Annotated in this window: 54 protein-coding genes, 3 tRNA genes and 1 other RNA gene (2 of these 58 cut by a window edge); 24 read left to right on the top strand and 34 right to left on the bottom strand. The window is 59.6% G+C overall.

Annotated features, from left to right (window positions below; all coding sequences use genetic code 11):
* Positions 1-909, top strand: the 3' portion of a protein-coding gene (gene cfa, locus B2J69_RS06030) for a cyclopropane fatty acyl phospholipid synthase (RefSeq protein ID WP_081137352.1). It extends 240 nt beyond the left edge of the window; only the last 909 of its 1,149 coding nucleotides appear in the window; its start codon lies off the left edge, out of view; its stop codon occupies positions 907-909.
* 37 nt (positions 910-946) lie between these two features.
* On the opposite strand, the gene B2J69_RS06025 is transcribed toward cfa, so the two are convergent.
* A complete protein-coding gene (locus B2J69_RS06025) occupies positions 947-1,600 on the bottom strand; it encodes a riboflavin synthase subunit alpha (RefSeq protein WP_081137350.1) in 654 nt (217 codons plus the stop codon).
* Positions 1,601-1,793: 193 nt separating this feature from the next.
* Here B2J69_RS06025 and B2J69_RS06020 point away from each other — a divergent pair, with 193 nt between their 5' ends.
* The 6 genes from B2J69_RS06020 (at position 1,794) to B2J69_RS05995 (ending at position 5,859) form a co-directional block, all read left to right on the top strand.
* Positions 1,794-3,167: an MATE family efflux transporter gene (locus B2J69_RS06020; protein ID WP_081137348.1), complete on the top strand. Its 1,374-nt coding sequence runs from the start codon at positions 1,794-1,796 to the stop codon at positions 3,165-3,167.
* 153 nt (positions 3,168-3,320) lie between these two features.
* Positions 3,321-3,397 (top strand) — tRNA-Val (locus B2J69_RS06015).
* A gap of 3 nt (positions 3,398-3,400) precedes the next feature.
* A tRNA-Val gene (locus B2J69_RS06010) sits at positions 3,401-3,477 on the top strand.
* Between the two features lie 10 nt (positions 3,478-3,487).
* Positions 3,488-3,564: transfer RNA gene (locus B2J69_RS06005), tRNA-Val, on the top strand.
* A 344-nt stretch (positions 3,565-3,908) separates the two neighbouring features.
* Entirely contained in the window at positions 3,909-5,321 is a 1,413-nt protein-coding gene (gene pykF, locus B2J69_RS06000; protein WP_081137346.1) for a pyruvate kinase PykF, read from the top strand.
* Between the two features lie 301 nt (positions 5,322-5,622).
* A complete protein-coding gene (locus tag B2J69_RS05995; RefSeq protein ID WP_007374746.1) occupies positions 5,623-5,859 on the top strand; it encodes a major outer membrane lipoprotein in 237 nt (78 codons plus the stop codon).
* A gap of 63 nt (positions 5,860-5,922) precedes the next feature.
* Here B2J69_RS05995 and B2J69_RS05990 read toward each other — a convergent pair whose 3' ends face one another.
* Genes B2J69_RS05990 through sufA form a run of 7 tightly spaced genes read right to left on the bottom strand, consistent with a single transcriptional unit; the run spans position 5,923 to position 12,560 of the window.
* Positions 5,923-6,927 (bottom strand): L,D-transpeptidase family protein, encoded by a 1,005-nt coding sequence (locus B2J69_RS05990; protein ID WP_081137344.1) that lies wholly within the window; start codon positions 6,925-6,927, stop codon positions 5,923-5,925.
* A 56-nt stretch (positions 6,928-6,983) separates the two neighbouring features.
* Entirely contained in the window at positions 6,984-7,400 is a 417-nt protein-coding gene (sufE, locus tag B2J69_RS05985) for a cysteine desulfuration protein SufE (protein WP_081137342.1), read from the bottom strand.
* Between the two features lie 20 nt (positions 7,401-7,420).
* Positions 7,421-8,644: a cysteine desulfurase SufS gene (gene sufS / locus B2J69_RS05980; protein WP_081137703.1), complete on the bottom strand. Its 1,224-nt coding sequence runs from the start codon at positions 8,642-8,644 to the stop codon at positions 7,421-7,423.
* Complete coding sequence (sufD, locus tag B2J69_RS05975) at positions 8,644-9,921, bottom strand: Fe-S cluster assembly protein SufD (RefSeq protein ID WP_081137340.1); 1,278 nt, start codon at positions 9,919-9,921, stop codon at positions 8,644-8,646. Before sufD ends, sufS begins: the two co-directional genes overlap by 1 nt.
* Complete coding sequence (gene sufC / locus B2J69_RS05970) at positions 9,896-10,642, bottom strand: Fe-S cluster assembly ATPase SufC (protein ID WP_033747480.1); 747 nt, start codon at positions 10,640-10,642, stop codon at positions 9,896-9,898. Before sufC ends, sufD begins: the two co-directional genes overlap by 26 nt.
* A 42-nt stretch (positions 10,643-10,684) precedes the next feature.
* Positions 10,685-12,178 (bottom strand): Fe-S cluster assembly protein SufB, encoded by a 1,494-nt coding sequence (gene sufB / locus B2J69_RS05965; protein ID WP_081137338.1) that lies wholly within the window; start codon positions 12,176-12,178, stop codon positions 10,685-10,687.
* Between the two features lie 7 nt (positions 12,179-12,185).
* Positions 12,186-12,560: a Fe-S cluster assembly scaffold SufA gene (gene sufA, locus B2J69_RS05960; protein WP_081137336.1), complete on the bottom strand. Its 375-nt coding sequence runs from the start codon at positions 12,558-12,560 to the stop codon at positions 12,186-12,188.
* A 390-nt stretch (positions 12,561-12,950) separates the two neighbouring features.
* Between sufA and B2J69_RS05955 the strand changes: the two genes are divergently transcribed.
* Positions 12,951-13,355: a hypothetical protein gene (locus tag B2J69_RS05955; protein ID WP_081137334.1), complete on the top strand. Its 405-nt coding sequence runs from the start codon at positions 12,951-12,953 to the stop codon at positions 13,353-13,355.
* A 33-nt stretch (positions 13,356-13,388) separates the two neighbouring features.
* On the opposite strand, the gene ydiJ is transcribed toward B2J69_RS05955, so the two are convergent.
* Positions 13,389-16,442, bottom strand: a complete 3,054-nt coding sequence (gene ydiJ, locus B2J69_RS05950; protein ID WP_081137332.1) for a D-2-hydroxyglutarate dehydrogenase YdiJ — start codon at positions 16,440-16,442, stop codon at positions 13,389-13,391.
* 206 nt (positions 16,443-16,648) lie between these two features.
* Between ydiJ and ydiK the strand changes: the two genes are divergently transcribed.
* Both ydiK and rprA read left to right on the top strand, forming a co-directional pair.
* Positions 16,649-17,770: an AI-2E family transporter YdiK gene (gene ydiK, locus B2J69_RS05945; RefSeq protein ID WP_081137330.1), complete on the top strand. Its 1,122-nt coding sequence runs from the start codon at positions 16,649-16,651 to the stop codon at positions 17,768-17,770.
* A gap of 244 nt (positions 17,771-18,014) precedes the next feature.
* An RNA gene (gene rprA / locus B2J69_RS05940) (antisense sRNA RprA) lies at positions 18,015-18,122 on the top strand.
* A 70-nt stretch (positions 18,123-18,192) separates the two neighbouring features.
* On the opposite strand, the gene ppsA is transcribed toward rprA, so the two are convergent.
* Complete coding sequence (gene ppsA, locus B2J69_RS05935) at positions 18,193-20,568, bottom strand: phosphoenolpyruvate synthase (RefSeq protein ID WP_081137328.1); 2,376 nt, start codon at positions 20,566-20,568, stop codon at positions 18,193-18,195.
* A 458-nt stretch (positions 20,569-21,026) separates the two neighbouring features.
* Here ppsA and ppsR point away from each other — a divergent pair, with 458 nt between their 5' ends.
* Positions 21,027-21,854 carry a posphoenolpyruvate synthetase regulatory kinase/phosphorylase PpsR gene (ppsR, locus tag B2J69_RS05930; RefSeq protein WP_081137326.1) on the top strand — a complete coding sequence of 276 codons (828 nt, stop codon included), beginning with the start codon at positions 21,027-21,029 and terminating at the stop codon, positions 21,852-21,854.
* 151 nt (positions 21,855-22,005) lie between these two features.
* On the top strand, positions 22,006-23,052 hold the full coding sequence (locus B2J69_RS05925; RefSeq protein WP_081137324.1) for a 3-deoxy-7-phosphoheptulonate synthase: 1,047 nt from the start codon (positions 22,006-22,008) through the stop codon (positions 23,050-23,052).
* A 4-nt stretch (positions 23,053-23,056) separates the two neighbouring features.
* Here B2J69_RS05925 and B2J69_RS05920 read toward each other — a convergent pair whose 3' ends face one another.
* The 16 genes from B2J69_RS05920 to B2J69_RS05850 form a co-directional block, all read right to left on the bottom strand.
* Entirely contained in the window at positions 23,057-24,493 is a 1,437-nt protein-coding gene (locus B2J69_RS05920) for a protein adenylyltransferase SelO (protein ID WP_081137321.1), read from the bottom strand.
* Between the two features lie 137 nt (positions 24,494-24,630).
* Positions 24,631-25,362, bottom strand: coding sequence for an EAL domain-containing protein (locus tag B2J69_RS05915; protein WP_081137318.1), 732 nt, complete (start codon positions 25,360-25,362; stop codon positions 24,631-24,633).
* A gap of 303 nt (positions 25,363-25,665) precedes the next feature.
* Entirely contained in the window at positions 25,666-26,127 is a 462-nt protein-coding gene (locus B2J69_RS05910; protein ID WP_081137315.1) for a C40 family peptidase, read from the bottom strand.
* A gap of 72 nt (positions 26,128-26,199) precedes the next feature.
* The gene (btuD, locus tag B2J69_RS05905) at positions 26,200-26,937 is read right to left on the bottom strand and encodes a vitamin B12 ABC transporter ATP-binding protein BtuD (protein ID WP_081137313.1); all 738 of its coding nucleotides are present in this window, start codon (positions 26,935-26,937) and stop codon (positions 26,200-26,202) included.
* A 3-nt stretch (positions 26,938-26,940) separates the two neighbouring features.
* Positions 26,941-27,486: a glutathione peroxidase gene (locus tag B2J69_RS05900; RefSeq protein ID WP_081137311.1), complete on the bottom strand. Its 546-nt coding sequence runs from the start codon at positions 27,484-27,486 to the stop codon at positions 26,941-26,943.
* Positions 27,487-27,525: 39 nt separating this feature from the next.
* A complete protein-coding gene (gene btuC, locus B2J69_RS05895) occupies positions 27,526-28,509 on the bottom strand; it encodes a vitamin B12 ABC transporter permease BtuC (protein WP_081137309.1) in 984 nt (327 codons plus the stop codon).
* Positions 28,510-28,608: 99 nt separating this feature from the next.
* Entirely contained in the window at positions 28,609-28,959 is a 351-nt protein-coding gene (locus B2J69_RS05890; RefSeq protein ID WP_081137307.1) for a DUF2502 domain-containing protein, read from the bottom strand.
* A gap of 206 nt (positions 28,960-29,165) precedes the next feature.
* Positions 29,166-29,468 carry an integration host factor subunit alpha gene (gene ihfA / locus B2J69_RS05885; protein WP_033747517.1) on the bottom strand — a complete coding sequence of 101 codons (303 nt, stop codon included), beginning with the start codon at positions 29,466-29,468 and terminating at the stop codon, positions 29,166-29,168.
* Between the two features lie 4 nt (positions 29,469-29,472).
* Complete coding sequence (gene pheT / locus B2J69_RS05880) at positions 29,473-31,860, bottom strand: phenylalanine--tRNA ligase subunit beta (RefSeq protein WP_081137305.1); 2,388 nt, start codon at positions 31,858-31,860, stop codon at positions 29,473-29,475.
* A 14-nt stretch (positions 31,861-31,874) separates the two neighbouring features.
* Positions 31,875-32,858, bottom strand: coding sequence for a phenylalanine--tRNA ligase subunit alpha (pheS, locus tag B2J69_RS05875; RefSeq protein WP_081137303.1), 984 nt, complete (start codon positions 32,856-32,858; stop codon positions 31,875-31,877).
* Positions 32,859-33,003: 145 nt separating this feature from the next.
* The gene (pheM, locus tag B2J69_RS24245) at positions 33,004-33,048 is read right to left on the bottom strand and encodes a pheST operon leader peptide PheM (RefSeq protein WP_121626058.1); all 45 of its coding nucleotides are present in this window, start codon (positions 33,046-33,048) and stop codon (positions 33,004-33,006) included.
* A gap of 120 nt (positions 33,049-33,168) precedes the next feature.
* Complete coding sequence (rplT, locus tag B2J69_RS05870) at positions 33,169-33,525, bottom strand: 50S ribosomal protein L20 (RefSeq protein ID WP_010616241.1); 357 nt, start codon at positions 33,523-33,525, stop codon at positions 33,169-33,171.
* An 86-nt stretch (positions 33,526-33,611) separates the two neighbouring features.
* Positions 33,612-33,809 (bottom strand): 50S ribosomal protein L35, encoded by a 198-nt coding sequence (rpmI, locus tag B2J69_RS05865; protein WP_081137701.1) that lies wholly within the window; start codon positions 33,807-33,809, stop codon positions 33,612-33,614.
* Positions 33,810-33,908: 99 nt separating this feature from the next.
* Entirely contained in the window at positions 33,909-34,451 is a 543-nt protein-coding gene (gene infC / locus B2J69_RS05860) for a translation initiation factor IF-3 (protein ID WP_081137301.1), read from the bottom strand.
* Between the two features lie 4 nt (positions 34,452-34,455).
* Complete coding sequence (gene thrS / locus B2J69_RS05855) at positions 34,456-36,384, bottom strand: threonine--tRNA ligase (protein WP_081137299.1); 1,929 nt, start codon at positions 36,382-36,384, stop codon at positions 34,456-34,458.
* Positions 36,385-36,624: 240 nt separating this feature from the next.
* Positions 36,625-37,386 carry a DUF481 domain-containing protein gene (locus tag B2J69_RS05850; RefSeq protein WP_081137297.1) on the bottom strand — a complete coding sequence of 254 codons (762 nt, stop codon included), beginning with the start codon at positions 37,384-37,386 and terminating at the stop codon, positions 36,625-36,627.
* Positions 37,387-37,740: 354 nt separating this feature from the next.
* Between B2J69_RS05850 and ghoS the strand changes: the two genes are divergently transcribed.
* The gene (gene ghoS / locus B2J69_RS05845) at positions 37,741-38,031 is read left to right on the top strand and encodes a type V toxin-antitoxin system endoribonuclease antitoxin GhoS (RefSeq protein WP_081137295.1); all 291 of its coding nucleotides are present in this window, start codon (positions 37,741-37,743) and stop codon (positions 38,029-38,031) included.
* Positions 38,032-38,167: 136 nt separating this feature from the next.
* A complete protein-coding gene (locus tag B2J69_RS05840) occupies positions 38,168-39,061 on the top strand; it encodes a fructosamine kinase family protein (RefSeq protein ID WP_081137293.1) in 894 nt (297 codons plus the stop codon).
* A gap of 4 nt (positions 39,062-39,065) precedes the next feature.
* Here B2J69_RS05840 and B2J69_RS05835 read toward each other — a convergent pair whose 3' ends face one another.
* On the bottom strand, positions 39,066-39,602 hold the full coding sequence (locus B2J69_RS05835; protein ID WP_081137291.1) for a YniB family protein: 537 nt from the start codon (positions 39,600-39,602) through the stop codon (positions 39,066-39,068).
* 144 nt (positions 39,603-39,746) lie between these two features.
* Here B2J69_RS05835 and hxpB point away from each other — a divergent pair, with 144 nt between their 5' ends.
* The 6 genes from hxpB to B2J69_RS05805 all read left to right on the top strand — a co-directional run bounded on the left by hxpB (position 39,747) and on the right by B2J69_RS05805 (position 45,075).
* Entirely contained in the window at positions 39,747-40,427 is a 681-nt protein-coding gene (hxpB, locus tag B2J69_RS05830) for a hexitol phosphatase HxpB (protein WP_081137289.1), read from the top strand.
* Positions 40,428-40,603: 176 nt separating this feature from the next.
* A complete protein-coding gene (gene kduI, locus B2J69_RS05825) occupies positions 40,604-41,440 on the top strand; it encodes a 5-dehydro-4-deoxy-D-glucuronate isomerase (RefSeq protein ID WP_081137287.1) in 837 nt (278 codons plus the stop codon).
* Between the two features lie 16 nt (positions 41,441-41,456).
* The gene (gene kduD, locus B2J69_RS05820; RefSeq protein ID WP_081137285.1) at positions 41,457-42,218 is read left to right on the top strand and encodes a 2-dehydro-3-deoxy-D-gluconate 5-dehydrogenase KduD; all 762 of its coding nucleotides are present in this window, start codon (positions 41,457-41,459) and stop codon (positions 42,216-42,218) included.
* Between the two features lie 140 nt (positions 42,219-42,358).
* Complete coding sequence (locus B2J69_RS05815) at positions 42,359-42,949, top strand: metal-dependent hydrolase (RefSeq protein WP_081137699.1); 591 nt, start codon at positions 42,359-42,361, stop codon at positions 42,947-42,949.
* Positions 42,950-43,103: 154 nt separating this feature from the next.
* On the top strand, positions 43,104-44,495 hold the full coding sequence (locus tag B2J69_RS05810) for an L-cystine transporter (RefSeq protein ID WP_081137283.1): 1,392 nt from the start codon (positions 43,104-43,106) through the stop codon (positions 44,493-44,495).
* 196 nt (positions 44,496-44,691) lie between these two features.
* On the top strand, positions 44,692-45,075 hold the full coding sequence (locus B2J69_RS05805; protein ID WP_081137281.1) for a DUF6515 family protein: 384 nt from the start codon (positions 44,692-44,694) through the stop codon (positions 45,073-45,075).
* 63 nt (positions 45,076-45,138) lie between these two features.
* Here B2J69_RS05805 and osmE read toward each other — a convergent pair whose 3' ends face one another.
* Positions 45,139-45,474, bottom strand: coding sequence for an osmotically-inducible lipoprotein OsmE (gene osmE / locus B2J69_RS05800; RefSeq protein ID WP_081137279.1), 336 nt, complete (start codon positions 45,472-45,474; stop codon positions 45,139-45,141).
* 191 nt (positions 45,475-45,665) lie between these two features.
* On the opposite strand from osmE, the gene B2J69_RS05795 reads away from it, so the two are divergent.
* The 4 genes from B2J69_RS05795 (at position 45,666) to cho (ending at position 49,380) form a co-directional block, all read left to right on the top strand.
* Positions 45,666-46,253 (top strand): TetR/AcrR family transcriptional regulator, encoded by a 588-nt coding sequence (locus B2J69_RS05795; protein ID WP_081137277.1) that lies wholly within the window; start codon positions 45,666-45,668, stop codon positions 46,251-46,253.
* On the top strand, positions 46,250-47,443 hold the full coding sequence (locus B2J69_RS05790; protein WP_081137275.1) for a multidrug effflux MFS transporter: 1,194 nt from the start codon (positions 46,250-46,252) through the stop codon (positions 47,441-47,443). Before B2J69_RS05795 ends, B2J69_RS05790 begins: the two co-directional genes overlap by 4 nt.
* A 126-nt stretch (positions 47,444-47,569) precedes the next feature.
* A complete protein-coding gene (nadE, locus tag B2J69_RS05785; protein ID WP_081137273.1) occupies positions 47,570-48,394 on the top strand; it encodes an ammonia-dependent NAD(+) synthetase in 825 nt (274 codons plus the stop codon).
* A 125-nt stretch (positions 48,395-48,519) separates the two neighbouring features.
* A complete protein-coding gene (gene cho / locus B2J69_RS05780) occupies positions 48,520-49,380 on the top strand; it encodes an excinuclease Cho (protein ID WP_081137271.1) in 861 nt (286 codons plus the stop codon).
* A gap of 75 nt (positions 49,381-49,455) precedes the next feature.
* Here the strand turns inward: cho and spy are convergent, their stop codons facing one another.
* The 6 genes from spy to B2J69_RS05750 all read right to left on the bottom strand — a co-directional run.
* Positions 49,456-49,941, bottom strand: coding sequence for an ATP-independent periplasmic protein-refolding chaperone Spy (spy, locus tag B2J69_RS05775; protein ID WP_081137269.1), 486 nt, complete (start codon positions 49,939-49,941; stop codon positions 49,456-49,458).
* A 275-nt stretch (positions 49,942-50,216) separates the two neighbouring features.
* Positions 50,217-51,215, bottom strand: a complete 999-nt coding sequence (astE, locus tag B2J69_RS05770; RefSeq protein ID WP_081137267.1) for a succinylglutamate desuccinylase — start codon at positions 51,213-51,215, stop codon at positions 50,217-50,219.
* 36 nt (positions 51,216-51,251) lie between these two features.
* Positions 51,252-52,577, bottom strand: coding sequence for an N-succinylarginine dihydrolase (gene astB, locus B2J69_RS05765; RefSeq protein WP_081137265.1), 1,326 nt, complete (start codon positions 52,575-52,577; stop codon positions 51,252-51,254).
* The gene (astD, locus tag B2J69_RS05760) at positions 52,574-54,043 is read right to left on the bottom strand and encodes a succinylglutamate-semialdehyde dehydrogenase (protein WP_081137263.1); all 1,470 of its coding nucleotides are present in this window, start codon (positions 54,041-54,043) and stop codon (positions 52,574-52,576) included. The genes astB and astD overlap by 4 nt, the downstream gene beginning before the upstream one ends.
* Positions 54,040-55,071, bottom strand: coding sequence for an arginine N-succinyltransferase (gene astA / locus B2J69_RS05755; RefSeq protein WP_081137261.1), 1,032 nt, complete (start codon positions 55,069-55,071; stop codon positions 54,040-54,042). Before astA ends, astD begins: the two co-directional genes overlap by 4 nt.
* Positions 55,068-56,240, bottom strand: partial view of an aspartate aminotransferase family protein gene (locus tag B2J69_RS05750; RefSeq protein ID WP_081137259.1) — the 3' portion only. The gene runs 48 nt beyond the window's last position; only the last 1,173 of its 1,221 coding nucleotides appear in the window; its start codon lies off the right edge, out of view — the gene reads right to left on this strand; its stop codon occupies positions 55,068-55,070. Before B2J69_RS05750 ends, astA begins: the two co-directional genes overlap by 4 nt.

Raw genomic sequence — 56,240 nt, 5'->3', positions numbered from 1 at the left:
AAGCACAAGCTGGATCAGCAGCTGCCGCACCACTTCAAAGATACGCTGCGCGTCGCCGCGGCGCGTCTGACCAACCTGCAGTCGAAAAAGCGCGCCTGGATCGTGGGCAAAGAGCATTACGATCTCGGCAACGACCTGTTCTCGCTGATGCTTGATCCCTATATGCAGTACTCCTGCGGCTACTGGAAAGAGGCTGACACCCTGGAGCAGGCGCAGGAAGCGAAGCTCGATATGATCTGCCGCAAGCTGCAGCTTGAGCCAGGCATGACGCTGCTGGATATCGGCTGCGGCTGGGGCGGGCTGGCGGCCTACGCTGCGCGCCACTACGGCGCGGTCGTGCACGGCGTCACCATTTCGGCGGAACAGCAGAAGCTGGCGCAGCAGCGCTGCGAAGGGCTCGACGTCACCATTCTGCTGCAGGACTACCGCGATCTTGATCGGCAGTTTGACCGTATCGTGTCGGTCGGCATGTTCGAGCATGTCGGCCCGAAAAACTACGCCACCTACTTCGACGTGGTGGACCGCAATCTGAAGCCGGACGGCCTCTTTTTGCTGCACACCATCGGCGCCATCCGCACCGATATGAATGTCGATCCCTGGATCGATAAATATATTTTTCCCAACGGCTGCCTGCCGTCGGTGCGCCATATCGCGGACGCCAGCGAACCCCACTTTATTCTCGAAGACTGGCACAATTTCGGCGCCGACTACGACACCACGCTGATGGCCTGGTATGAACGGTTTCTGCAGGCCTGGCCGCAGCTGTCGGAGAAGTATGGCGAGCGTTTTAAACGGATGTTCAGCTACTACCTCAACGCCTGCGCGGGTGCGTTTCGCGCGCGCGATATTCAGCTGTGGCAGGTGCTCTTTAGCCGTGGAGCAGAAGGCGGTTTGCGCGTGGCGCGCTAAACCGCACGACAAGAGGAGGCGCCCTGAGCGCCTTTTTTTATGCCTGTTGCGTATCGCTGTCGAGCATAGCGGCGGCGGCGGCTTCACGCTGCGCCAGCACGCGCTCTACGGTGTCGACGATCGCCTGGGTGTGCGGATCGATCTCGATGTTGACGCGATGGCCGAGCTTTTTCGCCCCGAGCGTGGTGCGCTCCAGGGTTTCCGGAATAAGGTAGACGCAAAATTTGCTTTTCGTGACGTCGCCCACGGTGAGACTAATGCCGTCGATGCCGACGAAACCTTTATGCAGAATATATTTCATCTGTGCCGGATCCTGGATTTTAAACCAGATCTCACGGTTATTTTCCGACTGGATAATTTTGCAGATTTCCGCAGTGGTCATAATATGGCCAGACATCAGATGACCGCCAATCTCATCGCTGAATTTTGCCGCACGCTCAATATTCACCACGTCGCCCTGCTGCAGATCGCCTAAATTGGTGACGCGCAGGGTTTCTTTGATCAGGTCGAAACTGACGCGATTGCCGTCAATGGCTGTCACGGTTAAGCAGCAGCCGTTGTGGGCCACCGACGCGCCCAGCGCCAGCCCCGGCAGCAGCTCTTCCGGCAGCTCGGCGATATGGGTGCGAAATAGCTCTTTCTCTTCAATGGACACAATCTTTGCGGTGCCCTGCACAATTCCGGTAAACATAGTTTTGGCCTCCTCGAATTTTGCCCTAGCTTATCACAGCTTAGCGCGCGGATATTATTTCCGCGTCGCGTGCGCATGACGGCGGCAATATAACGCACGGCGTGACAAAGCTTGGTGAATCGGGTTAATCCCGCTACACTGAGCGCGCATTTCTTAAGGTTCACTCCCCTTTCTTTTTTTAACAGGTGTTAACGTGCAGAAGTATTTAACAGAAGCGCGTCAATTGCTTGCCCTTGCGATCCCGGTCATCCTTGCTCAGGTGGCGCAGACCGCAATGGGATTTGTGGATACCATTATGGCCGGCGCGGTAAGCGCCACGGATATGGCCGCCGTCGCAGTCGGCACCTCTATCTGGCTTCCGGCCATCTTGTTTGGCCACGGTCTTCTGCTTGCATTGACGCCAACCGTTGCGCAACTCAACGGCTCCGGCCGCCGCGAACGCATTGCCGAACAGGTTCGGCAGGCTTACTGGCTGGCGTTTTTCGTCGCTATCCTGATTATGGTGCTGCTGTGGAATGCCGGTTACGTTATCCGCGCGATGCACGATATCGACGAGCAGCTAGCTCTCAAGGCAGAGGGCTATCTGCACGCGCTGCTGTGGGGCGCGCCCGGCTACCTCTTCTTTCAGGTGATGCGCAACCAGTGCGAAGGGCTGTCGAAAACCAAGCCTGGCATGGTGATGGGGTTTATCGGCCTGCTGGTCAATATCCCGCTGAACTGGATCTTTATCTACGGCCATTTCGGCATGCCGGCGCTGGGTGGCGTCGGCTGCGGCGTGGCGACCGGATCGGTTTACTGGGTGATGTTCCTCGTCATGCGCCTCTGGGTGCGCCGCATGGGCAGCATGCGCGACGTCCGCATGCACACTCGCTGGTCGCCGCCGTCGCGCGCCGTTCTGCAGCGGCTGGTCTCCCTTGGTCTGCCGGTGGCGCTGGCGCTTTTCTTTGAAGTGACCCTGTTCGCCGTGGTGGCGCTGATGGTGTCGCCGCTCGGCATTGTCGACGTGGCGGGACATCAGATCGCGCTCAACTTTAGCTCGCTGATGTTCGTGCTGCCGCTCTCGCTGGGCGTCGCCACCACCATTCGCGTTGGTTACCGGCTCGGTCAGGGCTCGGCCGAGCAGGCGCGCGTCGCGGCCTGGACCGCGCAGGCCGTCGGCGTCTGCATGGTGGCGGTGACCGCCTTGTTTACCGTCACCTTCCGTCATCAGATCGCCCTGCTCTACAACGATAATCCCGAGGTGGTGGCGCTGGCGGCGCAGCTGATGCTGCTGGCGGCAATTTACCAGTTCTCCGATTCGATCCAGGTTATCGGCAGCGGCATTCTGCGCGGCTATAAAGATACGCGCTCCATCTTCTTTATTACCTTTATCGCCTACTGGCTGCTGGGGCTGCCCAGCGGCTATACGCTGGCGATGACCGACTGGGTGGTGCCGCGTCTCGGCCCGGCCGGTTTCTGGTGCGGCTTTATTATCGGCCTCACCTCGGCGGCGATCATGATGCTGTGGCGCATTCGTCGCCTGCAGCAGCTGCCTGCGCAGGTGATCCTGGCGCGCGCGGCGCGCTAAGTGGCTGAACGGGCCGGAAAAGGCCCGTGACGCCTAAAAAAACGACGCATAGCACAGTTGCTGGTCAGTCAGCGTGAAAAAAGCGTTTTTCCGCTTGCCAGCGTGACGGCCTGTCGTTAATATTCGTCCCCGCTGTCGCCCTGACAGCGTGTTGCGCTCTTAGCTCAGTTGGTTAGAGCACCACCTTGACATGGTGGGGGTCGATGGTTCGAGTCCATTAGAGCGCACCAAGTGCGTCCGTAGCTCAGTTGGTTAGAGCACCACCTTGACATGGTGGGGGTCGGTGGTTCGAGTCCACTCGGACGCACCATTTCTTAAATGCGTTCTTAGCTCAGTTGGTTAGAGCACCACCTTGACATGGTGGGGGTCGATGGTTCGAGTCCATTAGAACGCACCACTTTTGCTGTTTATCTCCCTTTCGCAACTTCACCTTTTCTTGATCTCCGTCGTTTCCTTCTCTGCTTTTTAATTGGTTTTCGGATACTTAGCGTCTATACTATGCCGCGTTGTTCCACTTGAAAGGTTTCAGCGCGGCGTGCCTATGGCGATAACTCATACTCTTTGCGCAACACGCGTTTGTCGGTTTCCAGACGTAACCGCACAACTTCCCTGCACGCTCCGCCTGCGTCACCTATTCTTACTCTGTACCGTCCGTTTCGATATCAACCAGAATTTTCATTTCGATGCGTCGTCGTCGAATCCCAACCTTTATCATCCATCACAACTTACAGATAACCTGTCATGAAAAAGACCAAGATCGTTTGTACTATCGGTCCGAAAACCGAATCGGAAGAGATGCTGACCCAGCTGCTTGAAGCCGGCATGAACGTTATGCGCCTCAATTTCTCGCACGGTGACTACGCCGAACATGGCCAGCGCATCGCCAATATGCGTGCGGTGATGCAGAAAACCGGTCGCCAGGCTGGCATTCTGCTTGACACCAAAGGTCCGGAAATCCGTACCATGAAGCTGGAAGGCGGTCAGGACGTGTCGCTGAAAGCGGGTCAGACCTTTACCTTTACCACCGATCAGAGCGTGATCGGCAACAGCGAACGCGTTGCCGTCACCTATGCTGGCTTCACCGAAGATCTGAAAATCGGCAACACCGTGCTGGTGGATGACGGCCTGATCGGCATGGAAGTGACCGAAGTCACCGAGAATGCCGTGGTGTGTACCGTGCTGAACAACGGTGACCTGGGCGAGAACAAAGGCGTTAACCTGCCGGGCGTCTCCATTCAGCTGCCTGCGCTGGCGGAAAAAGACAAGCGCGACCTGATCTTCGGCTGCGAGCAGGGTGTCGACTTCGTGGCGGCGTCGTTTATTCGCAAACGTTCCGACGTGCTGGAAATCCGTGAGCACCTGAAAGCGCACGGCGGCGAGCATATTCAGATCATCTCCAAGATTGAAAACCAGGAAGGCCTGAACAACTTCGACGAGATCCTTGACGCCTCTGACGGCATCATGGTGGCGCGCGGCGATCTCGGCGTGGAAATCCCGGTTGAAGAGGTGATTTTCGCGCAGAAGATGATGATCAAAAAGTGCAACAAGGCGCGTAAAGTGGTGATCACCGCCACCCAGATGCTCGACTCAATGATCAAAAACCCGCGCCCTACCCGCGCGGAAGCGGGCGACGTGGCCAACGCCATCCTTGACGGCACCGATGCGGTGATGCTGTCAGGCGAGAGCGCCAAAGGCAAATACCCGCTGGAGTCGGTGACTATTATGGCCACCATCTGCGAGCGCACTGACCGCGTGATGAAGTCGCGTATCGACACGCTGGAAGATTCCCGCAAGCTGCGCATCACCGAGGCGGTGTGCCGTGGCGCGGTGGAAACCGCGGAAAAACTGGAAGCGCCGCTGATCGTGGTGGCGACCGAAGGCGGCAAATCCGCCAAGTCGGTGCGTAAATACTTCCCGGACGCCACCATTCTGGCGCTGACCACCAACGCGACCACCGCGCGTCAGCTGATCCTGAGCAAAGGCGTGGAAACGCGTCTGGTGACTGAGATCGCCTCTACCGACGATTTCTACCGCATCGGCAAAGAGATGGCGCTGGAAAGCGGCTACGCGCAGAAAGGCGACGTGGTGGTCATGGTCTCTGGCGCATTAGTACCAAGCGGTACCACAAATACCGCGTCAGTACACGTGATTTAATTACCCTGAAATTTAATTTAAGAGCGCCTTTCGGGGCGCTTTTTTTATTCCGCCACTAATACAAAACCCAAAAATTTCCAATCGATAATAACTATTCAATATCCTCCTAAATTAAGGTTAATCCGATTAAATCTCTCTGTTTTCGCTAAATATTTTTATCATATGCGGCGAAGCGCTGCTTCTTTGAGCGAACGATCAAGTTTAAGCATCTTCTCATCAAAAATTTATTCTCAACTTAAAAAGCTTTGTGTAATACTTGTAACGCTACATGGAGATTAACTCAATCTAGAGGGTATAAATAATGAATCGTACTAAACTGGTACTGGGCGCGGTAATCCTGGGTTCAACTCTGCTGGCTGGTTGCTCAAGCAACGCTAAAATCGACCAGCTGTCTTCAGACGTTCAGACTCTGAACGCGAAAGTTGACCAGCTGAGCAACGACGTGAACGCAATCCGTTCTGACGTGCAGGCTGCTAAAGATGACGCAGCTCGTGCTAACCAGCGTCTGGACAACCAGGCTCACTCTTACCGTAAGTAAGAGTTCTGGTTTGAAAAATGGCGCCCATGTGGCGCCATTTTTTTTGCCCTGCTTTTCTCGCCCTCAGGGCGTCGCTGCCGCCGTTTGATCTACCGGCGCGGCCTGCGCGCTCTTCTGCCCCTCATCGCGCGTCTGCGCATCCACCGCCTCGCCAGCCGACACCAGCACCGGCATACCGGAACGACGCTCCAGCGCCGCTTTAATCAGCGCGCTGTCGCTGTGCGGACTCTTGATAAACTTCTTCAGCGCCGGGCTGAGCGCGAGCGGCATGGTCTGCGGATCGTCTTTGTCGCTGTGCGACAGCGGCTGATGCACCTCGACGTAGCGTTTTCCGTCCGGCTCGACGGCATATTTCACCGGCTGGTTAATCACCTGCACGCGCGTCCCCTTCGGTACGCTGTTGAACAGCGCCTCGATATCCTGCGGGCGCAGACGAATGCAGCCGGAGCTGACGCGCATGCCGATGCCGAAGTCCGCGTTGGTGCCGTGGATCAGGTAGTTGCCGCTGCCGCGCGCCAGACGCAGCGCAAACAGCCCCATCGGGTTCTCCGGGCCTGCAGGCACCACAGCCGGCAGCGTCACGCCCTCTTTGGCGTAGCGCTTGCGTATGTTGACGGTAGGCGTCCAGGTGGGGTTAGGGATTTTCTGGCTGATGCTGGTGACCATCACCGGCGTCGCGGCGCCGAGCTGGCCGATGCCGATAGGATAGACGATGACCTTGTCCTCGCCTTTCGGATAGTAATAGAGGCGCAGTTCGGCCAGGTTGACCACAATCCCCTCGCGCGGCGTATCCGGCAGCAGCATCTGCTGCGGCACCACGAGCTGCGTGCCCGCTTTGGGAAGCCAGGGATCGGTGCCCGGATTCGCCTCCAGCATGCTCAGCAGCCCGATCTGATACTTCGCCGCAATCGCTTCAAGGGGACGTTTGTCGTCGGGAACGGTGGTTAACTGGTTTTCGCCGATAAGACGGCTGTCAGCGGGAGGAAGCGGATAGTCCGTGGAAAAAGCCGGTGCGTTGAGTCCAACGCTTAGCAGCAGCGCACCGGCGAAACGTAAGGCTGATTTCATGCAATCTTCTCTTTCAGATAAAAAAACAGACGCCTGTTGGCGTCTGCTAGTTTAACTCAGAGGAGATTTTGAGCGTTATGGCGAATTGCCCGAATCATTGCCTCAAGGCCCTGCGACCGTGAAGGCGTCAGATGCTGCGTCAGCGCCAGCTCTTCGAACCAGTGACGCACGTCCAGCGCGACGATATCCGCCGGCGTCAGGTTTTGATAGAGGCTAAACACCACCGCAATCAATCCCTTAACGATAGCGGCGTCGCTGTCGCCTTCAAAGGCGATGGTGCCGTCGCTCTGCGGATGCATCTTGATCCAGACCTGGCTCTGGCAGCCAGAGATGACATTTTCCGGCTGATGCAGGCTTTCGGATGATTCTGGAAGTTTCGCGCCCAGCTCGATGATGTAGAGGTACTTCTCTTCCCAGTTTGCGCAACGGTTAAAGTTGCGCACCAGTTTCTCTTTTTCTGGCAACGTAGCCATCACTTACTCCTGAACTCTGCTCAACCGCCCAGCAGACGATGAATACGGGTCAAACCGGCCGCCAGACGATCGGCCTCTTCTTCGCTGTTGTAGAAGGCGAACGAGGCGCGGCACATGGCGGGAACCGCAAAGCGACGCATCAGCGGCATAGCGCAGTGATGGCCGGTGCGGATGGCGATACCGTACTGATCGAGGAAGCTGCCGACGTCATAGGCGTGATGCTTGCCCAGATTAAAGGCGATGACGCCTGCGCGATCCTGCGGGCCGTAAATCACCAGATCGGGCACCGAGGCGAGCTTGTCGAGCGCATAGCGCATCAGCGCCTGTTCGCGCTGCTGGATAGCGTCCAGACCAATCGATTCCACATAGTTCAGCGCCGCGCCAAAGCCGATGATGCCGCCGGTGTTAGGCGTGCCCGCTTCAAAACGCCACGGCGCCTTGTTCCAGGTGGTGCCGGTCGGCAGCAGGACCTGATCGATCATCGAGCCGCCCCCTTCCCACGGCGGCATCTCGTCGAGCAGCGCTTTGCGCCCGTAGAGAATGCCGACGCCGTTAGGGCCGTAAATTTTGTGGCTGGAGAAGACGTAGAAGTCGCAGTCGATATCCTGCACGTCGACCTTGCCGTGCATCACCGCCTGCGCGCCGTCCACCAGCGTCACCAGACCCGCGGCTTTCGCCTGCGCCACCAGCGCCTTGACCGGGTTAACGGTGCCGAGCACGTTGGAGACGTGCGTCACCGCCAGCAGTCGCGTGCGGCTGTCGATCAGCTCCGCCAGCGCCTCGAGCGCCAGCTCGCCGTTGTCGTTCAGCGGCAGCACGCGGATTTCCGCGCCGGTGCGCTGCGCCACCATCTGCCACGGCACGATATTGGCGTGGTGCTCCATCTCGGTGATGATCAGGTTGTCGCCGGCTTTGAGCTGGCTTGCGCCCCAGCTGTTCGCCACCAGGTTGATCCCCTCGGTGGTGCCTTTGACAAACACGATCTCTTCCGGCGAAGAGGCGTTAAGGAAACGCGCCGCCTGCAGGCGGACGTTTTCCATATCGGTGGTGGCCTGCGCGCTCAGGCTGTGAATGCCACGATGCACGGCCGCATAGCCGTGCTGATAGAAATGGCTTTCGGCGTTAATCACCGCCAGCGGACGCTGGGCGCTGGCCGCGCTGTCAAGGTAGGCCAGCGGATGACCGTTGACCTCACGCTTCAGGATCGGGAAGTCGGCCCTGATACGTTCGAGATCGAAGTTCATCATGAGGCATCTCCAGGGAAACGCGCCGCAATGCGTTGCAGAACCGCCTGACGCAGCGTCTCATCATCCAGCGCTTCGGTCAGCTCAGCGGCGAAAGCGTGAATAATCATCTGCTGCGCCGCCTCTTCTGCAATACCGCGCGAGCGCAGGTAGAACATCTGTTCGTCATCGATGCGGCCGATGGTCGCGCCGTGGCTGCACTTCACGTCGTCGGCGTAGATTTCCAGCTGCGGCTTGGTGTCCACTTCCGCCAGACGGCCCAGCAACAGGTTGTTGTTGGTCATCTGTCCGTCGGTTTTCAGCGCGTGCTGCGCCACTTTAATGTGGCCGTTGAACACCGCGCGGCCTTTGTCGCGCGAAATGGTTTTGTGCAGCTGACGACTCAGGCAGTAGCCTTTGTTGTGCTCCAGATAGCTGCGCGTATCCGCCACTTCCGCATTCATCGGCAGCACCAGGCTGTTAAGCGACAGCTGGGTGTTTTCACCGTTGAGCTGCACGCTGGTGTTGTGGCGCGAGAGACCGGCGCCCAGCAGGAAGCTGGTGCTGCTGACCTGCGCATCACGGCCAATAACGATATCGTTATGGGCGAAGTGGTAGCTGCTGCTCTCTTCAAACGCCAGCTTAATATGCGTCAGCTGGGCGTTGTCGCCCACCGCGAAGGTGAAGCGCGCGCCGGTAAAGTGCTGCGTGCCGTTCAGCGTCACGTAGTGCTCGATGACCTGCGCCTGCGCGCTCTCTTCCAGCTCGAAGTGGTGGCGATGATGCACGGTGTTGAGCGCATCAGACTGACCGCTGGTGATATGCAGCAGATAGAGCGGACGCGCCGCCGCTTTACCGCGCGCCAGGCGAATCGAGGTTACCTCTTCCGCCAGGCTTTCGGTCAGGTGCAGAAACACCTCTGGCTGCACCGGTGCTGGCAGCGGACGACGCTCGGCGGCGCGGCTGTGCTGCACGGTGAACAGCTCGGTGTCGCCCGCGCTCAGCGACGGCTGAAACTGGCCGTCGACGAACACCAGACGAATGGCGTCGAGCGGCAGCGCCAGTGCGTCAACCTGCGCCTGACTCAGGCTGTTCGCCTGCGGCAGCACGAACTGGTGGGCCAGCAGGCCGTCCAGCGCGGTGTATTTCCAGTTTTCATGCTTACGCGTCGGCAGCCCGACACGCATCAGCTGCTGCCAGTGCTGCTGAGCCTGCAGCGAGCGTGACTCGCCGCGCGATTCAAACAGATGGTGCCACTGCTGCAGGGCGTTATCACTCTTCGTCGGTAAGCCAGCCATAGCCTTGCTCCTCCAGCTGTTTCACCAGAGTAAAGTCGCCAGATTTGACGATCTTGCCTTTGTACAGCACGTGCACGAAGTCTGGCTTGATGTAGTCCAGAATACGCTGGTAGTGGGTCACGATAATAAAGGCGCGCTTCTCGTCGCGCAGGCTGTTAACGCCTTCGGCGACGATTTTCAGCGCATCGATATCGAGGCCGGAGTCGGTTTCATCGAGGATGCACAGCTCAGGCTCCAGCGCCGCCATCTGCAGAATGTCGTTGCGTTTCTTTTCGCCGCCGGAGAAGCCGACGTTAACGGAACGGGTCAGCAGATCTTCCGGCATCTTCAGCAGGTGGATCTTGTCTTCGATAAAGTCCTGGAAGTCGAAGCGATCCAGCTCTTCGTTGCCGCGATATTTACGCACCGCGTTGACCGCGGTCTGCAGGAAGAACTGGTTGCTGACGCCTGGGATCTCCACCGGATACTGAAACGCCATAAAGATGCCTTCGCCCGCGCGATCTTCTGGGTCAAGCTCCAGCAGATCTTTGCCTTTGAAGCTCACGGAACCGCCGGTGATTTCGTAATCTTCACGGCCAGCCAGCGTGGCAGAGAGCGTGCTTTTGCCTGAGCCGTTCGGGCCCATAATGGCGTGCACTTCGCCCGGTTTCACTTCGAGGTTAAGACCGCGCAGGATCTCTTTGTCTTCAACGCTAACCTGTAAATCTTTAATGCTTAACATACTTATTCCTTCACATTGCTTCCGGCAACGCGTGTGACGGCATCAGCCCACACTGTGCTCAAGGCTGATGGCTAACAGTTTTTGCGCTTCCACGGCGAACTCCAGTGGCAGCTCAGAGAAAACGTCTTTACAGAAGCCGTTAACGATCATGGAGATCGCATCTTCTTCGCTGATACCGCGCTGCAGGCAGTAAAACAGCTGATCTTCGCCGATGCGCGAGGTGGTTGCCTCATGCTCGAGCTGAGCGGTGTTGTTGCGGGTTTCCACATACGGGAAGGTATGCGCGCCGCAATCAGGGCCGATCAGCATCGAGTCGCACTGGGTAAAGTTACGCGCGTTAGTCGCGGTCGGCATAATTTTCACCAGGCCGCGATAGGTATTCTGGCTCTTACCGGCGGAGATACCCTTGGAGATGATGGTCGATTTGGTGTTTTTACCAATGTGGATCATCTTGGTGCCGGTATCTGCCTGCTGGCGTCCGCTGGTCAGCGCCACCGAATAGAATTCGCCGATGGAGTTGTCGCCGCGCAGAATGCAGCTCGGGTATTTCCAGGTAATGGCGGAGCCGGTCTCGGACTGCGTCCAGGACATTTTGCTGTTCTCGCCTTCGCACAGCGCACGCTTGGTCACGAAGTTCAGGATACCGCCTTCGCCTTCGCCGCCAGGGAACCAGTTCTGCACGGTGGAGTATTTCACTTCCGCGTTTTTGTGGATGATCACTTCCACTACCGCCGCGTGCAGCTGATAGGTGTCGCGCACCGGTGCCGAACAGCCTTCAATGTAGCTGACGTAGCTGTCTTCATCCGCAATCAGGATGGTGCGCTCAAACTGACCGGTTTTCGCCGCGTTGATGCGGAAATAGGTCGACAGCTCCATCGGACAGCGCACCCCTTTCGGGATATAAACGAAGGTGCCGTCAGAGGCGACCGCCGAGTTCAGCGCGGCGAAGAAGTTGTCGTTGGCCGGCACCACGGTGCCGAGATACTTCTGCACCAGCTCAGGGTGTTCCTGAATCGCTTCGCCAAAGGAGCAGAAGATAATGCCCTGCTCAGCCAGCTTGCCGCGATAGGTCGTGGCGACGGAAACGGAGTCGAAAATTGCGTCGACCGCCACTTCGCGCCCTTCGCGCACCGGCACGCCGAGCTGATCGAACGCCTTCTCAACTTCCTGCGTCAGGTAGTTGTTGGTCTCTTCGATGCCTGACGACTGCAGCGCGCCCGGCTCTGAGGCGCAGCTGTCGTCGCAGTTGCCGCAGGAGGGCGCCGAGTAATAGCTGTAATCCTGGTAATCGAGCTTGTCGTAATGCGCTTTCAGCCAGTGCGGCTCTTCCATTTCGAGCCAGGCGCGAAAGGCTTTAAGACGAAACTCCAGCATCCACTCTGGCTCGTTACGTTTAGCCGAGATCGCGCGCACCACATCCTCATTGATGCCGTGCGCCATTTCGTCGGTTTGCAACTGGGTAAAGAAGCCCTCTTTGTAGTTGAGCTTGCCTTCCCACATTTGTACATCGTCAGATGTTTCGCTGTGTCGTGACATATTTCACTTACTCGACGCCAAAGCTTTCACCGCACCCGCAGGCGTGTTGAGCTTTAGGGTTATTGAATTTAAAAATCTGATTCAGGCCTTCGCGGACGTAATCCACTTCGGTGCCGTCGATAAACGGCATTGCCTGAAGCGGCACATAGAGCGATGCGCCGTTATGGGTAAACTGCAGATCGTCGTCGGCGGGCGTTTTCACCAGATCCATGACGTAACCGAAACCGGCGCAGCCGGATTGCTTCACGCCCAGGTGCAAGCCTTTAACTTCAGGATCTTGCGCCACCAGGTTAAGAATTTGCTTCGCGGCGGAATCAGTGAGCGTGACCCCTTTCCAGACAAAATCGTCGGGAGAGAAAGTTGCTGCATTTACAGATGCCATGTTGATACCTCGTAAGTCCGGACCTTTTCAGGCTATCCCCCTATGGTAAGGATCTGGGCGATCACTTCAACCTCTTGTTTTGCAGGGATAATCATCTTGTGCTGTTTTTAATCGCTGCTTTATTAAGCATAGCTGCTTCGCAGCCCTTTGCGGCGAGACAGCGCACGCGCAAATCGATGGCCTAACCTGTTAAATTTACGTAAAAAAATTTTCAGCCAGTTATTAATAAATTCTTATTGATAGGTTACGCCTTTATGAAACCTTTGGGGATTGTTGTTGCCGATTTTATTAACAGGCTAAGTAAATCATTAAATTTTTCGCCCTGCGCAATTGCAATCCTCATCCAGTTGAATATGATAATTATTATCATTAACCATTTGAGGTGGCGCCATGACGCTTTCCGTCTCCGCCTGGTTACAGCACAAAATCGACGACTATAAATTCTCGGTGCGCGATCTTACCGTTGATTTCTATATGGCGCAGGCAAAGCTCAACCGGGCCGACTGCACCATTCATCAGCTGCGTCAGTTTAACGACACCTGTCTGGATATGGCGGAAATCTGCCAGATCAACGGAGACGATCAAAGCTACCTGCACGCCATGGGCAAACTGCATCATCGTCTGGTGCAGGAGATGGGCAATAGCGAACGCGATCGGCTGTTCCGCATTCAGGCCTATCAGCTGGCGCGCCTCTCGCTCACCCGCCTGTGCCATCAGCTGGCGCTGGTCGGGGAGTGGGACAAAGCCACCGCGCTGCAGAGCGACTTCGTGCGTCACGCGGGCTGGATATTCTAATCCAGCCGCGTCGTGACGTCGCGCACAATTTCGTTACATTAATGCCAGCAGCGCCTGCAGCGGATGACGCATGCCATTGCCCTCCAGCCTTTTCACCTGGCTACGGCAGGAGAAGCCCGTCGCGAGGCAGCGCTGACGCGGCAGCTTCTGCAGCTGTGGATGCCATGACAGCCCATAAATACCCAGCGAATTGTCGAGATTCTTGCTTTCATGGCCGTAGGTGCCCGCCATGCCGCAGCAGCCGACGTTGATGTTTTCCAGCTTCGCGCCGAAGCGGGCGAAGATCTCCTGCCACTGATTCGGGGTGTTCGGCAGCGCCGTCACCTCGGTGCAGTGCGCGAAAAGATACCAGCTCTCCCCGCTCACCGGCTGCGCGGCGCGCGCGCTCAGCACGTCGCGCAGCCACTCATGCACCAGCTGCACATGAAAATCGCCGCGCTTATCGCCAAGCGTCTGCTTATATTCGTCGCGATAGCAGAGCACCGTCGCCGGATCGACGCCGACCATCGGCATGCCGAGTTTCGCCACGCGATTAAGGAAGTCCGCGGTTTTGCCGGCGGTGCGCGCAAAGCGCTGCAGAAAGCCTTTCACGTGCTGCGCCTTGCCGTTGGGCATAAAGGGCAGCAGCACCGGCCGCAGGCCGAGCTTTTCAATCAGGCGGATAAAATCGGCGATCAGCTGCGCCTCGTAGAAGCTGGTGAAAGGATCCTGCACCACCAGCACCGTGTCGGCGCGCGCCTCGATGCTTAGCGCCTCCAGTTGCTCCAGCGTCATGTTCATCGCCGGATGGCCGCTCAGCGTCCTTCTCAGCGACGGCGACGACAGCAGCGGCAGATCGACCATGCCGATATGGTTCTTGCTCAGCTCGCGCATCCACGGCTGCTTCAGGAAGAAGTTAAAGGTCTTTGGCGCCTTTGCCATCAGCGGCGCGTAGCTCTCCACCGCCGCCACCAGATGGTCGCTTACTGGACGCAGGTAGCGCGTGTGGTAGAGCTGTAAAAAGCGCGCGCGAAAGTCCGGCACGTCGATTTTGATCGGGCACTGCGTTGAGCAGGCCTTACAGGCGAGACAGCCGGACATCGCCTCATGCACCTCATGAGAGAAGTCATACTCCCCTTTGCTGGCGTGCCAGCTGTTGCGCACCCGGCCAATCAGCGCCCGCAGCGACAGGCTGTTTTCCGGCAGCTGCTTCTCCAGCTGCTGCGGATCGACGCCCTGCTCCGCCAGCAGGCGCAGCCATTCGCGCGTCAGGGTGGCGCGCCCTTTCGGCGAATGAATGCGGTTGCGGGTGATCTTCATCGACGGGCACATCGGGCTGCGCGCATCAAAGTTAAAGCAGAGGCCGTTGCCGTTGCACTCCATCGCCCCGCGCCAGTCGCTGCGCACCGTCAGCGGGATCTGGCGGTCATAGCTGCCGCGCTTCACCGCGTCTATCTGCATCATCGGCTCGTTGCTGCCGAGCGGCGTGCAGATCTTGCCGGGGTTCATGCGGTTGTCGGGATCGAACGCCGCCTTGATGCGGCGCAGCTCATTGAACAGGGTTTCGCCGAAAAAGGCCGGGCTGTACTGCGCGCGGAAGCCTTTGCCGTGCTCGCCCCACAGCAGCCCGCCGTAGCGGGCGGTCAGCGCCACTACCTCATCCGACAGGGTTTTCATCAGCATCTCCTGCTGCGGATCGCACATATCCAGCGCCGGGCGCACGTGCAGCACCCCCGCGTCGACGTGACCGAACATGCCATAGCTCAGGCCGTGGCTGTCGAGCAGCGCGCGAAAATCGACGATATAGTCGGCAAGGTGCTCCGGCGGCACGGCGGTGTCCTCGACGAAAGGGATCGGCTTGGCGCGGCCCTTAGCGTTGCCCAGCAGGCCCACCGCTTTTTTGCGCATGTTATAGATACGCTCGATGCCGTCGAGGTCGTCGCAGAGCTGGTAGCCGATCACGCCGCCCTGACGCTGCGCCATCAGCGCCTCAAGCCGCGCGCAGAGCGAGGAGACCTGCTGTTCGATTAGCGCGCCGTCGTCGCCGGCAAACTCGACGATGTTCAGGCCAAGCATCTCTTTATCCGGCACGTCGGCGATCAGCTCGCGCACCGAATGCCAGACGATATCTTCCCGCGCCAGGTTAAGCACCTTCGAGTCGACCGTTTCAACCGACAGCGCCTGCGCCTCCACCATAAAGGGCGCGTTGCGCAGCGCAGAGTCGAACGAGTCATATTTGATGTTCACCAGGCGACGTACTTTCGGGATCGGGGTGATATCGAGCCGCGCCTCGGTGATAAAGGCCAGCGTACCTTCCGCGCCGCACAGAATGCGCGTCAGATCGAAGGTCTGCATATCGTCGCTAAAGACGTGGCGCAGGTCGTAGCCGGTCAGGAAGCGGTTGAGCCTGGGGAATTTCTCCAGGATCAGCGCGCGCTGCTCGCGGCAGCGCGTCAATACCTGCTGATAAATACGCCCCTCCGGCGTCGCGCTCTGCGCCAGCGTCTCTGCCAGCGCGGCGGCCATCGGCCGGGTATCGAGAATATCGCCGCCCAGCAGCACCGCGCGCAGCCCCAGCACGTGATCGGAGGTTTTACCGTAAACCAGCGATCCCTGGCCAGAGGCGTCGGTATTGATCATGCCGCCCAGCGTGGCGCGGTTGCTGGTAGAGAGTTCCGGCGAGAAGAACAAGCCGTAGGGCTTCAGCCAGGCGTTGAGCTGATCTTTGACCACGCCCGCTTCGACGCGCACCCAGCCCTGCTCCGGATTAATCTCCAGAATGCGGTTCATGTAGCGCGACATATCCACCACAATGCCCTGATTCAGCGACTGGCCGTTGGTGCCGGTGCCGCCGCCGCGCGGCGTGAAAACCAGTTCATTAAAGCGCGCCTCACCCGCCACGCGCGCGATCAGCGCCACGTCGGCGGTGGAGCGCGGAAAGAGCACCGCGTCCGGCAGCAGCTGATAGATGCTGTTATCGGTGGACATCAGCAGGCGGTCGGCATAGCTGGTGGCGGTATCGCCGGTGAAACCCTGCGCCTTGAGCGCCTCGAGGAATGTCAGCACCCGTTGAACGAGGCCGGGCGCCTGAGAAATCTGTGGGATCATTATTGAGAGACCAGGATGTTGTAAACGTTTGCGTTGCTTGTTTTGTCTGAACGTTCCGTTTTAACACATTTTTTTCACGCTCGCTGTTTTTTCAGGAAAGGGAAAAAGCGCCTCTTTCGCCTCTGTTTAAAGCGGACAAAATAGCTCATCATTAAACCGGGCCTGATTGCCCCTTAATGAAGGATTATTAGAGGTCGTTCTCTGTTATGAAAAACCTGCACCGCTCCACGGATATGCCGCAGATGCTCTTTACGCTGATGTTTATCCTGCTGATGATCGTCGCCTGTATCTGGATTGTTCAACCTTTTATTCTGGGCTTCGCCTGGGCGAGCATGGTGGTGATCGCGACCTGGCCGCTGATGCTGCGCGTGCAGCGGCTGCTGTGGAACCGTCGCTCGCTGGCGGTGGTGGTAATGACCCTGCTGCTGCTGCTGCTGTTTATTATTCCTATTGCGCTGCTGGTCAACAGCCTGATCGACAACAGCGCCCCCGTTATCGCCTGGGCGACTCAGGGCCATATGGAGATGCCCTCGCTGCTGTGGCTGAATGATATTCCGGCCATCGGCGACAAGCTCTTCTCCAGCTACCATAAGCTGATCGCGGGCGGCGGCTCCGCCATTATGGCGAAGCTGCAGCCCTACGTCGGCCGCACCACCGGGTTTTTCGTCGCTCAGGCGGGCCACTTCGGCCGGCTGATGATCCACCTCGGCGTCATGCTGCTGTTTAGCGCCCTGCTGTTCTGGCGCGGTGAACAGGCGGCGCAGGGCATCCGCCACTTCGCCTTTCGCATGGCGGGGCGCCGCGGCGACGCGACGGTGCTGCTGGCCGGTCAGGCGATCCGCGCCGTGGCGCTCGGCGTGGTGGTGACCGCGCTGGTGCAGGGCGTGCTGGGCGGCATTGGGCTGGCGCTCTCCGGCATCCCCTACGCCACGCTGCTCACCGTGCTGATGATCCTCTGCTGCCTGGTGCAGATTGGGCCGCTGATCGTGCTGGTGCCCGCCATTATCTGGCTTTACTGGAGCGGCGACACCACCTGGGGCACGGTGCTGTTGATCTGGAGCTGCGTGGTCGGCACGCTGGATAACGTGCTGCGCCCGATGCTGATCCGCATGGGCGCGGATCTGCCGATGATCCTTATCCTCTCCGGCGTCATCGGTGGGCTGGTAGCGTTCGGCCTGATTGGTCTGTTTATCGGGCCGGTGGTGCTGGCGGTCTCCTATCGTCTGGTCTCCGTCTGGATGCATGAAACCCCGCCGCCGCCTGAGGGCGATCTTGCCAGCGTGGTGGAGATTTTGTCCGATCACGATGAAGAGCATCTCCCTTCCTGAACCAGCGTCGGGGCGGTTAACCGCCCCGATGCATTTGCGTCACGGTAATATTTTTTTCCATTAGCGCTTTTTAAGAAAAAACGCAGTTTTCGGCCATGAGGCCGCATATCAGCGGCGAATAGTTTATTTTTCGCACTGTTTTACCCGACTTTTCGCGTAAAAGAGGTGACAAAAGTTTACTGGCTTTAAACTAATAAGAGGATTCTTAAAGACTCAGGGCGGCGCGGTGAATAACATGATGCCTATGTTTGAAATCAACCTACTGATTTTTAAACAACCTTTTTCCCCTGAGTAAAGTAAAGAATTGCTGTGTGTAGTCTTTGCCCATCCCCTGTGATGGGCTTTTTTTTTGGCCGAATTAATGTAAAAAGGCCAGCAGCGCTGGCCTTTTATTAGTGGCATGACTCAATGCGGCTGGCGCGCTAGCTGATTTCCGCCAGCGACAGCCAGGTTTCCACCACGGTATCGGGGTTCAGCGACAGGCTGTCGATGCCCTGCTCCATCAGCCAGGCAGCGAAATCCTGATGGTCGGACGGCCCCTGGCCGCAAATGCCGACATATTTGCCCTGTTTCTTCGCCGCCTGAATCGCCATCGACAGCAGCGCCTTCACCGCCTCGTTGCGTTCGTCGAACAGCGCCGACACCACGCCGGAGTCGCGATCCAGCCCCAGCGCCAGCTGCGTCATATCGTTCGAGCCGATAGAGAAGCCGTCGAAGTGCTCAAGGAACTGCTCGGCCAGCAGGGCGTTCGAAGGAATTTCGCACATCATGATGATCTTCAGCCCATTCTCGCCGCGCTTCAGCCCCTGACGCGCCAGCTCCTCGACCACGGCTTGCGCCTGGTCCACGGTGCGCACAAAGGGAACCATGATTTCAACGTTGGTCAGCCCCATCTCGTTACGCACGCGCTTCACCGCGGCGCACTCCAGCGCGAAACAGTCGCGGAAGCTGTCTGCCACATAGCGGCCCGCGCCGCGGAAGCCGAGCATCGGGTTCTCTTCTTCCGGCTCATAGCGCTCGCCACCGACTAAATTGGCGTACTCGTTCGATTTGAAGTCCGACAGGCGCACAATTACCCGCTTCGGCGCAAAGGCGGCGCCCAGCGTGGCGATCCCTTCAGTCAGGCGCGCGATATAGAACTCAACCGGATCGTCGAAGCCTTTCATCATGGCGCGGATCTGCTGCTGCAGCTCTGGCGTCTGTTGATCAAACTCCAGCAGCGCTTTCGGGTGCACGCCGATCATGCGGTTGATAATGAACTCCAGACGCGCCAGGCCAACGCCCTCGTTCGGCAGGCAGGCGAAGTCGAACGCGCGGTCCGGGTTGCCGACGTTCATCATAATCTTCAGCGGCAGCGCCGGCATTTCATCTACCTGCGAGCTGGTCACTTCAAAGTCGAGCAGATCGTTATAGACATAGCCGGTATCGCCTTCGGCGCAGGAGACGGTGACTTTATTGCCGTCTTTCAGGCGGTCGGTGGCGTCGCCGCAGCCGACCACCGCTGGAATGCCCAGCTCTCGCGCGATAATCGCCGCGTGGCAGGTGCGTCCGCCGCGGTTGGTGACGATCGCCGACGCTTTCTTCATGATCGGCTCCCAGTCCGGGTCGGTCATGTCGGTCACCAGCACGTCGCCTTTCTCAATGCGGTTCATCTCGCTGATGTCGTGGATCACCTTCACTTCGCCGGCGCCGATGCGGTGGCCGATGGCGCGGCCTTCCACTACCACGCTGCCTTTGCCCTGCAGGTTGTAGCGCTCCATCACCTGGCCGTTGGAGCGCACGGTTTCCGGACGCGCCTGAACGATAAACAGCTTGCCGGTATGGCCATCTTTGGCCCATTCGATATCCATCGGGCGCTGGTAGTGCTGCTCGATCAGCACCGCCTGGCGCGCCAGCGCCTCTACTTCTTCATCGCTCAGGGAGAAGCGGTCGCGCTCGACGTCCGGCACGTCTTCAATACGCACCTGTTCGCCGTGCGACTGGGAGTCGGCGTAAACCATGCGCACCTTTTTCGAGCCCATATTGCGGCGCACGATAGCGGGACGATCGGCGGCCAGCGTTGGCTTGTGCACGTAAAACTCGTCCGGGTTGACCGCGCCCTGCACCACCATTTCGCCGAGGCCGAAGGCGGAGGTGATAAACACCACCTGATCGAAGCCCGATTCGGTATCAATAGTAAACATCACGCCTGACGAGGCGAGATCGGAACGCACCATACGCTGAATGCCCGCCGACAGCGCCACGCCACGATGGTCGTAACCCTGGTGCACGCGATAGGAGATAGCGCGATCGTTAAACAGCGAGGCGTAAACGTGCTTCACGGCGATCATCACCGCGTCAAAGCCCTGCACGTTCAGGAACGTCTCCTGCTGACCGGCGAAAGAGGCGTCCGGCATATCTTCCGCCGTGGCGGAGGAGCGCACGGCGAACGACGCCTCCGCATCATCAGAGGAGAGCTGCGCGTAAGCCTCGCGAATAGCCGTTTCCAGCTCGGGCTGGAACGGAGTATCCACCACCCACTGACGGATCTGCTTACCGGCTTTCGCCAGCTGATCCACATCGTCAATGTCGGTTTTGTCCAGTAAATCGTAAATGCGCTGGTTCAGGCCGCTCTGATCGAGGAACTGATTAAAGGCGTAAGATGTGGTCGCATATCCGTTGGGCACAGAGACGCCCAGCGACGACAAATTCGTAATCATTTCACCGAGAGAGGCATTTTTTCCCCCCACGCGATCGACATCATGCATGCCAAGCTGGTTATACCAGAGCACTAACGGCTGTTCGCCTGTAATGGACATCGAGATTATCCTTTTAAGAATGAATGGGCACATGGAACATTTTGCTATTCGCAAAATCAGCCTGGCACAACGCGCAATTAAAGACTAAGTGTTGAATCGTTAAAGCGGAGAAGAACAGACAAATTAGGAATTATTCCGATAAATTTTGCCTGTTGCGCAAAGCGGCTATTTTACGCTAACTGCATGATGTTATTGGTTTAGTCTATATTTCATCAGCTTAACGCGCTTTTTTTGTTGCGCAACGCCACGCGGGCTTATTTCCCGTTCCCGACAAACCCGGCCGGAAAAAAGAGGAAATAAAACACCATTTCACTATTTAACGCCGCTCTTATACGCGAGGTTAATCACGAAAAAACAAAAAATTCATAAAAGTCACCTATGGATTTTTTATTTTGTTTAAGCCAATCGGCTAAAACTGCTAACGTAATCGATCTCCTCTTCCGCAACAGGATAACGCCATGAGCAGCGAAAGAAGCGTTTTTTATATTTCAGACGGCACCGCCATCACGGCCGAAGTGCTGGGCCACGCCGTGCTGTCGCAGTTTCCGGTGGGATTTAACAGCCTGACGCTGCCCTTTGTCGAGAACGTGCAGCGCGCTCAGGCGGTGAAAGCGCAAATTAACGCGCTCTACCAGAAAAGCGGCGTGCGGCCGCTGGTGTTTTTCTCCATCGTAACGCCGGAAGTGCGCGACATCATTATGCAGAGCGAAGGGTTTTGTCAGGATATCGTCCAGGCGCTGGTGGCGCCGCTGCAGGAGGAGCTGGGCATGGCGCCGGCACCGGTCGCGCACCGCACCCACGGGCTGGACGCCAGTAATCTGGGCAAGTATGACGCGCGCATCGCCGCCATCGACTACACCCTGGCGCACGACGACGGCATCTCGCTGCGCGGGCTGGAGGATGCGCAGGTGATCCTGCTGGGGGTATCGCGCTGCGGCAAAACCCCCACCAGCCTCTACCTGGCGATGCAGTTCGGCATTCGCGCCGCCAACTACCCCTTTATCGCCGACGATATGGACAACCTGAAGCTGCCCGCCGCGCTGCGTCCGTTTCAGAACAAGCTGTTCGGGCTGACCATCGATCCGGAACGGCTCGCCGCCATTCGTCAGGAGCGGGCGGAAAATACCCGCTACGCCTCGATGCGCCAGTGTCGGCTTGAGGTCGGCGAGGTTGAAGCGCTGTTTCGCACCCATCAGATCCGCTATCTCAACAGCACCAACTATTCGGTGGAGGAGATCGCCACCAAGATACTCGACATTATGGGCCTGACGCGCCGCATGTACTGAGCCGCCGACGGCAGCGCGTTGTAAACCGCCGCTGCCGTCCGCTAAAAATCCATTTCAGTTTATAGGGTTGCATTCGCAGGCTAATAATTTATTGTGATCACCATCACTTCCCGGTATGTCACCGCTGCGAAGAAAAGCTTTCGAGATCCTCATGAACAAAACTGATGAACTGCGTACGGCACGCATCGGCAGCCTGATCACGCCTGCCGCGTTAGCCGCTGAACATCCCCTTTCCGCCGACGTGGCGGAGAACGTTACCCGGGCGCGTCAGCGCATCGCCCGCATTTTGACCGGCGAAGACGCGCGTCTGCTGGTCATTATCGGTCCCTGCTCGCTGCACGACCCGCGCGCGGCGCTGGACTACGCGCAGCGGCTCAACGCGCTGCGCGAACGCTACGCCGACCGCCTGGAAATCGTGATGCGCACCTATTTTGAGAAGCCGCGCACCGTCGTGGGCTGGAAAGGCCTGATCTCCGATCCCGATCTGGACGGCAGCTTTAACGTCAACCGCGGCATCGGCCTGGCGCGCCAGATCCTGCTCGACATCAACCGCCTTGGGCTGCCCACCGCGACGGAATTCCTCGATATGGTCACCGGCCAGTTTATCGCCGACCTGATCAGCTGGGGCGCCATTGGCGCGCGCACCACCGAGAGCCAGATCCACCGCGAGATGGCCTCTGCGCTCTCCTGTCCGGTGGGCTTTAAAAACGGCACCGACGGCAACGTGCGCATTGCGGTGGATGCGATCCGCGCCGCGCGCGCCAGCCATATGTTTCTCTCGCCGGACAAAACCGGTCAGATGACCATCTATCAGACCAGCGGCAACCCGCACGGTCACGTTATTCTGCGCGGCGGCAAAGCGCCGAACTATCACGCCGACGACGTGGCCGCCGCCGGCGCCAGCCTGCGCGAGTTCAGCCTGCCGGAACAGCTGGTGATCGACTTCAGCCACGGCAACTGCCTGAAGCAGCATCGTCGTCAGAAAGAGGTGGCGGCAGAGGTGGCGCAGCAGATCCGCGCCGGCTCACGCGCGGTGGCGGGGGTGATGATCGAAAGCTTTATCGAAGAGGGTAATCAGAAGGTGGTTGCGGGAGAGTCGCTGGTTTACGGCCAGTCGATTACCGATCCCTGCCTCGGCTGGCAGGACAGCGAAGCGGTGCTGGCGCTGCTGGCCGAGGCGGTAAATAGCCGTTTCTGAGCCGCTAGCTGGAGCAGCTCACCTCCAGCGTTTTTCCCCAGTCCGGCGGCCGCTGACGATACTCAGCGGCCGTTTCGTCGCTAAACGGCTGCTGCAGCGCCTGATGTAGCCTCGCCAGCGCCCCGCTTTCCCCTTGCTCCGCGCCGTCGATCGCCTGCTGCGCCAGATAGTTACGCAGCACCAGCGCCGGATTGACTGCCTTCATCGCCTGCTGCCGCGCCGCGTCACTGATGCCCTCATGCTGCAATCGCGCACGATAGCGCTGATACCAGCCGTCAAACGCGTTGCGATCGATAAATTCGTCGCGCAGCGGCGAACGCGCCTCTGCCTGCTGCGTCTCGCTCAGCAGGCGGAACGTCAGGGTATAGTCGCTGCGCTCCTGCGCCATCAGCGCCAGCAGATCCACCAGCAGTGCGTTATCGCCGCTGTCCGCCTGGGTGAAGCCCAGCTTCGCCCGCATCCGCTCGCCCCACTCCTGCATCAACGCCGGCTCATAGTGGCTCAGCGCCTGTTTGAGCTGATCGACGCTCAGCAGGCCGGAGAGCGCATGCGCCAGCCGGTTCAAATTCCACAAACCGATCATCGGCTGATTTTCGAAGCTATAGCGTCCCTGATAGTCGCTGTGGTTGCAGATAAAGCCGGGCTGATAGTCGTCGATGAAGCCGTAAGGGCCGTAGTCGATGGTGAGTCCCAGCAGCGACATGTTATCGGTATTCATCACGCCGTGCGCGAAGCCAACGCTCTGCCACTGGGCAATCAGACGCGCGGTGCGCTCCACCACGTCGGTAAACCATAAAAGATATTTATCCGCCTCGTCGACCAGCTGCGGCCAGTGATGGCGCAGCGCATAGTCCGCCAGCTGCGTGACCTTTTCCTGCTGCTGGTTATAGAAAAAATGCTCGAAATGGCCGAAGCGCAGATGGCTTTCAGCGATGCGCATCAGGGTGGCACCGCGCTCCGGGGTTTCGCGATAGACCGGCTCGTCGCCGATGGCGATGGCGAGGGCACGCGTCGTGGGAATGCCAAGATGATGCAGCGCCTCCGAGGCGAGAAATTCCCGCACCGTAGAGCGCACCACCGCGCGTCCGTCGCCCATGCGCGAGTAAGGGGTCAGCCCTGCGCCTTTGAGGTGCCAGTCCACCTTGCGGCTGGCAGAGAGACGCTGTTCACCGAGCAAAATGCCGCGGCCGTCGCCCAGCTGGCCGGCCCAGACGCCGAACTGATGTCCGCTGTAAACCTGCGCCAGCGGCTGCATGCCGGGCAGCAGCGCGGCGCCGTGCCAGACGCCGTGACCGTCGCCGGCAAACAGTGCTGCATCAAGGTTCAGGGCCTGCGCCAGCGGCACGTTGTGGTAGAACAGGCGTCCGCCCTGAAGCGCGGTCGGCGACTGAGGGGTATAGCAACCCGGCAGCTCGCGCTGCCAGCTATTATCAAACAGCATAGACTCTCCCGAGCGGCGGCCAGTGGCGTTCAGGGCCGTCGTCGTTGTGAAAACAGGACAGGGATCGTCCCGCGCAGACGCGCTACGGCGGGATAGCGCCAAGTATAGTGGCGGGCAGGCGATTACAACAGGCGGGCTTAGTCAGGCGCGCAGCATTCGCGCGCGATCAGGCGGTTGAGCGCCTCGGCTTTGACCGGCGGAAAAAGCGCGCCCTGCATCACGGCGTCCGGCAGCGTGGCGATTTTATCCAGCAGATTGCGGTCGTCAATGCCGCAAATAATCATCAGCTGCGTATGGCTGCGAAAGTTATCGACGATGCTTTGAATAAAGGGCTGGAAAGAGGCGCGTTTCGCCAGCGCCTGAATAAAGGTTTTATCCAGTTTAATGCAGTCAAACAGATTATCGTAGACCGCGCGGGTCGAGGATTTGCCCGCGCCGAAATGCGATAATGATAAACGGAACTGTTGTTTTAGCGCGGATATTAGCGGGTCATTTACGCCGTTTAAAAGCTGCGGAAACGTTTCGCTGAGATCGAGTAATAAAAATGGTAGCTGCTTAATTTTGCGTATCAGTAATTCGCTTGCCAGCAGCGTTTGCGCCAGATGTTCGTCAATGCGCATAAAAGCCAGAACCTGGTTCTGATCAAAAAAGGCGTAATGCTGTTCCAGTAAGGCAATCTGGCGCTGCAGCAGACGCAGCCTCTGCGTTTCATTGAGCTGCGGCAACAGCAAGTCCTGCGGCAGGGTCACTGGCGCCGTGTCGTGCACAAACTGGCTGACCAGCTCTACGGCCACCAGCTGCCCGCTTATTGTGCAGGCGGGATAAAACCAAATTTCCGACTGATAGTCGGCCGATATATGAACTTTCATTTTTACAGCCAGATAAAGTGGCGACTGGCGCATCGTATATCATCGAAATCGGGCAGGCAATAGCACCAAACGCGGGAAGAGATGGACATCTTTGCCGTTAAATTGCGCTTTGGCCGCTGCCTTAGATCCCTAAGCCAAATAACGATGCCGTGAAATAGCGTTTACCTTGATATTAACGACTCGCCCTATTGATATAATTATTTTTCAGCAGCGTAAAGTGCCATTTTAAATAAGAGTTATCCTGCGGCGCATTTTTTGCGCCTTTATTTTCCCGCCGGCGTCAGGGCCGCGCGCGCATTTGGCTTAAATACGGCGCGCCTGCCAGAACGCTTTGCGCCAGTACTGATTGTCCAGCGAGGAGCGTATGACGCCCTGGCTGGTCGAGGCGTGAATAAAGGCGTTGTCGCTGTCGTAGATGCCGACGTGCAGGCCGTTTTCCCCCGCGCCGGTTTTGAAAAATACCAGATCGCCCGGCTGCAGATCTGCCTTGCTGATGCGCGTGCCGATGTCGCTTTGCGCCCGCGTGCTGCGCGGCAGCTGCAGGTCGAATTTGTCGCGCATGGTGAGATAGACGAAGCCGGAGCAGTCGACGCCGCCGCGGCTCATGCCGCCGTAGCGATAGGGCGTGCCGCGCCACTGGCCCAGCTGCTCGTTGAGCTGCGCCACGACCATAATGCTGTCCGACAGCCGCCCGTTCACCGGCGGCGCGCGATGGCTGCTGCATCCTGCCAGTATTAGCACCAGTAATAACACGCCCATCCGCATTCGCGCACACTCTCCGTTAGTCGCAACGGCCACACTCTAGCGTCAGGCGCGCGGCCTGGCAAGCGGCGCCCGTCAGGGCTGCGCGGTCAGCAGCGGTCGGCCATCCAGCTCCAGCTGGCGGAAAGGAATGGCGTAGAGGTCGCTGAGGCGCGCTGGCGTCATGATCGCCTCTGCCGCGCCCTGCGCGACGACCCTGCCCTGCGCCATCAGCCAGACGCTGTCGGCGTGGCGCAGCGTGTGGTTAAGATCGTGGCTGCTGGCGATTACGGCAATCCCGGCGCGACAGCGTTCGACGATCAGAGAGTGAACCGCCTGCTGCTGCGCGATATCCAGCCCCGTCATCGGTTCGTCCAGCAGCAGCACGCGGGCGTCGGGATTACGCGACGGATCGATCTGGGCCAGCACCGCCGCCAGCCTGACGCGCTGCCATTCGCCGCCCGACAGCTGGGTCAGCGGACGTGCCAGTTTGTCCTGCAGCTGCAGTTGCTCAAGCAGCGCGGCCACCGACGCGTCCGGCGGCGCGTCACCCAGATGCAGACGCAGGTAGTGATAGACCGGCATAAAGCCCGGCGCGACCTGCTGCGGCAGCCAGGCGCGCGCCCGCGCCAGCGCCGGAGCACGCCAGGCGCTCAGCGGACGCGCGCACAGACGGATCTCCCCTTCGCCCGGCAGCAGGCCCGCCATCAGAGCCAGCAGGCTGCTTTTGCCTGCGCCATTCGGCCCGACCAGATGCAGCAGCGTGCCGGTGGCCACCTCGGCGGAGAATGACGCCAGCCGTCCCGGAACGGCGGCGTCCTTAAGGCTCAGCATCCTTTACTGCGCCAGCGCCTGCTCAATGCTCTGCTGGATCAGGGCGTCGTCCGGCGTCATATCGGGCGCAAAGCGTTGCACCACGTTGCCCTGACGATCGATAAGGAACTTCTCGAAGTTCCACAGGATATCGCCTGGCGCTTTCGGCGCGCGGCCTTTGCTTGCCATGCGCTCATAGAAGCCGCTGCCTTCCGGACGCAGCGCCTCCGGCTGCGCCGCGATCAGCTGGGCATAGAGCGGATGGCGCGCCTCACCGTTGACGTCCCCTTTGGCCAGCAGCGGAAACGAGACGCCGTAGGTAGTGCTGCAAAAGGTTTTGATTTCGTCATTGCTGCCGGGCTCCTGCTCGAGGAACTGGTTGCAGGGAAAGCCCAGCACGCTGAAACCCTGCGCCTGATAGCGCTGCTGCAGCGCCTCCAGCTGCTCATACTGCGGCGTCAGGCCGCACTTTGAGGCGACGTTCACCACCAGCAGCACCTTGCCCTGCCACGCTTCCAGCGTGGTTTTTTCACCGTCGATGGTGGTCAGTTCGGTTTGATAAAGGCTCATAGCACTCTCCTGTTGTGGATGCAGATACGCCAGCCGCAGCTAGCGCGTTGATTTAACTAACAGCGCAATAAACAGCGGCGCGCCCAGCGTGGCGGTCACCACGCCAATGGGCAGTTCCGCCGCGGTCAGCGCCAGGCGCGCAAGGATGTCGGCCGCCAGCAGCACGCCGGCACCAGCCAGCGCCGAGGCGGGCAGCAGATAGCGGTGGTCGCTGATGCCGCTCAGCCGCAGCAGGTGCGGGATCACCAGGCCAACAAAGCCGATGGCGCCCGCCATGGCGACGCTAACGCCCACCAGCCAGCCCATCGCCAGCACCAGAATATTGCGCCAGAAAAAAAGCGGCAGGCCGAGCTGCCGCGCCGAGGTTTCGCCCAGCGCCAGCAGGTTCAGCACGCGTGCGGTGGCGATCAGCCCGCCGGTTACGGGCAGCAGCGCCAGCATCATCCAGCCGTAGCGCCAGTCGATGCCGCTAAAGCCGCCCATCATCCAGTACATCAGCTGGCGCAGATCGAGGCTGGTGCTGAAGTAAACCGCCCAGGTCATGATAGCGCTGCAGATAATGCCCAGCGCCACGCCGGTCAGCAGCAGGCGCGTGACCGAGAGCTGACGGTGCGCAAAATAGAGCAGGATCAGGGTAATCAGCAGCGCGCCGGCCATCGCCGCCAGGCTCAGACTCCAGAGCGAGCCGCTGCCGAAGAGCACGCCCAGCACCAGCCCGACGCCCGCGCCGTTAGAAACGCCGAGCAGACCGGGTTCCGCCAGCGGATTGGTAAACAAGGCCTGCATGACCACGCCGCACACCGCCAGTGCCGCGCCGACCAGCACCACCGCCAGCGTGCGCGGCAGGCGCAGCTGCCAGACGAAGAGCTGGCCGCTGTCGCTGAGCCACCGCGACGGCGCAATCCAGCTATCGCCCGCGCACAGGCTGAGAATAATCAGGGCCAGCAAGAGAAGGCTCAACGCCGCTATCGCGCGTTGGCTGCGACGATCCGCCTGATGAGCGAGCTGCTCCAGCAAGGACATAATTGAGGATTCGCTGAGAAAACAGAGATTTGATTGTAGAGAGATTGGCGAAAAAAGAAAGGCTGGCGTAGGCGGCGCCGAGAGGCGCCGCACAGGAGATCAACCGTGGTCAGGACGCGGCGGCACCGGCTCGCGATCGTTATGCGCCTGGGCGTCGTGACGCGGCGCACTGTCGCGCTTCGCTGCGGGCTTGTCGTGGCCCGGGCGCTGCGCCTGCCAGCCGTTACCGTTCCAGTAGCCGTGCGGCCCTTTCAGCCCGACGTTGCGGCCATGGTGCGCTTTCCACCAGGTCGGCGCGCGCCAGTCAAAGCCGTCCCAGTAGTAGCCGCGATGATCGCGGTCGCCAATATGGACGCTGACGCCCGGTGCGTTGTCGTGATGCGGCGCATTGGCGCTCGCCAGCAGCGGCATCCCTAACAGGACGCTTAAAAGCAGTGCAGTTTTTTTCATTTGAGTCACCTCTTGTTATCTGTCGGCGCAGTTATAACAAAAGCGTTGCGCGCGTCACTATCGGCGCGTGCCGATTTTCAGCTCTTTTTCCAGATGCTTACGAAATGCTGACACTGTGGAGAGAACGGGGAGAACGGCGAAAAACGCGTCCGCGCGCGCCAATGAAAAAGGCCGCATAAGCGGCCTTTTTAGAACACTGAAATCGGTCAGTCGTTATCTTTCGGAGAAGCGTTTTCGACGCGGCTTTTCAGCTTCTGACCCGGGCGGAACGTCACCACGCGGCGCGCGGTGATTGGAATATCTTCCCCCGTTTTTGGATTTCTGCCTGGACGCTGATTTTTATCGCGCAGGTCGAAATTACCAAACCCAGACAGTTTTACCTGCTCGCCATTCTCCAGAGCGCGGCGAACCTCTTCAAAAAACAGCTCCACCAGCTCTTTCGCGTCGCGTTTGCTCAGCCCAAGCTTCTCAAACAGGTACTCTGACATTTCAGCTTTTGTAAGCGCCATAGGTTCAATCCCTCAAGGTTGCCTGGAATCGCTCTTTTAATGCCGCAACGCATTTGCCAACGGTCGCGGCAATCTCCTCTTCTTCGAGTGTCCGGCTGGTATCCTGCAAAATCAGGCTGATGGCGAGGCTCTTGAAACCCTCTTCAACACCCTTACCGCGGTACACGTCAAACAAGTTTACGCCAACTACCTGATTTACGCCAACTTTCTTACACTCGGCGATGATATCTGCTGCGGGGACGTTTTCCGCCACCACAACGGCGATATCACGACGGTTCGCCGGGAAGCGTGAAATCTCGCGCGCATCAGGCAGGACGCGGTCTGCGACCTTATTCCAAAGCAGTTCAAAGACTAAGGTGCGACCGTTGAGATCCAGCTTACGTTCCAGCTCAGGATGAACCACCCCGATAAATCCGATTCGCTCGTCCTGCAAATAAATTGCCGCGCTTTGCCCCGGATGCAGCGCCGGATTGGCTTCGGCACGGAAACGGATATCGTCCAGTTTGCCGGTTAAATCGAGCAGCGATTCTAAATCGCCTTTTAAATCATAGAAGTCAACCGCCTGACGCGCCAGATCCCAGTGCTCTTCACTGCGGTTGCCGCTCAGCACGCCCGCCAGCATAAGATCCTGACGGATACCCAAATCCGCCTGGGTATCAGGCACAAAGCGCAGACCGCTCTCAAACAGGCGCACGCGGCTCTGCTGGCGGTTCTGGTTGTAGACCACGGCGCTCAGCAGGCCGGTCCACAGCGACAGGCGCATCGCCGACATCTCGCTGGAGATCGGGCTCGGCAGGATCAGCGCCTCTTCGCCCGGATGCAGCAGCTGCTGAATCTTCGGGTCGACGAAGCTGTAGGTGATCGCTTCCTGATAGCCTTTATCCACCAGCAGGGTTTTGGCGCGCTTCAGCGAGAGATCCGCTTCGCGGTGCTGGGTCATCACCAGTCCTGCCTGCACCGGCACGTCCGGGATATTGTTATAGCCGTAGACGCGCGCGACCTCTTCAATCAGATCCTCTTCAATCGCCATGTCGAAGCGCCAGCTCGGTGCCACCGCTTTCCACTCGCCCTGGCCCGGCGTCACCTCGCAGCCGAGGCGCGTCAGAATGTCGGTCACCTGCTCGTCGGCCACCACATGGCCAATCAGGCGATCCAGCTTCTCGCGGCGCAGCGTGATAGTGGTGCGCGCCGGCAGCGTGGCCGCGTGCGTCTGATCGATAACCGGACCGGCCTGGCCGCCGCAGATATCCAGCAGCAGCTGCGTGGCGCGCTCGATAGCTTTGTGCTGCAGCGCCGGATCGACGCCGCGCTCGTAGCGGTGCGAGGCGTCGGTGTGCAGGCCGTGACGGCGCGCGCGACCGGTGATCGCCAGCGGGTCAAAATAAGCGCACTCGAACAGGATGTTCCGCGTCTCTTCATTGACGCCAGAGTGCTCGCCGCCAAAGATGCCGCCCATCGCCAGCGCCTTATGATGATCGGCGATCACCAGCGTGTCGCTGCTGAGCGTCGCTTCGCTGCCGTCGAGCAGCGTCAGGGCTTCGCCCTCTTTCGCCATGCGCACCACGATGCCGCCGTCGATGCGGTCGAGGTCGAAGGCGTGCATCGGCTGGCCCAGCTCAAGCAGTACGTAGTTGGTGATATCCACCACCGGATCGATAGAGCGGATGCCGCAGCGGCGCAGCTTTTCGCGCATCCAGAGCGGTGTTGCGGCTTTAACGTTGATACCTTTCACCACCCGGCCCAGGTAGCGCGGGCAGGCGTCAGTGGCGTCGACGCGGATCGGGAAGGTGTCGCCGATCGCGGCGGGCACTGGCTCGATGGCCGGTGCGGTAAGCGGCAGGCCGTTCAGCACCGCCACGTCGCGCGCCACGCCGATAATACCGAGGCAGTCGGCGCGGTTCGGTGTGACGCTGATCTCGATGGTGTTGTCATCGAGCTTCAGGTAGTCGCGGATATCCGCGCCAATCGGCGCATCGGCCGGCAGTTCGATAATGCCGCTGTGATCGTCGGAAATGCCCAACTCGGAGAAGGAGCAGAGCATCCCTTCCGACGGCTCGCCGCGCAGCTTCGCCGCTTTGATTTTAAAATCGCCCGGCAGCACGGCGCCAACGGTGGCGACGGCGACCTTGAGACCCTGACGGCAGTTCGGCGCGCCGCAGACGATATCGAGCAGGCGATCGCCGCCGACGTTGATTTTGGTGACGCGCAGCTTATCCGCGTTCGGGTGCTGGCCGCACTCCACCACTTCACCGACCACTACGCCATGAAACGCGCCGGCAACCGGCTCCACGCCGTCCACTTCCAGACCGGCCATGGTGATCTGTTCAGAGAGCGCAGCGCTGTCCAGAGCCGGGTTTACCCATTCGCGTAACCAGAGTTCACTGAATTTCATTGGATAACCTGCCCTTATTTAAATTGTTTGAGGAAACGTAAATCATTTTCGAAGAAGGCGCGCAGGTCGCTCACGCCGTAGCGCAGCATGGTGAGACGCTCCATGCCCATACCGAAGGCGAAGCCGGAGTAAATTTCCGGATCGATGCCGACGTTGCGCAATACGTTCGGATGCACCATGCCGCAGCCCAGCACTTCCAGCCACTTGCCGTTTTTACCCATCACGTCCACTTCCGCTGAGGGTTCAGTAAACGGGAAGTAGGATGGACGGAAACGGATCTGCAAATCTTCTTCAAAGAAGTTGCGCAGGAAGTCGTGCAGGGTGCCTTTCAGATTGGTGAAGCTGATGTTCTTGTCGACAATCAGCCCTTCCATCTGGTGGAACATCGGGGTATGGGTCTGATCGTAATCGTTACGGTAAACGCGGCCCGGCGCGATGATGCGGATCGGCGGCTGCTGATTTTTCATGGTGCGGATCTGCACGCCAGAGGTCTGAGTGCGCAGCAGACGCGTGGCGTCGAACCAGAAGGTGTCGTGATCGGCGCGCGCCGGATGATGGCCCGGAATATTGAGCGCGTCGAAGTTATGGTAGTCATCTTCGATTTCCGGACCGGTCACCACCGCGAAACCCAGCTCGCCGAAGAAGTTTTCGATGCGATCGATGGTGCGCGTCACCGGATGCAGCCCACCGTTTTCCGTGCGGCGACCCGGCAGGGAGACGTCGATGGTTTCGGCGGCAAGGCGCGCGTTGAGCGCGGCGGACTCCAGCGTCTCTTTGCGCGCGTTAAGACGCTCCTGCACCTGCTGCTTCGCCTCGTTGATCACCGCGCCAGCGGCCGGACGCTCTTCCGGCGGCAGCTCGCGCAGCGTGGTCATCAGCTGCGTCAGGTGGCCTTTTTTGCCGGTATATTCGACGCGCACCGCGTCAAGGGTGGCGATATCCGTCGCCTCGTCGATAGCGGCCGTGGCGCGGGCCACCAGTTCTGCGAGTTGGGACATGGTTTCCTCTTCTTCCAGCCGGGCTGGTCAGTTCTCGTTGGGACGTATCCGTCCAATATGCTTCGCCAGAAACACGAAAGCCTCCACGAGGGAGGCTTTCGGCGCGATTTTTCGTTTCTTTTCTATGCGCAAAAGCCCCTGAGTGTCAGGCGCTAAAGTAAAAAAAGAAACGGAAAATAGCAGCATGCATGCTTGCGTTACCTTGCTGTGATTCTGAGGGCACTATTGAAAAGCCCTGCGGTGAAAATGTCAATCTTTTGCTTGAGTTACAGGCAATAAAAAAGGGAGCAAGCTCCCTTTTTCATCTGACTTACGCCAGAGCTGATTTTGCTTTTTCGACCAGTGCGGTGAACGCCACTTTGTCGAATACAGCGATGTCAGCCAGGATCTTACGGTCAATTTCAATGGACGCTTTTTTCAGGCCATTGATGAAACGGCTGTAAGAGATGCCGTTCTGACGCGCTGCGGCGTTGATACGCGCAATCCACAGTTGACGGAACTGACGCTTACGCTGACGACGGTCACGGTAAGCGTACTGACCAGCTTTGATAACAGCCTGGAAGGCAACGCGGTATACACGTGAACGTGCACCGTAGTAGCCTTTAGCTTGTTTTAAGATTTTTTTGTGACGTGCGCGAGCAATTACACCACGTTTTACGCGAGCCATGTGAGCTCTCCTGTATCAATATTCTGTGATGCCCTTACTCCTCTGCTTATCGCAAAGGCCTGGGGCAGATTTATAAAAAAGTTAACTTATGCGTACGGCAGGCAGGCAACAACCAGACCCAGATCGCCTTTAGACACCAGGCCTTTCGGACGCAGGTGACGTTTACGCTTAGTTGATTTTTTAGTCAGAATATGACGCAGGTTTGCGTGCTTACGCTTGAAGCCGCCAGAAGCGGTCTTCTTGAAGCGCTTAGCCGCGCCACGTACAGTTTTAATCTTTGGCATTTTAAAAATATCCACTTCGCATTGTTAATAAAACGAATCAGACAGGCGAACAAAGAACCGCACAGCGCGAACGCTGCGCGGTCAGTGTTACTTGAAAGCCTACTGTTTCTTCTTGGGAGCGAGCACCATAATCATCTGGCGGCCTTCGATCTTCGATGGGAAGGATTCGACCACTGCCAGTTCAACCAGATCTTCTTTCACGCGGTTAAGCACTTCAATACCGATCTGTTGGTGCGCCATCTCACGACCGCGGAAACGCAGCGTGATCTTGGCTTTATCGCCTTCTTCCAGAAAACGAATCAGGCTGCGGAGTTTTACCTGATAGTCGCCTTCATCGGTACCAGGACGGAATTTAATTTCCTTAACCTGGATAACTTTTTGCTTCTTCTTCTGTTCCTTAGAAGATTTGCTTTTTTCATAAAGGAACTTGCCGTAGTCCATAATACGGCACACCGGCGGTTCGGCGTTTGGGCTGATTTCTACTAAATCAACACCTGCTTCCTCAGCTTTTTCAATAGCTTCGCGAAGGCTGACAATACCAATCTGTTCGCCATCCACGCCAGTCAAGCGTACTTCAGTGGCACGGATTTCACCGTTGATTCGATTCGGACGCGTCGGTTGTACTCGTTTTCCGCCTTTAATAACCTTATTCCTCTAATTGGTGAAGATTGCGGCTGCGAATCTCTTGTTGCAGCTTCTCAACAAACACATCGATGTCCATCGTCCCGAGGTCTTTACCACGGCGGGTGCGAACGGCCACTTTGCCAGCTTCCACCTCTTTGTCACCGCAGACCAGCATATAAGGGACGCGACGTAATGTGTGCTCGCGGATTTTAAAGCCTATCTTCTCGTTTCTCAAGTCTGCTTTCACACGAATGCCAGCATTCTGCAATTTGCGTGTCAACATGTCGACATATTCTGCCTGCGCATCGGTAATATTCATCACTACCGCCTGCATCGGCGCCAGCCACGTCGGGAAGAAACCGGCAAACTCTTCGGTCAGGATGCCGATAAAGCGCTCCATCGAACCGAGAATGGCGCGGTGAATCATCACCGGCGTCTGCCGATCGTTGTTTTCGCCCACATAGGTGGCGTCCAGACGTTTTGGCAGGGAAAAGTCTAGCTGAACTGTGCCGCACTGCCAGGCGCGATCGAGACAGTCATACAGGGTAAATTCAATTTTCGGACCGTAGAATGCACCTTCTCCGGGCTGAAATTCAAACGGAATTTCGTTTTCATTCAACGCGGCGGCTAAATCTTCTTCCGCGCGGTCCCACATCTCATCGGTGCCGATGCGCTTCTCAGGACGCGTGGAGAGCTTCACCACGATCTTTTCAAAGCCGAAGGTGCTGTACATGTCATACACCATGCGAATACAGCTGTTCACTTCGTCGCGCACCTGATCTTCAGTACAGAAGACGTGGGCGTCATCCTGGGTGAAGCCGCGGACGCGCATCAGGCCATGCAGCGCGCCTGACGGCTCGTTGCGGTGACAGCTGCCGAACTCCGCCATGCGCAGCGGCAGATCGCGGTAGGATTTCAGCCCCTGATTGAAGATCTGCACGTGGCCCGGACAGTTCATCGGTTTGATGCAGTATTCACGGTTCTCAGAAGAGGTGGTGAACATCGCCTCTTTGTAGTTTTCCCAGTGCCCGGTTTTTTCCCACAGCACGCGGTCCATCATAAACGGACCTTTCACTTCCTGGTACTGGTACTCTTTCAGCTTGCTGCGCACGAACACTTCCAGTTCGCGGAAGATGGTCCAGCCGTCATTATGCCAGAAAACCATGCCCGGCGCCTCTTCCTGCATATGGTAGAGGTCGAGCTGCTTGCCGATTTTACGGTGATCGCGCTTCGCCGCCTCTTCCAGACGCTGCAGATAGGCGTTGAGCTGCTTCTTATCCGCCCAGGCGGTGCCGTAAATACGCTGCAGCATTTTATTGTTGCTGTCGCCGCGCCAGTAGGCGCCCGCGATTTTCTGCAGCTTAAAGTGGTGACAGAAACGCATGTTCGGCACGTGCGGACCGCGGCACATGTCGACATATTCTTCGTGATGATAGAGGCCAGGATGGTCGTCGTGGCTGATATTCTCATCCAGAATGGTGATTTTATAGCTCTCGCCGCGCTCGGCGAACACGTCGCGCGCCTGCTGCCAGCTGACGACTTTCTTCACCACGTCGTAGTTGGTTTCGGCCAGCTGGTGCATGCGTTTTTCCAGCGCGTCGATATCTTCCTGCGTCAGGGTATGATCGAGGTCGACATCATAGTAGAAGCCGTTGTCGATAACCGGACCGATCGCCATTTTGGTGTTGGGCCACAGCTGTTTGATGGCGTGTCCCAGCAGATGCGCGCAAGAGTGGCGAATGATCTCCAGACCCGCTTCATCTTTTGCGGTAATGATGGCGACAGAGGCGTCCTCGGTGATGGGATCGACCGCATCCACCAGCTGCCCGTTAACGCGTCCGGCAATACAGGCTTTCGCCAGGCCAGGACCGATATCCAGCGCGATATCCATCACGCTCACCGCGCGATCGTAGCTGCGCTGGCTGCCATCAGGAAGAGTAATTACAGGCATTTCATATCCTTAATTGCAGTGGTAAGCCACACGAAAGCTTACATACAACATTGAGTAAGAGTCGTTGCCCGGCGTGATGTCAGACCCACGTTGTCGGAATGACGCCAGGATTGTAGTGCGCCGCTGATGATAACAGCTTTGAACGGCCAGCAAAACCCGTGCACGACTCGCTAAGTCGAGGAAGCGACGAAAAAAAACCGCAGCCAGGGCTGCGGTCAGTAAGTGGTTTACGCGGCGAGGTTACATCGCGTAGGTCAGCATAATGCTGGTTTTGGTGTCGGTGCGATCGGGCGCAGATTCCGGCGGATTGTTGTTCCAGGTGACGTTATACGCCAGCTTCAGCGCGAAGTGATCGTTGATGCCGACCTGCAGACCGGTTTCCGAGTTCACGGTGGTGTCTTCGCCGAAGCTGCTCAGCACCGAGACGCCCTGAATAAATTTGGTGTTGTCGGTGAGCTGCCACTGATAGCTCAGCGCGCCGTAGCCCAGCGCTTTGGTTTCGCTGCCGCCGTCGTGGAAATCGTCATAGCGCACGCCCGGACCAAATTCCGCACGCAGCGAATGGATCGGGCCGTTCAGGATCTGACGACCGTAACCGGCGGTCAGCACGTCGCGTGAGTCGTAGCCGTTGAAACGGTCGCTCAGCCAGCTCGCCTGGCCAAACAGGTAGTCGAAGCTGTTGAGGTTGTAGCGCGAACGGCCGCCGATGCTGTAGGTTTCCGACGAGCGCTCATCGTTGGACGAGGTGTTCGACGCGTTGCCCCACAGGCTGTACGCCATCGAGCTCTGGTACCACGTCATATTAGTTTGCGCGGTCAGCGAGGAGCTGGTGGTGTTACCCGTTTGCGCCAGGTAACCAGCAGACGCGCTGCCGTCGAACGGCTTCTTCGCCGTTGAGGGATCGTCCATCGCGGTGAAAACGGTGTTGTCCGCCAATGCCTGGTGGCAAAACGCGCCGGCGGAGAGCAAAAGAACGGCAGAGAGCTTGTTAAGCACTTTCATTTATTGTGACCCGTACGACAGTTTAAAAAACAGTGAGTGTGAAGAGTTTTGCGGGCCAATCAATGCAATTTACGGTAAGTATTGTAAATAAGTATTAACTCGCCAGAAAGACGCCGCATACGCGCAATCCCGCTTGATTATTGGGACTTTTCTCATTAACGGCGCGCATTATAGTGATCGGGCAGGAAAAAAACAGCTGAGTTGCGACAAGATTTTTCACCCGACGGTTTCCCTGCCTTTACCCAGCTTTACTTTTGTGCTTGTAACAAACCGCACGCTTTATCCCGTTCATTATTCGCGCATTTTTTCACCATGGTCTACGCTGAGCACAGTCATGCCGCACAGAGGTAGAAGATGAACGACGAACTTAAGCGTTACATTGTCACCTTTCGCTATCAGGAATCGGGACTCGGCGACATTCAGGCGCTTAACAGCGCGATGGTCGCCGCCGGCTTCACCACCACGCTCAACGACGATGAAGGCAAACCGCACGAGCTGGGCACCAACAGCTTTGGGCTCATCAGCGCGCTCTCGCCGGACGATCTGCAGCAGCAGGCCGTTGCCGCCGGGGAAAGCGTGCTGCATCAAAAGCCCGACGTCAGCGTGACGACGCTGGACGCGTTCTTACGCGACGCCCATTTGTAAACACGCGCGCCATCCGTTCCGGTAAGCTGTGCGCAAGCGCGGGTTTTCGCCTGTTTTCACGCGATATAATCGCCGCGGTGCAGGAGAGAACCCTGACCGACTTTGCAGCCTGACAGGTTAAAAAGAGGATCGCCCAATGTGGAACGCTATTAGTCGTCTGTTAAGCGAACAGTTTGGCCATGCCGAGATTACCGAACGCCATGAGCTTCCCGGCGGCGACGTCCATCCCGCCTGGCGTATTCGCTATGGCGAGCACGACGTCTTTATGAAGTGCAATCATCGGGAGATGCTGACCCTGTTCACCTGGGAGGCGGATCAGCTGTCGCTGCTGGCGCGCACGCAGAGCGTTCGCGTGCCGGCGGTCTACGGCGTTGGCCACCACCGCGACCAGAGCTTTCTGCTGCTGGAGTATATTGCCCCTGAGCCGCTGGAGGGAGAGAACGCCTTTGCGCTGGGGCAGCAGCTGGCGCGTCTGCACCAGTGGAGCGAGCAGGCGCAGTTTGGCCTCGACTTCGACAATAACATCACCACTACGCCGCAGCCCAACAGCTGGCTGCGACGCTGGTCGGTGTTTTTCGCGGAACAGCGTATCGGCTGGCAGCTGCAGCTGGCCGAAGAGAAAGGCGTCACCTACGGCAATACCGAAGCGATCGTCAACTGCGTGCAGCGCGCCCTCGCCTCGCATCACCCACAGCCTTCGCTGCTGCATGGCGATCTCTGGCCCGCCAATTGCGCCGGCAGCGCAGGCGGCCCCTGGATTTTCGATCCCGCCTGCTACTGGGGCGATCGCGAGTGCGATCTGGCGATGCTGAGCTGGTTTCCCGCCATGCCGCGAGAGATTTATGAAGGCTATCAAAGCGTCTGGCCGCTGCCGGACGGTTTCTCACAGCGCCAGCCGGTCTATCAGCTCTACTATCTGCTTAATCGCGCCAACGTCTTCGGCGGCAGCTGGGTAAGCGAGGCGCAGTTCGCCATCGCGCGCCTGCTCGACGAAGACGCGCTGGCGCAGCGTCAGGCCAGACCGGCCTGACGCCTTACAGAAACCCGAGCAGCGACAGCACGAAATAGCCCGCGACGGCGATTGCGACCGGCAGGATATAGAGCGGAAAAATCTGCAGAAAAATCGTGTGGTGCGGCACGCGGATTTTCTCCTCCAGCTGCTGTCGCGTGCGGGCCTCGCTGCCTCTCGCCTGCTCCAGGATCAGCTGATCTTCAATCCCCTCTTTGATGTGCTTCGCCTGACGACCCATGCGCGACCCCGACGCCTCCAGCGCCAGACCGACGAAAATCAGGATATAGATAATCCAGAAGCCGATATTCATCTGACCGTGAAACTCCGGCACCGGCGAATTACGCCAGAAAAAGCCGAGGAACGGCGTGTTGAAGCGGATCATATCGACGATCACATGCACGAAGTCGAGCATCACGGCATCGATGCCCGGCTGTTTTTCGCTGTGCCTGAACATAAAGCTCAGCACTGAAATCATGGTCGACAGCAGCGCGAGCAAAAAAATTGCCCAGCCAGCCACTCGCTTAAGGATGGCGATGCGGCCAGCCTGTTGATATGTCATGGTATCTCCTGTACCCGAATTCCCGTTTGCAGTCAGTCTACCTGCCTGTCAGTTTTATTTCCTGAAAAAAGCGTCACCTGCGCCGCTTTCGCCGCGCGCCTCAGCCCATGATAAGGTAGCGCAAATTCTACAAGGAGCCAGCCGATGCCCTATACCCGCCCTGTTTACGCCGCCCTGTTTGATATGGATGGCCTGATTATCGACTCCGAACCGCTGTGGGATCGGGCCGAACTCGATATTTTCGCCTCGCTGGGCGTCGATCTGTCGCGCCGCGCCGAACTGCCGGACACGCTGGGCCTGCGCATCGACCAGGTGGTGCGCATGTGGTATGAAACCCTGCCCTGGTCCGGCCCGGATCAGCAGGAGGTGACCGCGCGCATTATCGCCCGCGCGCTGGCGCTAATAGAGGAGAAGCGGCCGCTGCTGCCAGGCGTGAAACAGGCGCTGCAGCTGTGCCGCGAGCGTGGGCTAAAAACGGGGCTGGTTTCCGCCTCGCCTCTGATGATGCTGGAGCGGGTGCTGGCGCTGTTCGATTTGCGCGGCGATTTCGACGTGCTGGTCTCCGCCGAGGCGCTGCCCTACAGCAAGCCCCATCCGCAGGTCTATCTCGACGCCGCGGCGCGGCTCAACGTCGATCCGCTGCACTGCGTGACGCTAGAGGACTCGGTTAACGGCATGATCGCCACCAAAGCGGCGCGCATGCGCTCTGTGGTGGTACCGCCCGCAGCGCTGCGCGACGATGCGCGCTGGTCGCTGGCAGACGTCAGGCTGGACGATCTGACCCAGCTCACCGCCGCGCATCTGCTGGGCGATACGCACAGCTGATGCAGGCTGTTTATCGCAGAAACCCGCCAGCGGCGGGTTTTTTGTTGCGGCATGATCGCCCTCTCAAAAAATAAAACATCGTTTCATTTTTATTGAATTGCGCGCCCACTCCTCTTAAGATGCCCTTCAGACGCCCTGTGGGGCACGCGTACCTGACTTCGCCAGAGAGGATTAAGATGGACGTACGTCAAAGCATTCATAGTGAGCACGCCAGGCAGCTCGACACCGCCGGGCTGCGCCGCGAATTTCTGATTGAGAAAATCTTTGAAGCCGACCGCTATACCCTGACCTACAGCCATATCGACCGCATTATTATCGGCGGCGTGATGCCGGTTGCCGGCAGCGTCGCCTTCGGCAATGAGATGGGCAAACAGCTCGGCGTGAGCTACTTCCTGGAGCGGCGGGAGCTGGGCATGATCAATATCGGCGGCCCAGGCAGCGTCGAGGTAGACGGCAAGGTGTGGGAGATTGGCAGCGAAGAGGCGCTCTATGTGGGCAAAGGCGCCGAAACCCTGAGCTTCCGCAGCCACGACGCCAGCCGTCCGGCCAAGTTCTATTTCAACAGCGCCCCGGCGCACAGCCGCTTTCCCGATAAAAAAATCGGCAAAGAGGAGGCGGTGCGCACCACGCTCGGCGATGCGGCGACCTCAAACCGACGCACCATCAACAAATACCTGGTGCCGGACGTGCTGCCCACCTGTCAGCTCACCATGGGCCTGACCCGCCTCGAGAATGGCAACCTCTGGAACACCATGCCCTGCCACACCCACGAGCGCCGCATGGAAGTCTATTTCTACTTCGATATGAACCCGGAAAGCGCGGTGTTTCATATGATGGGCCAGCCACAGGAGACACGTCATCTGCTGGTGCATAACGAGCAGGCGGTGATCTCCCCCAGCTGGTCGATTCACGCTGGCGTCGGCACCGAACGTTACACCTTTATCTGGGGCATGGTCGGCGAGAATCAGGTATTCGACGACATGGATCATGTCAACATCCGCGATCTGCGCTAATAAAGGAGGCGCTCTCATGATACTTAACGCATTTAATCTGGAAGGAAAAATCGCGCTGGTCACCGGCTGCAACACCGGTCTCGGCCAGGGTATGGCGCTGGGGCTGGCGCAGGCCGGCTGCGATATCGTCGGGGTCAACCGCGACGATCCTACGGAAACGCAGCAGCGCGTCGAGGCGCTGGGCCGTCGCTTCTGGTCGCTTCAGGCGGATCTGATCCAGACGGAACAGGTGCCAGGCGTGGTCGAGCAGGCGGTGGCCGCCGCCGGCAGAATCGATATTCTGGTCAATAACGCCGGGATCATCCGCCGCGAAGACGCGCTCAATTTCAGCGAGCAGGACTGGGATGATGTGATGAACATCAACAGCAAAAGCGTTTTCTTCCTGTCGCAGCAGGTTGCGCGCCAGTTTATCGCTCAGGGCAGCGGCGGCAAGATCATCAATATCGCCTCTATGCTGTCGTTCCAGGGCGGCATCCGCGTGCCCTCGTACACCGCGTCGAAAAGCGCGGTAATGGGGCTGACGCGCCTGATGGCAAACGAGTGGGCGAAACACGGCATCAATGTTAACGCTATTGCGCCGGGCTATATGGCCACCAACAATACCGAGCAGCTGCGCAGCGACGAAGGCCGCAGCGCGGAGATTCTGGGGCGTATTCCCGCCGCCCGCTGGGGCGTGCCGGAGGATATGATGGGGCCGGTGGTGTTCCTGGCGTCCGCCGCCTCTGACTATGTTAACGGCTATACGCTGGCCGTCGACGGCGGCTGGCTGGCGCGCTAAGCCTTTCTTGCCTGACGACACGGCGGCGTCCTGCCGCTGTGTCGTGAAAAAATTCACGCCTCGTTACAGCGTCACAACTTCTCATTTACTGGATAAATCCCTATACTGGATGCATCGACAGTTTGCAGCCAGGTTTTATCATGACGGGCGAAGGCCACGTAATTTTCGCTATTGCCACCGCTATTTTTGCCAAGCGCGCGGAGCTGACGCCCGTGCTGGCGCAGGCTGACTGGTGGCACCTTATCTCCGCCTCGCTGCTCACCTGCCTGCTGCCTGATATCGATCACCCTAAGTCGCTGCTCGGCCAGCGGCTGAAGTGGCTCTCTTATCCTATCGCGCGCGCCTTTGGCCATCGCGGCTTTACCCATAGCCTGCTGGCGGTAGCGGCCAGCCTGTGGCTGTTTCAGATTAACGTGCCGGACGACTGGCTGCTGCCTGCGGATGTGCTGCAGGGCATGACGCTTGGCTATCTCAGCCATATCGTGGCGGATATGCTGACGCCCGCCGGCGTGCCGCTGCTGTGGCCGTGCCGCTGGCGCTTTCGCCTGCCTATTCTCAGAAGCCAGAAAGGCAACCAGCTGGAGCGCACGCTCTGCCTGGCGCTGGTGGGCTACGCGCTCTGGTTTCCGCCGGGCGCGCCCTCTTTTGGTGCGCAAGGGTGGCCGTCGCAGCTCTTCGATACGTTGCAAAACGGCGTTTCCCGACTGATTTCCACGCAAAAAGCGCATTAAAGCAGCAGAAAGCGCTGTCTGGTTATAAGCCATTCCATTTGGATATAAGTGAGCGCGCAGGCGAGCTGGTAACATACCGGCACTTAATTCGTGCGTCACATTATCTGGCGTGCCGGCGCGGCGTGCGCAGCCGGACGTTCTCTCTGGAGCCAATATGGATCTACCTCTGATACTTAATCTCGTGGCCTTCGTCGCGCTGCTGCTGCTGCTGTCGCGCCTTGGCCGTCAAGGCTGGAGCCTGTCGAAAAAGGTGCTGGTCGGCCTGGTGATCGGCGTACTGTTCGGACTGGCGCTGCAGGCGATTTACGGTCAGCAGAGCGAGGTGCTGAAAACCTCTATTAGCTGGTTCAATATTGTCGGCAACGGCTACGTGCAGCTGCTGCAGATGATTGTCATGCCGCTGGTGTTCGCCTCGATCCTCAGCGCGGTGGCGCGTCTGCATAACGCCTCGTCGCTGGGCAAAATCAGCCTGCTGACCATCGGCGTGCTGCTGGTGACCACGGCTATCTCGGCGTTGGTCGGCGTTTTCGTCACCGGCCTGTTCCATCTCAGCGCCGAGGGTCTGGTACAGGGCGCGCAGGAGAGCGCGCGTCTGGCCGCCATCCAGAGCAACTATGCGGGCAAAGTGGCGGATCTGACCGTTCCTCAGCTGCTGCTCTCGTTTGTGCCGAAAAACCCGTTCGCCGATCTGACCGGCGCCAGCCCGACCTCGATCATCAGCGTGGTGATCTTCGCCGCCTTCCTCGGCGTCGCGGCGCTGCAGCTGCTGAATGATGACGCCGCCAAAGGCGAGCGCGTGCTGGTGGCGATCGACACCCTGCAGTCCTGGGTGATGAAGCTGGTGCGCCTGATCATGAAGCTGACCCCCTACGGCGTGCTGGCGCTGATGACCAAAGTGGTCGCCGGCTCGAATCTGCAGGACATCATCAAGCTCGGCGGCTTTGTCGTCGCCTCCTATCTGGGGCTGGCGATTATGTTCGGCGTGCATGCGCTGCTGCTGTCGGTCAACGGCATCAATCCGCTGCGCTTCTTCCGCAAGGTGTGGCCGGTGATCACCTTCGCCTTTACCAGCCGCTCCAGCGCCGCGAGCATTCCGCTGAATGTGGAAACCCAGACGCGTCGCCTGGGCGTGCCGGAGTCTATCGCCAGCTTCTCCGCCTCTTTTGGCGCCACTATTGGTCAGAACGGCTGCGCCGGCCTCTATCCGACGATGCTGGCGGTGATGGTCGCGCCGACGGTCGGCATTAACCCGTTCGATCCGGTCTGGATCGCCACGCTGGTCGGCATCGTTACCCTGAGTTCGGCGGGCGTCGCAGGCGTCGGCGGCGGCGCGACCTTTGCCGCGCTGATCGTGCTGCCGGCCATGGGCCTGCCGGTGACGCTGGTCGCCCTGCTGATCTCTATCGAACCGCTGATCGATATGGGCCGCACTGCGCTTAACGTCAACGGCGCGATGACCGCCGGCTCGCTCACCAGCCGCTGGCTCGGTCTGACCGACAAAGCGGTGCTGGAGAGTGACGAACAGGCCGAGCTGGCGCACCGCTAAGCGCTCGCTTCGCCAACTGAAACCGGGCCGCTGCGCCCGGTTTTTTTATGCCCGCACTTCACAATCCGCCCCCCTTTATGGCGGCCCCGTTAAGAAAGCGTTAAGCGTGGTAAAGAGAGGAAAAAGTCGCGCCTCTGCGCTTGTTTTTTCGACGGAAAAAGCGAATGCTGCTGGCAGTTATCGCAGGAGAAAACCCATGAAAAAAGTTATCGCCTCACTGCTGGCGTTAACGCTGTTGTCGCCAGCCATTGTCTCTGCTCATCCCGGCGGTTGGGGTCCCGGCCCTGGCCCGCACTGGGGCGGTCCCGGTCGCGGCTGGGGTGGTCCCGGCCCGCTGCGCTTCCTGCCTGAAGCGGCCACCGCGGTGCTGATCGGCGGTCTGACCTACTATATGCTCAACGGCGCCTACTATCAGCGTCAGGGCGAAAACTACGTGGTGGTGCAACCGCCAGCGGAGCCGGGCAGCGCAATGCGCGTGCTGGACTTTAACGGCCGTCGCTTCTACGTGCAGGAAGGCCACTACTATCAGCGCGACATTAACGGCGAATATATCGAAGTGCCGCGTCCCGCCGGCCTGTAAAAACCGCCTAACGAAAAACGGCCCGTCAATGACGGGCCGTTTGCTATTCTGTGGGGTCGCGGCTTACTGCGCAGCCTGCGGATCGGTGTCGTAATCTTTACAGCTCTGGAAGCCGTAGTTCATCACGCGACCGGTGTCGCTGTAGCTGACGAAGTAGGTCTGCGGTTTGCCGTCACGCTCGCCCAGTACATAGGTCTGGCAGGTGCCGCGCGCGTGGACCATGGTGATTTCCGTGGAAGCCGGTCCCGCAATCTGGCGCACCTGATCGCGCGTCATGCCTTTTTTCACATCCTTAACTACCGGCTTGCTGACGTAGCTCTCAGCACGATCGTAAGCCGTACAACCAGACAGTGCGGCCAGCGCCAGCGCCGCAGCGATACATCCCATTGCTTTTTTCATCTTGTTGTTCCTCATTGTATAGTCCATGTGAGCATAAGCCTGGAACATAAAAGCAGATTAATCAACTTTATGGCGCGTTTTTAAGTTGAGTCTGAAACGTCAGGTTAGCGTAAAAAAGCTGTTCTTATGGCGATCGACCCGTATAATCCGGCGCGAGAATAAGCACTCTCAAAACTAGTTTCGGAGGCGAGATGAACAAACAGCGTGAAGCGCGCGATGCGCGACATCGTACCCGCCAGGATGAAATCATCGCGGCGGCGCGCCGCTGTTTTCGTCAGTCGGGCTTTCACGCCGCCAGCATGGCGCAGCTCGCCAGCGCCGCCAGCCTGAGCGTCGGGCAGATCTACCGCTACTTTCCCAGTAAAGACGCGCTGATCGAAGAGATGGTCACGCGTATCGTCGACAGCCGCGTGGCGGCGATGAGCGAACAGACCGACGCCAGCCATCTCGCCGATATGATTGCCCGTCGCGACACCCTGAACGAAGAGGATGAGATGCTGATGCTGGAGGTGGCCGCCGAAGCGAGCCGCAATCCGCGCGTCGCCGAGATCCTGCAAACCGCCGAAACGCGGCTGTTTCACAACGCCTGTGAAAAAATGCGCGTCGACTATCCGCACCTCAGCGACGCGCAGCGCGCCGCCTGCGTTGAAGTGCTGGCAGTGCTGGTGGAAGGCACCGCGTTTCGCCGCCTGACGACGCAGAAAGCGTCAGCGGACCTGCTTCATACCCTCTACAAACAGATGATCCACGACTTAGTTAAGCCCTCAGAGGACAAATGACACCTGCACTAAATAACCGACTGGTCTATGCCATCACGCTAGGCCTGCTGGCGGCGCTCGGCCCGCTCTGCATCGATCTCTACCTTCCCGCGCTGCCTGAGCTGGCGCGCGATCTCCATACCTCGACCGCCACCGCGCAGCTGAGCCTGACCGCCGGCCTGCTCGGGCTGGGCGCGGGGCAGCTGCTGTTCGGGCCGATGAGCGATAAGTTCGGCCGTCTGCGCCCGCTAACGCTCTCGCTGATCCTGCTGTTTATCGCCTCCATCGGCTGCGCGCTGGCGCAGGATATCCACCAGCTGCTGTTGGCGCGCCTGTTTGAAGGCCTGGCGGGCGCGGGCGGCGCGGTGCTGTCGCGCGCGGTGGCGCGTGATATGTACAGCGGGCATGAGCTGACGCGCTTTTTCGCCCTGCTGATGCTGGTCAACGGCCTGGCGCCGATTGGCGCGCCGGTGCTGGGCGGCGTGCTGATGACGGTGCTTAACTGGCGCGGCATCTTCGCGGTGCTGGGCGCGACGGCGCTGCTGCTGATCCTGCTGGCGCGCTGGAAGCTGCATGAAACCCTGCCGCCTGAACGCCGCAGCCAGGGCTCGGTCTTTTCCGCCTGGGCGGCGCTGGGCCAGGTGATCGTCCATCGTCCCTTTATGGGCTTCTGTTTGACGCAGGCGTTTATGATGTCGGGCATGTTCGCCTATATCGGCGCCTCGCCGTTCGTGCTGCAGCAGATTTATGGCCTGTCGCCGCAGGCGTTTAGCTTCTGCTTCGCCGCGAACGGTGTCGGCCTGGTGATCGCTTCGCAGACCAGCGCGCGCCTCTGCCCGCTCTGGGGCGAGTATCGCGTGCTGAAAGGCGGCCTGACGCTGGCGTTCGTCGCCTCCAGCCTGCTGCTGCTGGCGGGTATCACCGGCGCGCCGCTGCCGCTGGTGCTGGTCGCGCTCTTCTTCACTATCGCCAGCAACGGGGTGATCGCCACCACCGCCTCCTCGCTGGCGATGCAGAGCCAGGGCCATCGCGCCGGCAGCGCCTCGGCGGTGATCGGCGTCTGCATGTTCTCGCTCGGCGCCATCGCCGTGCCCGTGACCGGGCTGGGCGGCACCTCGCTGCTCAGCATGACCGGCACCATCTTCGGCTGCTTTATGCTGGCGATCCTGATGTTTATTTTCCTGGCGCAGAAACCGGCGCCGCGCGGATAAACTGCCTGATATGGCAATGGTTAACCGGAAACAACCGGCGCTTTGGCTTGTTGTTTTCGGCGATGCACGTTAGCTTTAATAAAAGGTTCGCACGGGCCGACAGGCCTCTGACTCGAGGAGAGATTCATGTCACTGCAGCAGGAAATCATTACCGCACTCGGCGTTAGCCCTGAAATCGACGCGCAGCAGGAAATTCGCCGCAGCGTCGATTTCCTCAAAAGCTATCTGAAGCGCAATCCGTTTTTGAAAACGCTGGTGCTGGGCATTAGCGGCGGCCAGGACTCGACGCTGGCGGGCAAGCTGTCACAGCTCGCCATTAGCGAACTGCGCGAAGAGAGCGGCGACAGCGCCTATGCCTTTATCGCCGTGCGTCTGCCCTATGGCGTGCAGGCGGATGAGCAGGACTGTCAGGACGCGCTGGCGTTTATCCAGCCGGATCGCTCGCTGGTGGTCAATATCAAAGAGTCGGTGCTGGCCAGCGAACGCGCGCTGCGCGAGGCGGGCATTGAACTCTCTGACTTTGTGCGCGGCAATGAAAAAGCGCGCGAGCGTATGAAGGCGCAGTACAGCATTGCCGGCATGAGCAAAGGCCTGGTGGTGGGCACCGACCATGCGGCGGAAGCGGTGACCGGCTTCTTCACCAAATATGGCGACGGCGGCACCGACATCAACCCACTGTTCCGTCTGAATAAGCGCCAGGGCAAGCTGCTGCTGAAAACCCTCGGCTGCCCGGAGCATCTCTACCTGAAACGTCCGACGGCGGATCTGGAAGACGATCGTCCTGGCCTGGAGGATGAAGTCGCGCTCGGCGTCACCTATGAGATGATTGACGACTATCTGGAAGGCAAAAGCGTCGCGCCGGAAACGGCGAAAATCATCGAAAACTGGTATCAGAAAACCGAGCACAAACGTCGCCCACCGATTACGGTGTTCGACGATTTCTGGAAATAACGCCCTTTTCCCCTGCTTACCGGCAGGGGAAATGTTTTCCCGCCTGAATGTTCACCGATTAACCCGCTGGCGAAAGCCTGAACAGACTGATATGCTGTATGAATACACAGTTACAGGAGTCTGTCTTGGTTCGACGTGCCGCCACGCACCGCCTCGAGTTCGACGCGGCTGCCATCTACGAATATCCCGAACACCTGCGCGAATGGCTGGACGGTTTGCCCAATCAGCCGGGCGTCTACACCTTTCACGGCGACAGCGAGACGCTGCCGCTCTATATCGGGAAAAGCATTAATCTGCGATCGCGGGTGATGTCCCATTTTCGCACGCCGGAAGAGGCGCGTATGCTGCGCCAGGCGCGGCGCGTCAGCTGGATCCCCACCGCCGGCGATCTCGGCGCGCTGCTGCTGGAAGCGCAGATGATCAAAACGCAGCAGCCGCTGTTCAACAAGCGCCTGCGCAAAAATCGCCAGCTCTGCTCGATTCAGATCGCCGAGGGCAAGCCCGAAGTGGTTTACGCGCGCGACGTCGACTTTTCCCACTCGCCCAATTTGTTCGGCCTCTACCGCAGCCGCCATAAGGCGCTGGAGACGCTGAAATATCTCGCCGACGAGCATCAGCTCTGTCACGGGCTGCTCGGGCTGGAGAAGCTGAGCGCCAACCGCGCCTGTTTCCGCGCCGCGCTGCGCCGCTGCGCCGGCGCCTGCTGCGGCCGCGAGACGCTGGACGACCATCAGGCGCGCCTGCTGGAGGCGCTGGAAAGCGTGCGGGTAATCTGCTGGCCGTGGCAGGGTCCGGTGGCGCTGATCGAGGAAGGCAAGCTAATGACGCAGATCCACGTTATCGATCACTGGTTCTATCTGGGGTCGGTTAACAGTATGGAAGAGGCGCGCCGGCTGAAGCGCGCGCCGAGCGGCTTCGATCACGACGGCTATAAAATTTTGTGTCGGCCGCTGCTCTCCGGCCACTATCCCATCGAGCCCTTATAAAAAAACCGCCGACGCTGCCCAGTCTCTTTTGGTAGCTGGACAACGTCGGCGGTCTCACTGCCTTAATTCAGCGGATTATTCAGCCGGCGGCGGTGCCATTTTGCCGTCACGCGGGCCTTTCTCGGTCAGACGCTTTTCAAAATTGGCGTTGTACTGCTTTTTCTGCTCCGGCGTCAGCACGTTATAGAGCTTGTTCTGGGTTTCCATCATCGCCACCGCGCGCTCTTTCGCGTCTGCGGTCATTTTCTCTGCCTGCGCTTCCGCTTTGGCGCGGTCGAAGCTGTCAGAGGCGATAATCGCGTGGCCGGCGCGGCGCTCTTCCAGCGACGGACGTTTAAACTCTTTATGGCTCTCTTTCATGATGTCGCGGATCTGGGTCTTCTGCGCGTCAGTCAGGTTGAGGCCTTTGAACATCATCATGCCGTGGTGCATCGGTGGCTTATGCATCGGCTTTTCGCTGCCGGCCGGCGGCGGCGTCAGGTTGTCGGCCGCTGCGTGCACCGCGCTTGCCGCACCGAATGCCAGAGTAGAAGCCAGAATCAGGGAAGTCAGTTTACGCATAATAGTGTCCTTATCATTCAGTTAATGACGACAGCAGCCTGTCGCGTCTTCGAGAACAAGATTACGCTGCTGAATGTCAATCACTCAGAGAGTGAGTAAAGCCGTGAAAGCATAAAAGACAACATTCGGCCAATCATGGAGAGAATGAGAAGAATTGCGTGAGGAATTGCAAAAGAGTATGAATTTAAAGCGAATATGGCAGGAATAGTGGAGGAGTGTAAGGGTTACGGCAGCAAAGCGGAAGGAAAATCCCGCACCTGCCGCCGTTTTTTTCGTCAGCGCGGCAGCGCCTCGGCTGGCGCGCCCTCCTCCACCAGCATTAGCCCGGCGCGCAGCCCCAGCGCCACGCCAGGATTGGGAAACAGCACACACTCGCGCGCCTGCTGCACCACGTATTGCGTCTCGCCATCCTCCGCCAGCAGCGTGCCCTGGGGAAAGGCGGTGAAGTTGCGCGTCTCTGCGTCCATATGCAGTTTGAACCGCTCGCTGAGTCGGGTGATCTGCTGCACCACCCGGTAGCGGCGCGGCGTCTGCTGCGGCGCCGGCAGCGGCGCGCCGCTCAGCAACGCGGTCAGCGCCTGCTGCGCGGCGGCGAACTGGGTCAGGTCGTTGGCGCCGAACGGCAGCGCTTTGCCCAGCTCCAGCGTGCAGCTGGCGGCGTTAAAGGTGGCGCAGCTAAAGTGGGTGAAGGTGCCGCCGGGCGCGGTGTGGTACACCAGCGCCTCCAGCCCCGCCGCCGCGAGCCAGTGAAGAAAGGCGTCCGGCCAGGGCTGGGGATTAAGCGGCAGCACGCCAAAGCGCGTATGCCAGGAGCCGCGAATGGCGGTATGCAGATCGAGATGCCAGCGCGGCTGATCCTCTTTGCATCCCTGCAGCCAGAAGGCTTCTATCGCCTGCTCCAGGCGCAGCGCGCGCCGCGCCTCGTCACAGTCGTCAATCTGCTGCCAGCGTCCGCCGAACAGGCGATTGACGTCATGGCGCAGGTAGCGCTTGTTGGCGCGCAGCGCGGCAGGGTTGCCGAGGATCGCCAGCACGCGATGGCGCAGCGCCATTTCGCCGCGCAGCAGCGCGCCGATAAGGCTGTTCATGATCTCAACCGGCGCGGTCTCGTTGCCGTGAATACCCGCCGACAGCACCAGCGCCTGCCGCGGGTCGCTGAGGGGATCGAGCTGAAGAATACCGTGATCGTGCCACTGCCAGCGCAACCAGGGCGTCTCGCCGCATCGCTGACGCGGCGCCTCCCCTGACAGCGTTTGCTGAAGAAAATCGTGCATAGCTACTCCTGTCTGCGATGAAAAGCGCCGTTCCCGCTACTGCTGAAACGCATATACGCTGCCTAAGTCCAGCAGCCGCGTCAGCTCGTCCAGCGCGTCGCGCCCCTCGATCAGCAGCTGCGGATCCGCCAGATCTGCCTGCGTCAGGCGGTCGCGGTAGTGGCGATCCACCCAGCCGTTGAGCGTGGCGAACAGGCGATCGTCCATCATTACCGCCGGGTTCAGCGCCTGCTGCTCCTGCGGCGTCAGCACCACGCGCAGCCGCAGACAGGCGGGGCCGCCGCCGTTGTGCATGCTTTCGCGCAGATCGAAGCTGAGCAGCTCGCGCAGCGGTCCGCCCTGCTCCAGCTGTTCGTTCAGGTAATCCCAGACGCCCCCATGCTGGCGCGACTCCTCTGGCAGCACCAGCAGCATCGCGCCATCTTCGCGCGTCAGCAGCTGGCTGTTAAACAGATAGGTGCTGACCGCGTCCGCCACCGAGACGCGGCTGGCGGGCACTTCGATAGCGGTAAAGCCCGGCACGCGCTGCTGCAGCGTCGCCAGCAGCGCCGGCTGATCGACAAACGCCTGCTGATGGCAGAACAGCACCTCACGGTTGCTCACCGCGATAACGTCATTGTGAAACACGCCCTGATCGATCACCTGCGGATTCTGCTGGGCAAAGAGCGTGTGGCGCTCGTCCAGCTGATGCAGTCGGGCGACCGCCTGGCTCGCCTGCAGCGTCTGCCGCGCGGGATAGCGTCCCGGCGCGCTGCCGCCGTTATCGTCGCGCCCGTAAACGAACAGCTGCAGGCTGCGTTCGCCATACGCCGTGCCGAGGCGGTTATGGTTGGCGGCCCCTTCGTCGCCGAACAGCGCCGACTGCGGCAGCGCGTCGTGCACGGCGAAGCGCTGCGGATCGCGAAAGATAGCGCGCAGCAGCCGGGCGGTCTGCGGCGCCTCCATGGCGCGATGGAATTTGTTATTCAGGTTCGCCACGGTGAAGTGCAGCCGTCCGTCGGCGCTGTCGGCCGAGGGCGACACCGTCGCCGCGTTGGCGACCCACATCGCCGAGGCGGAACTCACCGCCGACAGCAGCCCTGGCGAGCGTTTCGCCGCCTGCGCCAGCACCTGCGCATCGCTGCCGCTAAAGCCGAGCTGGCGCAGCAGCGGCAGATTGGGCCGCTCATGCGGCGGGATCACCCCCTGCAAAAAGCCGCGATCTGCCAGCGCTTTCATCTTCAGCAGCCCCTGCTTCGCTGCCAGCCGCGGATTCGACGGCTGATGCTGGTGGCGCGTCGAGGCTTCATTGCCGAACGATAATCCGGCGTAGTGGTGCGTCAGGCCCACCAGCCCGTCGAAGTTCGCTTCAACTGTTTTCATGCCTGCTCCTCGCGCGCCGAGAAATCGAGCCCCGGCGAGAGCGCGGCGGGCAGCGTCAGGTCAGGCGTCTCCAGCGACGCCATCGGCCAGGCGCAGTAGTCCGCTGCATACCAGGCGCTGGCGCGATGGTTGCCGGAGGCGCCGATGCCGCCGAACGGCGCGCTGCTTGCCGCGCCGGTCAGCGGTTTATTCCAGTTGACGATGCCGGCGCGCGCCTCCAGCAGCAGCTGGTCGAACTGAGCGCGTGAGGGTGAGATCAGGCCGCATGAGAGGCCGTAGCGCGTGTCATTGGCGAGGCGGATCGCCTCATCAAAGCGATCGTAGCGGATGACGTTCAGCAGCGGGCCGAACACCTCTTCGTCCGGCAGCCCGCTTACCTGGGTAACGTCAATAATGCCCGGCGTCAGCAGCGCCGCGCCGCGTCGCGGCCAGCGCATCTCCAGCAGCGGCCTGCCGCCGAGCGCGACGCGCTGCTGCCACGCCTGATAAATTTTTTCCGCCGCCTCGACAGAGATCACGCTGCCCATAAAGGGCTGCGGGTCGGCGTTCCACGCGTCAGGCTGCAGCCGCGCGCTCACGTCCACCAGCCGCTGCAGAAAGGCGTCGCCCGCCGCGCCGCGCCTCACCAGCAGACGGCGCGCGCAGGTGCAGCGCTGCCCGGCGGTAATAAACGCGGACTGAATGGCGATATGCACCGCCGCGTCGATATCAGCGGGATCCTCGACAATCAGCGCGTTGTTGCCGCCCATTTCCAGCGCCAGCATCTTCTCTGGCTGTCCGGCGAACTGGCGATGCAGCTGATAGCCGGTGCCCGCGCTGCCGGTAAAGAGCACGCCGTCGATCTGCGCCTCTGCCGCCAGCGCCTGGCCGGTGGCGCGCGCCCCCTGCAGCAGGGCCAGCACGCCGCGCGGCAGTCCCGCCTCCAGCCAGAGCCGCACGGTTTTTTCCGCCGTCAGTGGCGTCAGCTCGCTCGGCTTGAACAGTACGCAGTTGCCCGCCAGCAGCGCCGGCACGATATGGCCGTTAGGTAGATGACCGGGAAAGTTATAGGGGCCGAACACCGCCAGCACGCCGTGCGGCCGATGGCGCAGCGAACTTTCGCCTTCGTGCTGTTCGCCGGTGCGCGTGTGGAAAGCCTTTACCGAGATAGCGACCTTATTGATCATCGCCTGCACTTCGGTCAGCGCCTCCCAGCGCGGCTTGCCGGTTTCGGCGGCGATGGTTTCCGCCAGCTCGGTTTTACTGCTTTCCAGCCGCGCGGCGAACCGCTCCGCCAGCGCCTGGCGCTCGGCGAAGGGCCGCCGCGCCCACGCGGGAAACGCCTCGCGGGCGGCGGCGGCGGCCTGCGCAATCTGCTCTGCCGTGGCGGCGTTGCCCTGCCACAGGGTGTCGCCGGAAACCGGATCGATTTTATGCAGGGGGTCGCCCTGGCCCGGCAGCCATTCGCCGTTAATCATCTGCGTCATGCTCTTTTCTCCTCGCCGCCCAGCGTCACCACGCGCAGGCTGTCGCCTGACTGCACGCGCAGTGCCCTGAGCTGATGCTCATTCAGCACCACGTCGTGCTGCTCAATACGCGCCGGCAGCAGCGCGACGCGGAAATGGTGGTAGTCCAGATTCGCCACCAGACAGAGCGGCGCATAAGGGTCCGGCTCGCCGAGCGCCGCGCTGCGCACGTGGCTTTTGCGAATGGCGCGAATGTCGTCGATTTCGCACTCCAGCGTCGGGCCGCCGTCAAAGATGTCGATATAGTTGCGGTAGCGGAAGCCTTCTGCCTCCAGCACCGCGCGCGCGGGCGCGGTTTTCTCATGCACCTGGCCAATCACCGCCTTCGCCTCGGGCGAGAGATAGTCAATATAGAGCGGATGCTTCGGCATCAGTTCGGCGATAAACGCCTTCTGGCCGGTGCCGCTGAGAAAGTCCGCCTTGCGAAACTCCATTGAGAAAAAGCGGCTGCCGACGCTCTCCCAGAACGGCGAATGCCCTTCGTCGTCGCTGACGCCGCGCATCTCCGCCACCACGCGATCCATAAACAGCTGGCGAAAATTGGCCATAAACAAAAAGCGCGACTTCGACAGCAGATAGCCGTTTTTACCGTCGCGGTAGTCGGGATCGAGAAACAGGGTGCAGAGTTCGCTGCTGCCGGTGTGGTCGTTGCTCAGCGACAGCGTCGGCAGCGCCGCGTAGACGTTTAGCTCTTTCGAGGCGTGCACCTGGGTGCCGACGCGAAAATTGTACCAGGGCTCCTGCAGCCCGACCGCCACCTCAATGGCGCAGATGCCTACGGCGCGGTTATCTTCGCTGTCCGCCAGCACAAAGACGTAGCCCTGTTCGGCGCGCGGCAGCGCATCCTGCCAGGTTTGCAGCGATCGCTCGATGCGCGCCTGTAGAGTTGGACTGTCCACCGGCAGCGAGGTCAGGCCGCCGCCGGTTTTCGCCGCCAGCGCCAGCAGCTGCGCCAGATCGTCATGTTCAACCGGGCGTATTACCATCATGATGTCGATCCTCGCGCCAGGTGTTCGCAGGCGACGGCAAAGCGCGCCATGCCGGTTTTCACCTCTTCTTCACTGATATTTAACGCGGGCGCGAAGCGCACCACGTTCGCGCCGGCGATTAGCACCATTACGCCCTGCTCGGCGGCGGCCAGGTTAAACTGCTTCGCCTTGCCGGCGTAGTCATCATTCAGCACCGCGCCGATCAGCAGACCAAGGCCGCGCACCTCTTTAAACAGATGCAGCCGCTGGTTGATCTCCTCCAGCGCCTCGACGATCCAGCGATGGCGCTCCATTACGCCCGCCAGCGTGACGGGCTGGTTGATCAGCTCCAGCACCTTGCCCGCCACCGCGCCCGCCAGCGGATTGCCGCCGTAGGTGGTGCCGTGGGTGCCGACGTTCATCACCTGCGCCAGATCCTCGCGGGTCAGCATTGCGCCGATGGGAAAACCGCCGCCTAACGCTTTGGCGGTGGTCAGCACGTCCGGGGTGACGCCGTAGTGCATATAGGCGTAAAGCGACCCGGTGCGGCCCACCCCGCTCTGCACTTCGTCAAAAATCAGCAGCGCCTGGTGTCGATCGCAGAGTTCGCGCAGGCCGCGCAAAAAGGCGGGATCGGCGGGCAGCACGCCGCCTTCCCCCTGAATCGGTTCGACAATCACCGCGCAGGTATTGTCGTCAATCAGCTGCGCCGCCGCCTCCAGGTCGTTAAACGGGGTATGGCGAATATCGGGCGGCAGCGGGGCGAAATCTTTTGAGTAGGCGGGCTGGCCGCCGGCGGACACGGTAAACAGCGTGCGGCCATGGAAGGCGTTATTAAAGGCGACAATGGTGCTTTTCTGCGCGCCGTAACGATCGTGCGCGGTTTTGCGCGCCAGCTTAAGCGCCGCCTCGTTGGCTTCGGCGCCGGAGTTGCAGAAGAAGACGCGGTCAGCGAAGGTGGCGTCGATCAGCTGCTTCGCCAGGCGCAAAATCGGCTCGTTGGTGTAGCCGTTGCCGGTATGCCACAGGCGCGCCGCCTGTTCGGTCAGCGCCTGCTGCAGCGCCGGATGCGCATGGCCCAGCGCGTTAACGGCGATGCCGCCGGCAAAGTCGATATACTCCTTGCCGTTCTGATCCCAGAGCGTCGATCCCGCAGCGCGTACCGGGACAAAGTTCGCTGGCGCATAGAC

It is taken from the genome of Pantoea latae (assembly GCF_002077695.1).
GTDB classification, from domain to species: domain Bacteria; phylum Pseudomonadota; class Gammaproteobacteria; order Enterobacterales; family Enterobacteriaceae; genus Pantoea; species Pantoea latae.
This window is presented reverse-complemented; position numbering and strand designations above follow the sequence as displayed.

Excerpts from the sequence above, each read along its gene's own strand:
- pheT (WP_081137305.1), bottom strand. The coding sequence starts at position 31,860 with ATGAAATTCAGTGAACTCTGGTTACGCGAATGGGTAAACCCGGCTCTG.
- sufA (WP_081137336.1), bottom strand. The coding sequence starts at position 12,560 with ATGGCATCTGTAAATGCAGCAACTTTCTCTCCCGACGATTTTGTCTGG.
- astA (WP_081137261.1), bottom strand. The coding sequence starts at position 55,071 with ATGATGGTAATACGCCCGGTTGAACATGACGATCTGGCGCAGCTGCTG.
- astE (WP_081137267.1), bottom strand. The coding sequence starts at position 51,215 with ATGCACGATTTTCTTCAGCAAACGCTGTCAGGGGAGGCGCCGCGTCAG.
- nadE (WP_081137273.1), top strand. The coding sequence starts at position 47,570 with ATGTCACTGCAGCAGGAAATCATTACCGCACTCGGCGTTAGCCCTGAA.
- btuD (WP_081137313.1), bottom strand. The coding sequence starts at position 26,937 with ATGCTGAGCCTTAAGGACGCCGCCGTTCCGGGACGGCTGGCGTCATTC.
- rplT (WP_010616241.1), bottom strand. The coding sequence starts at position 33,525 with ATGGCTCGCGTAAAACGTGGTGTAATTGCTCGCGCACGTCACAAAAAA.
- B2J69_RS05915 (WP_081137318.1), bottom strand. The coding sequence starts at position 25,362 with ATGAAAGTTCATATATCGGCCGACTATCAGTCGGAAATTTGGTTTTAT.
- B2J69_RS05955 (WP_081137334.1), top strand. The coding sequence starts at position 12,951 with ATGACGCTTTCCGTCTCCGCCTGGTTACAGCACAAAATCGACGACTAT.
- B2J69_RS05925 (WP_081137324.1), top strand. The coding sequence starts at position 22,006 with ATGAACAAAACTGATGAACTGCGTACGGCACGCATCGGCAGCCTGATC.
- B2J69_RS05795 (WP_081137277.1), top strand. The coding sequence starts at position 45,666 with ATGAACAAACAGCGTGAAGCGCGCGATGCGCGACATCGTACCCGCCAG.
- B2J69_RS05805 (WP_081137281.1), top strand. The coding sequence starts at position 44,692 with ATGAAAAAAGTTATCGCCTCACTGCTGGCGTTAACGCTGTTGTCGCCA.
- B2J69_RS05920 (WP_081137321.1), bottom strand. The coding sequence starts at position 24,493 with ATGCTGTTTGATAATAGCTGGCAGCGCGAGCTGCCGGGTTGCTATACC.
- ppsR (WP_081137326.1), top strand. The coding sequence starts at position 21,027 with ATGAGCAGCGAAAGAAGCGTTTTTTATATTTCAGACGGCACCGCCATC.
- sufD (WP_081137340.1), bottom strand. The coding sequence starts at position 9,921 with ATGGCTGGCTTACCGACGAAGAGTGATAACGCCCTGCAGCAGTGGCAC.
- spy (WP_081137269.1), bottom strand. The coding sequence starts at position 49,941 with ATGCGTAAACTGACTTCCCTGATTCTGGCTTCTACTCTGGCATTCGGT.
- B2J69_RS05850 (WP_081137297.1), bottom strand. The coding sequence starts at position 37,386 with ATGAAAGTGCTTAACAAGCTCTCTGCCGTTCTTTTGCTCTCCGCCGGC.
- B2J69_RS06025 (WP_081137350.1), bottom strand. The coding sequence starts at position 1,600 with ATGTTTACCGGAATTGTGCAGGGCACCGCAAAGATTGTGTCCATTGAA.
- B2J69_RS05990 (WP_081137344.1), bottom strand. The coding sequence starts at position 6,927 with ATGAAATCAGCCTTACGTTTCGCCGGTGCGCTGCTGCTAAGCGTTGGA.
- ghoS (WP_081137295.1), top strand. The coding sequence starts at position 37,741 with ATGAACGACGAACTTAAGCGTTACATTGTCACCTTTCGCTATCAGGAA.
- thrS (WP_081137299.1), bottom strand. The coding sequence starts at position 36,384 with ATGCCTGTAATTACTCTTCCTGATGGCAGCCAGCGCAGCTACGATCGC.
- pykF (WP_081137346.1), top strand. The coding sequence starts at position 3,909 with ATGAAAAAGACCAAGATCGTTTGTACTATCGGTCCGAAAACCGAATCG.
- hxpB (WP_081137289.1), top strand. The coding sequence starts at position 39,747 with ATGCCCTATACCCGCCCTGTTTACGCCGCCCTGTTTGATATGGATGGC.
- B2J69_RS05790 (WP_081137275.1), top strand. The coding sequence starts at position 46,250 with ATGACACCTGCACTAAATAACCGACTGGTCTATGCCATCACGCTAGGC.
- astD (WP_081137263.1), bottom strand. The coding sequence starts at position 54,043 with ATGACGCAGATGATTAACGGCGAATGGCTGCCGGGCCAGGGCGACCCC.
- B2J69_RS05910 (WP_081137315.1), bottom strand. The coding sequence starts at position 26,127 with ATGCGGATGGGCGTGTTATTACTGGTGCTAATACTGGCAGGATGCAGC.
- sufS (WP_081137703.1), bottom strand. The coding sequence starts at position 8,644 with ATGAACTTCGATCTCGAACGTATCAGGGCCGACTTCCCGATCCTGAAG.
- sufC (WP_033747480.1), bottom strand. The coding sequence starts at position 10,642 with ATGTTAAGCATTAAAGATTTACAGGTTAGCGTTGAAGACAAAGAGATC.
- kduI (WP_081137287.1), top strand. The coding sequence starts at position 40,604 with ATGGACGTACGTCAAAGCATTCATAGTGAGCACGCCAGGCAGCTCGAC.
- kduD (WP_081137285.1), top strand. The coding sequence starts at position 41,457 with ATGATACTTAACGCATTTAATCTGGAAGGAAAAATCGCGCTGGTCACC.
- B2J69_RS05810 (WP_081137283.1), top strand. The coding sequence starts at position 43,104 with ATGGATCTACCTCTGATACTTAATCTCGTGGCCTTCGTCGCGCTGCTG.
- B2J69_RS05995 (WP_007374746.1), top strand. The coding sequence starts at position 5,623 with ATGAATCGTACTAAACTGGTACTGGGCGCGGTAATCCTGGGTTCAACT.
- ydiK (WP_081137330.1), top strand. The coding sequence starts at position 16,649 with ATGAAAAACCTGCACCGCTCCACGGATATGCCGCAGATGCTCTTTACG.
- rpmI (WP_081137701.1), bottom strand. The coding sequence starts at position 33,809 with ATGCCAAAGATTAAAACTGTACGTGGCGCGGCTAAGCGCTTCAAGAAG.
- pheS (WP_081137303.1), bottom strand. The coding sequence starts at position 32,858 with ATGTCCCAACTCGCAGAACTGGTGGCCCGCGCCACGGCCGCTATCGAC.
- ihfA (WP_033747517.1), bottom strand. The coding sequence starts at position 29,468 with ATGGCGCTTACAAAAGCTGAAATGTCAGAGTACCTGTTTGAGAAGCTT.
- btuC (WP_081137309.1), bottom strand. The coding sequence starts at position 28,509 with ATGTCCTTGCTGGAGCAGCTCGCTCATCAGGCGGATCGTCGCAGCCAA.
- sufE (WP_081137342.1), bottom strand. The coding sequence starts at position 7,400 with ATGGCTACGTTGCCAGAAAAAGAGAAACTGGTGCGCAACTTTAACCGT.
- B2J69_RS05840 (WP_081137293.1), top strand. The coding sequence starts at position 38,168 with ATGTGGAACGCTATTAGTCGTCTGTTAAGCGAACAGTTTGGCCATGCC.
- B2J69_RS05835 (WP_081137291.1), bottom strand. The coding sequence starts at position 39,602 with ATGACATATCAACAGGCTGGCCGCATCGCCATCCTTAAGCGAGTGGCT.
- ydiJ (WP_081137332.1), bottom strand. The coding sequence starts at position 16,442 with ATGATCCCACAGATTTCTCAGGCGCCCGGCCTCGTTCAACGGGTGCTG.
- B2J69_RS05815 (WP_081137699.1), top strand. The coding sequence starts at position 42,359 with ATGACGGGCGAAGGCCACGTAATTTTCGCTATTGCCACCGCTATTTTT.
- osmE (WP_081137279.1), bottom strand. The coding sequence starts at position 45,474 with ATGAAAAAAGCAATGGGATGTATCGCTGCGGCGCTGGCGCTGGCCGCA.
- sufB (WP_081137338.1), bottom strand. The coding sequence starts at position 12,178 with ATGTCACGACACAGCGAAACATCTGACGATGTACAAATGTGGGAAGGC.
- B2J69_RS05900 (WP_081137311.1), bottom strand. The coding sequence starts at position 27,486 with ATGAGCCTTTATCAAACCGAACTGACCACCATCGACGGTGAAAAAACC.
- B2J69_RS05890 (WP_081137307.1), bottom strand. The coding sequence starts at position 28,959 with ATGAAAAAAACTGCACTGCTTTTAAGCGTCCTGTTAGGGATGCCGCTG.
- ppsA (WP_081137328.1), bottom strand. The coding sequence starts at position 20,568 with ATGTCCATTACAGGCGAACAGCCGTTAGTGCTCTGGTATAACCAGCTT.
- astB (WP_081137265.1), bottom strand. The coding sequence starts at position 52,577 with ATGAAAACAGTTGAAGCGAACTTCGACGGGCTGGTGGGCCTGACGCAC.